This is a genomic window from Tatumella sp. UBA2305, from assembly GCF_002345795.1.
Classification (GTDB): Bacteria; Pseudomonadota; Gammaproteobacteria; order Enterobacterales; family Enterobacteriaceae; genus Tatumella; species Tatumella morbirosei.
The window spans coordinates 1-57,671 of the sequence record NZ_DDVT01000026.1 but is presented as its reverse complement, the minus strand read 5'-3'; the positions used below and the strand labels follow the sequence as shown (position 1 = coordinate 57,671).

Genomic DNA, 57,671 nt, shown 5'->3' with positions numbered 1-57,671 from the left:
CATGAACCACAACGGCGCAGACAGATATGACATCACCCCGGTCAGGAAGACGGCACGATGAACCGGATGCATCCCCTTAACCAAAAACAACCGGAAATTCATCAGGTTACCGTGACACCAGCGGCGGTCACGTTTCAGTTCATCCAGCAGATTGGGCGGCAGTTCCTCATAGGAACCCGGCAGATCATACGCGATCCACACCCCCCAACCGGCACGACGCATCAGTGCTGCTTCTACAAAGTCGTGTGACAGAATAGAGCCGGCAAATGAACCTTCTCCGGGTAAAGGAGCCAGCGCACAGTGCTCGATAAAGGGCTTCACACGAATAATGGCGTTGTGGCCCCAGTAGTGTGACTCTCCCAGTTGCCAGAAATGCAGGCCTGCGGTAAATAACGGACCATACACACGGGTGGCAAATTGCTGACAGCGTGCATACAGAGTATCCATACCTGACGCTTTAGGTGCCGACTGGATGATACCGGCATTAGGATTCGCTTCCATCATACGAACCAGGCCTGTCAGACATTCTCCACTCATCACACTATCGGCATCCAGTACCACCATATAGCTGTACGCGCTGCCCCAGCGACGGCAAAAGTCGTCAATGTTGCCGCTTTTACGTTTTACGCGGCGACGGCGGCGGCGGTAAAAGATCTTACCTGCCCCGCCGACATCGCGGACCAGTTCCATCCAGGCTTTCTGTTCTGCGATCGCAATATCCGCATCATAACTGTCACTCAGAATGTAGACGTCGAAATGTTCACTATTACCGGTACGGACCACTGATTCCCAGGTCGCACGCAACCCGGCAAATACTCGTTCGACGTCTTCATTGCAGATAGGCATGATCAGCGCCGTGCGATGTTCCGGATTGAGTGGCTCATCGCCGGTGGTGGAATAAGAAATACTGTACTTATCCCGGCCAATCATCAGCTGTAAAAAGCCCATCAGCGCGGTCCAGAAACCAGCCGAAACCCAGCAGAACAGGATAGCAAACAGAATCAGTATCCCGGTTTGCAGTACATAGGGCAGTAACTGCAGCACCGTCTGTTCCCAACTCTGGCTCAGCAGATCAGAGGAATCAATCATCCCCCATCCCTGGTAAGGCAGAATGGTCTTCATGTACCAGGTCGCAACCACCGTCTGAATCATGGTCAGAAGCAGCAGAATGTAGCGACGGACCGTCCCGACATTACGCCATTTCTCTTCAGCAATCCGCTCATCAATGCTAGCCTGATCATGATGGACATGCTTTTTCGCCCGTCCACGCATCGCTCCCCACATCCGGGTAATCGGGTTGGTTTCCCAGGGATCAGGATACATCCCGGCCCGCTTCACCGGAGGCGTCGCTTTCAGGGTCGTCCGGTCCAGATCATCTTTACCGAACTGATGACCCTCATCGACAGAGTCCGGCCAGGCCATCTGAACCCTGGCGGAAACCGACTTCAGCGGCGCATCATCTTCGCGCTCACTGGCGGCGTTGTCATGACCAAGTTGCTGCTGAAAATCCGCGAAACTGCCCTGGGCGGATGATCGCAGGTGTGCCTGCTCCGTCGCTGACAGCGGCAGAGCCTCGGCATATTTTTCGGGAGTAAAAGTTGATTTATTCATTGGCTGGTAACTGATAGCTCCAGGTTTCCGTCAACGTTTTATCGCCACTCACTAACGCAGCGCGCATTTCGGTAGTCTTTTTCGGGTCTTTCACTTTAACCCGCAAGACCAGACGCCAGCCTTTAGTGACCGGGTTATAACGGACATTTTGTTCAACCACATCGCCGTTATCTCCGATACTCACCTGAGGTGACACCTGAGTATCCTCAGGAAGTTTGCTCATCGCAGTGCCTTTAAAATCAATCACAAATGCGATAGAACCATCCGGCTGGCGAACCAGATTCGATTGCTTAACATCCCCTGCTGAACGCAACGTATCCTGGACCCAGGCGACATCCGGTGAATGAAGCTCAGATTCGTTGCGGGTAAAGTGCAAACGGTAGTTAAAATCAGTCTCTTTACCAGGTTGTGGCATTTTCTCCGGCGACCAGAAAGCCACGATATTATCGTTGGTTTCATCGTTCGTCGGAATCTCAACCAGCTCTACGTGGCCTTTCCCCCAGTCACCCTGAGGTTCAACCCAGCCACTTGGGCGCAAATCATAACGATCATCCAGATCCTGATAATGACTAAAGTCACGGTTTCTCTGCAACAGACCAAAACCTTTCGGATTTTCCAGCGTATAAATGCTGACGGCCAGACGTTTCGGATTATTCAGAGGACGCCAGATCCACTCGCCGTTACCGTTATGGATGGATAAACCATCGGAATCATGCAGTTCGTTACGGTAATTTATGTTCGGAGAAGGCTGATTCGCCCCAAACAGGAACATACTGGTCAGCGGAGCAATACCCAGTTTGCCTACATTATCCCGCAGGAAGATTTTAGACTGAACATCCACAGTAGTCTCTTTGCCCGGATGCAACACAAACCGGTATGCCCCGGTTGCCCGTGGGGAGTCCAGCAATGCATAGATAACCAACTGCTTGTCCTGAGGTTTTGGACGTTCAATCCAGAACTCTTTAAATCTCGGGAACTCTTCACCCGAAGGCAAGGCGGTATCTATGGCCAGGCCACGCGCCGACAGACCATAAACCTGGCCGGCCCCGATGACACGGAAATAACTGGCCCCCAGGAAACTGGTGATTTCATCCAGTTTATTTTTGTTGTTCAACGGGTAAAGCACTTTAAATCCGGCAAAACCCAGATTTTTAACCGCATCGGCATCATGCGGAATGTTAGCAAAATCAAAATAATCCGGGCTGTATTTGATTTCCCGCACCGAAGAAGCGGTCACTTCATTCAGTTTCACCGGCAGGTCAAAGTACATCCCCTGATGATAGAATTCGAGTTTGAAAGGCGTGCGCAATTTTCCCCAGTACGCTTTGTCACGGCGGAACTGAATCTTCTGATAATCAGCAAATTTCATATCGCGGAACTGGGAAGGCAGATTACTTTTAGGTGCGTCGTAGCTTTTATCCGCCAGAGATTTCGCTTGTTTAGCAACGTCATTGAGATCAAATGCCCAACTGCTATTGGCATACATGGCAAACAGGACTGCAGCACCAACCCAGTGCATTTTCATCAACCCTGATTTTTTATGTTCTTTAGTAAGCACATCTCCCCCTTGCGTGCGTGTGCCTGAATCAATCGCGCTCATAGTAATGGATTATTTGAGATTCTGACAGCGGTGGCGACAGATTGTCCTCAATGATCTTCATGAACGCTTTTTTTTAAGAATATTGAACGAAACCCGGCCCCCCGGACACTTGTCTGATACAATTATAGTATGATTTTTCCGGTGCTTACTGCCGGAAAGTTCTAATTTATCTGACGAGTGAGTTTTATGGTTAATGCGAAACCCCCGCGGGAGTATTTTCTGGATTCTATCAGGGCCGCGCTGATGTTACTTGGTGTCCCTTTTCATGTGTCGCTGATCTACTCAAGCCAGAAATGGACCGTCAATAGCCCGGTGGATTCACTGTGGCTGACCTTGTTTAACGAATTTATTCACTCTTTCCGGATGCAGGTATTTTTTGTGATTTCCGGTTATTTTTCCTACATGCTGTATTTACGCTATCAGCCGTTACGCTGGCTGAAAGTCAGGATGGAGCGCGTCGGCATCCCATTCCTGGCCGCCATACCGCTTATCACTCTTCCGCAATTCTTTATGCTAAAGCATCTGTCCGACAAATTTACTGACTGGCCACAACTCACTACCTACCAACATTATAATACGTTGGTGTGGGAGCTGATTTCGCATCTGTGGTTTTTACTGGTCCTGTTGTTGCTGACAGCCTCAGGGTTACTGCTGTTCTCGGTCGTCAAAAAATACCAGCAACGTCTGAGCACACTGACCATGACCTGGCCGCGGATTTTTCTGGCGTTAGCGGTCTGTATGTGTGGCTGGGCAGTCTTACGTCGGCTGTTGCTGTGGCAACTCCCAGGTCTGTTGGGCGATGGCTTGTTTAATATTGCGGTGATGCAGTCACTGTTCTATCTGCCATTCTTTTTGCTCGGTGCCATTGCCTGGACTAACCCGGAGGCCAAGGCACTGTTTGTTCGGCCACACCCTCCCATCTGGTTCGCCGCGGTACTGGTATTTATCGCCTATCACCTGAATCAGCAATACAGTTCCGGTGATGGCTGGCTCTATGAACTGGATGCGCTGATTTCTATGGCCATGGGTCTGTGCATGCTGAATATATGTTTCAGCCTCGGTCACCGTTTTCTCAACAGTTCCTCTGCCACCGTGATGTATCTGGTCAATGCTTCCCTGTTTATTTATCTGGTGCACCATCCGTTGACACTGATGTTTGGTTTGTTTTTAATGCCTTACATCCATAATGATACTCTGGGATTTTTTGTCGGTTTATTCTGCGTATTTGGGGTCTCATTCCTGCTGTATGAAATTCATTTACTTATTCCGTTATTGCGTTTCCTGTTTTCAGGCAAGCCCACAAAACCCTAATCTCCCGGCCTCCCGACAAGGGAGGCCAGCCACAGCCCTGTTTCAACTGGCTGAAAACAGGGTTGATCATATATAATCCCATGATTACCCCTTCAGGTAGTACTCACCCCTTTACCCGTGACCGATAATGAGTTTCCAATCCTATGAATCAGGAAAATAGCCCGGCATCTGCCACTGTAACACCCCACCATTCACCCGGAGTCACCTCAGTATTGCGATCTCCGGCATTAATGACCCGCGAATGTCTTGCCGGGGTAATCACTGCCCTGGCACTCATTCCTGAAGTGATTTCATTTTCGGTGGTTTCCGGCGTTGCGCCACAGGTTAGCCTGATAGCTTCGGTAGTGATTTGTCTGACCCTCAGTATTTTGGGGGGGCGTCCTGCGATGGTCAGTGCTGCCGCAGGTTCGGTTGCGTTAGTCATAGGCCCGATGGTTCATCAACACGGAATTCACTATATCCTGCCAACCGTGGTGTTGGCGGGAATTCTGCAGATTATATTTGGCCTCTCAGGGATGACCCGCATGATGCGTTATATCCCACGCTCGGTGATGACCGGTTTTGTGAATGCTTTGGGAATACTGATTTTTTTCGCCCAGGTCCCCCATGTCTGGGGCCAATCCCCTGTTGTCTGGGTGTTTTTTGCCATCACCCTGGCGGTGGTTTTGCTGTTACCCCGGGTATTCACTGCTGTCCCTGCCCCACTGATAGCCATTGTTTTGGTCACCGCCATCACCTGGGGAACGGGTTACTCCGTACCTAACGTCGGGGATGAAGGCTCCATGAGTGGCGGCTTGCCTGGCCTGACCCAGCTGTTGGTTCCCCTGAATATCACCACTCTACAGATTATCTGGCCAACCGCCGTGAGTGTGGCACTGGTCGGGATGATAGAAACCTTGCTTACGGCAAAGGTGGTGGATGATCTGACCGATACGCCCTCTTCAAAACTGCGCGAAGCGACCGGACTGGGTATTGCTAACATCTTTGCCGGATTTTACGGTGGAATCGCCGGATGCGCTATGATTGGTCAGACCATCGTCAACGTCGGTCTTGGTAAAGCAAGAAGTCGTATTTCGACCCTGGTCGCGGGTTTAGTCCTGTTGTTACTGGTGAGTGTGTTGAGCCGGGTACTGGCCCATATCCCGATGGTGGTACTGGCCGCGATTATGATGGTCGTGGCAGTGAAGACACTGAACTGGCACAGCATCAGCCCGCAAACACTGAAACGGTTTCCGGTATCTGAAACATTCATCATGCTGGCTACTGTCGGTATCACTGTGGCGACCGGCAATCTGGCGTTAGGCGTCGTCAGCGGAGTCCTGCTGGCTATACTGTGGTTTGCCCGTCGACTCAGCCATGTCATTTATGCTGAGCGGCAACTGTCTGAAGATGGCCGTTCGGTCTGTTATCGGGTACACGGGCCGCTGTTTTTTGCCAGCAGTAATGATCTGTATGAACATTTCAGTTATGCCGATGATCCTTCCGACGTCACTATCGATCTTTCTTCTGCTGTTATCTGGGATGCTTCCACCGTAGCGGCTCTGGATGCCATTGAACAACGCTATCAGCGTTATCATGCCAGGGTCACGATTATCGGTCTGAACGGGCGCAGTAAAGAGCTCCACCAGCGCCTGAGCGGTAATCTTGGCTGAATGATCACTGCACAACCGGTGGTAATCAGTGCACCTGAATGATGCACTGATTACCGCTTTCCCTGTGGCCTGAGATGCTCCAACGGTAGTTATTCCTTCTCTCTGAAGATTGGCACGCTTTCTGCTTAGTGGTTGGTATACAAGTTTGAATACCACTTTCGCTATCAGGAGATGCCCATGACCCGGGATAAAAACAACAACCATTCTGCACAACGCCGTCGCTTCCTTCAGCTGTCAGGTCTGGCTCTGGGTGGGCTGGCACTGAATCCGCTGGCCGGAATCAGCCAGGCCTTTGCCGCGGATGACGAAATACTGATCGGCTACTGGCCGATTGTCGGCGGACTGCCGCTGTATGCAGGGATAGAAAAAGGTATTTTCAAACAGGCCGGGCTGAATGTCAGGGCCGTCAAATTTGCCAGCCCCCAGCAGGTGGTGGAATCCATGCTGACCGGCCGAATTCATGGTTGTGCCAACGGAACCGCGACAGGCGCGCTGGGACTGGGTGAAATCTCCAGTCCGGGACTGTTCAAAATCATCTGCGCGAATCCGTCAAATAAGAATATGGTGCTGGATGAGTTCCTGATTCCGGCCAACAGCACCGCCAAAAGCATCGCTGATCTTAAAGGCAAGAAAATAGCCAGTGGCCCGGGCATTCAGAATGTCACTATGGCGAAAATCATTCTTGAGAAAAATGGTTTTGAAAATCCACAGATTATCGAGTTACCGGTTGGACAACATGCCCCGTCACTGGCCGCAGGCCAGATTGACGGGGTCTATACCCTGGAGCCCACCGGGACGGTGGCTCGGGTCAACCATATGGGGAAAGTCCTGGAAACCGGCGTCATCTCCCGCTATGTCCTGGGAGATGAAAACGCGCCCTGGTTCGGTGGTGCTGCCGCACTCACCAGCCAGTTTATTAGTTCACAGTCTGCTAAAGCACAAGCGTTTATCAAAGCCTACGGAGATGCCGCTGATTTTGTCACTAAAAACCCGGACCAGGCACGTAAATATATCGCCGGTTATACCAGTATCACTCCGGCACTGGTCAGCGAAGTCCCCTTACCCGGCTTTGTGATGTACCCGCAACTAACCGGCGATAATTTGCAATGGTTCCAGAAATTCTATGATGTCTTTACGGAACGTAAGATTTTTCGCCAGAAAGTGGACGTTAGCAGCCTGATCTATCGCGCATAAGGAGTAGCCATGACCCGTTTTCGTGCCGAAACCTTTTTACCGCTGATAGGCCCGGTGGTGTTGTTGCTGCTGTGGCAGACCGCAGTCAGTGCCCGATGGTTAAACCCTGTATTACTGCCAGCGCCACTGGAGACGCTTTCATACCTTTACCATGCGTTAATCAGTGGCAGCATGAATACCGATATTGCGGCCACACTATACCGGACCCTGATGGCGTTCGTGATTGCAGCAGCCATCGGTGTGCCTCTCGGGGTGATGCTCGGTAGCAGCGAGAAAGTGTATCGCAGTGTTGAATTCCTGGTGGATTTCTTCCGCTCCACCCCCTCTTCAGCACTCATCCCCTTGTTTATGCTGATTTTCGGGATCACAGATGCCAACAAAATCGCGATTGCTGCGTTTGCTGCCGTACTGGTGATTTTATTTAACAGTGCCTATGGGGTGATGAATGCCCGTAAAACCCGCATTATGGCAGCCCGGGTGATGGGGGTTTCCTCATGGCATGTATTCAAGGATGTGATGCTGATTGAAAGTCTGCCCCAAACTTTTGTCGGTCTGCGTACCGGCGTCTCGATGGCACTGGTGATTGTGATTGTGGCCGAAATGTTTATCGGTTCAGAGACCGGGCTGGGTCACCGGATCATCGATGCTCAACAGTTATTTAATATCAATGATATGTATGCCTCTATCCTGTTTACCGGGGCTTTTGGCTATCTGTTGAACCTCGCATTCTTACTTATCGAGAAACGCTTTATCCACTGGAGTGGGAAATCATGAGTCTGCCTGATTATGCAAAACCGGATTCGCAGGTCTCGGTACGGGGGCTGTGTAAAAGCTTTGCCGGACAACCTCTGTATCAGAACTTTAATCTGGACCTGCCGCGTGGAAAAATCATTTCGGTGTTCGGTCCAAATGGTTGCGGTAAATCCACCCTGATGAATATGATTGCCGGCCTGATGCCGATGGATAGTGGTCAGGTCCTGTTTGATGGTAAAACACTGACAGAAACCCGTATCGGTTACGTATTCCAGAATTACCGCGATGCGTTGTTTCCATGGATGACCAGTTGGAAAAACATCGCTTATCCGTTAATCCGCCATGGTTACAGTAAAGCTCAGGTCAAAGCCCGTGTTGATGAACTGGCAGCGCTGTTTGATATTCGCTTCGATTTACAGCGCTATCCGTATGAGCTTTCCGGCGGACAGCAGCAGACGGTGTGTATCATGCGCGCGCTGGCTATTTCTCCGGAAGTGCTGTTCCTGGATGAACCCTTTTCTGCGCTGGATTTCGAAATGACGCTGTTCATCAGAGATAAGCTACAACAGGTGCAGATGGCTACCGGCATCACCATGTTTATTGTTTCTCATGATCTGGAAGATGCTGTTTTTCTCGCCGATGAGATTTTGTTGCTGACACGGCGTCCGACCCGGATTGCGGAAATTGTACCTTTCGGCTTATCACGACCACGCACTGCAGAAGCCATGAGCGACCCGGAGTTTATCCGCGTAAAAGCCCATACTTTGCAGGTATTTAAACGGGAAATGGCCGCAATATAGGCCGTTTCAGGAGTGACCCTGTTTGCTGCAATCCCGGACAAGCAGGGTTAATGTTGTAACACTCCGGAGCAGGTTAAGAACAAAAAGTGCTTTTTTCCTTCCTTAACATCAATTCTTTTTAACAAACTCTTTTCTTTTGATTATAGAATGTGACTTCCATCACAAGTAGAATGACAGATGTGGATTTCCAATGAAGCAAATATTTGAGCAAAGTCAAACCGATCTACCGGAAAATGGAACCGGTTCCAGTCGCAGGGGATTTATTAAATCCGCCCTGGTGTTAACTGCCAGTGGTCTGGTGGCTTCTCTGCCATTACGAAGTTTTGCCAGCAGTGTGGTTCATGGTGGCGATACAACTCAGGACTTTATCAGTGTTTCGCAGGCAATCACCGAACACAAACATATCAACCCTCAGTTGGCCGCTCACTTCCTGAGCGCGTTTATCAAACGGGACAATCAGTTCAGCAGCAAAATTACCCGGCTTGCGCAGTTGTATCAGACGGGCGATACCGCCATTGCTTTTAAAGACAAAGCAGTGGCCGCCGGCCTGGGTGATTTTCTGCAGCAAATCGTAACCTCCTGGTATACCGGTACGATTGGTGACGACTACAAAGGTACCCTCGTTGCGTATAAAGAAGCATTAATGTACGACACCGTCAGCGATGGATTAGTGGTCCCCACCTACTGCGGCAATGGTCCGCTTTGGTGGACAGTGCCCGTACCCGACCCTCTCGATCCTGAACTGATCGACAACCTGTAAATAAAACTTAAAAACAGAACGATGATGATGAAAAAACCTGAATTTACTGCGGGCGGCGATGCCTCCGCGGATATTGTTATTGTGGGCTCCGGTATTGTTGGCGGACTGATTGCAGACAGGCTGGTCAGTCAGGGATATTCAGTACTGATACTCGAAGCCGGGTTACGAATCAGCCGTGCTCAGGCCGTAGAAAACTGGCGTAATATGCCGTTTGCTAACCGCGCCGGTTCAGATTTCCAGGGCTTATATCCGCAGTCGCCACTGGCACCTGCCCCGCTCTACTTTCCACCGAATAACTATGTCAATGTCACCGGTCCAAGTGCCGGTAGCTTCCAGCAAGGCTACCTGCGTACTGTCGGAGGCACCACCTGGCACTGGGCTGCCTCCTGCTGGCGTCACCACCCAAGTGACTTTGTGATGAAAAGTAAATACGGCGTGGGCCGTGACTGGCCAATCTCTTATGACGAGATGGAACCCTGGTACTGCGAAGCGGAATATGAAATTGGTGTCGCGGGCCCGAGCGATCCCTCTATGCAGTCACCCAGTGAACGTAGCCGGCCTTATCCGATGGATATGGTACCCTTTGCCCACGGCGATACTTATTTTGCCAGCGTGGTTAACCCGCATGGCTATAATCTTGTTCCAATCCCACAAGGCCGGAGTACCCGTCCGTGGGAAGGTCGCCCGGTATGCTGTGGTAACAATAACTGCCAGCCTATCTGTCCGATTGGTGCAATGTATAACGGTATCCACCATGTTGAGCGTGCTGAGAGCAAAGGTGCGGTAGTTCTGGCGGAATCGGTGGTTTACAAAATCGATACTGATGACAATAACCGGGTCACTGCGGTGCACTGGCTGGACAATCAAGGCGCATCACACAAAGCGACCGGTAAAGCTTTCGCGTTGGCGTGTAACGGGATTGAGACGCCGCGTCTGTTGTTACAGGCAGCGAACAAAGCAAACCCGACAGGGATTGCCAACAGCTCAGATATGGTCGGTCGTAACATGATGGACCACTCCGGTTTCCACTGTAGCTTCCTGACCGAAGAACCTGTCTGGCTGGGTCGCGGCCCTGCGCAGAGTAGCTGTATGGTCGGTCCTCGTGACGGTGCATTCCGTAGCGAATATTCTGCTAACAAAATGATCCTGAATAATATTTCGAGGGTTGTTCCTGCCACCAAACAGGCTCTGGCTAAAGGTCTGGTCGGGAAAGCACTGGATGAAGAGATCCGTTACCGTTCGATTCACGGGGTCGATCTCTCCATCAGTCTGGAACCATTACCCAATCCGGAAAACCGCCTGACACTCAGCAAAACCCGGAAAGACCCTCATGGCCTGGCATGCCCTGACATTCATTACGATGTGGGTGATTATGTGCGCAAAGGCGCGACCGCGGCCCATGAGCAACTGCAACACATTGGTTCTCTGTTCAATGGCAAAGAGTTCAATATCACCACTGCGCTGAACGCGAATAACCATATTATGGGCGGAACCATCATGGGTAAAAGCGTTAAAGATGCCGTGGTCGATGGTAACTGCCGGACCTTTGACCATGAAAATTTATGGTTACCGGGTGGTGGCGCAATTCCTTCTGCCAGCGTGGTAAACAGTACTCTGAGTATGGCTGCTCTCGGTCTGAAAGCTGCACACGATATTTCCTTGCGTATGAAGGAGTTCGCATGAAACGATTCTCGCGGATAAAACTCACCTTACTGGGGCTGCTGTGCGGCGGTATGAGTTCGCTGGCGGCAAATGCGGCGGATATCGATCAGACATTACTGCAAAAAGGTGAACAGGTAGCGACAGCCTCTGACTGTCAGGCATGTCACACCGCGCCCGGCAGTAAGACAGCGTTCAGTGGCGGTTATGCGATTGCTTCGCCGATGGGGGCGATTTATTCCACCAACATTACCCCGGATCCGGCAACAGGGATCGGTAAATACACTGAACAGCAGTTTATTGAGGCGGTTCGACATGGGGTCCGGGCAGATGGTGCTCAGTTGTATCCTGCCATGCCCTATACCTCTTACCGGATGATGACAGACAGCGATGCCCATGCACTTTATTACTACTTTATGCATGGCGTGAAACCGGTTGTTCAGCAAAATACAGAAACCCGGCTCTCATTCCCGTTTAATATGCGTTTTAGCATGAAGTTCTGGAATTTGTTGTACGCGGACAACAAGACATTCCAGCCAGATGCGCAGAAAAGTGCCGAATGGAATCGCGGTAATTATCTGGTCAACGGTCTGGCGCACTGTGACACCTGCCATACGCCACGTGGCTTTATGATGAATGAGCAGACGGATCAGCCCCTGGCGGGTGCTCATCTGGGTAGCTGGTATGCGCCTAACATCACTTCAGATAAAGTCAGTGGTATTGGGGGCTGGAGTAACGATGAGATTGTGGAGTACCTGAAAACCGGTCGTGCGGCAGGTAAAAATCAGGCAGCTGGCGGGATGGCTGAAGCCGTTGAACACAGCCTGCAGTACCTGCCAGACAGTGATTTGCAGGCAATTGCCACTTATCTGAAACAAACCACACCTATTCGTACTCCTGGTGAGACTCAGGCGGCTTATAGCTATGGTTCATCTTCCACCAATGTTGATGATCAGGTGCGCGGTATGGCGCCTAATAATGCCCGTGACTCTTTAACCAGCGGTGCTGCCTTATTCAGCGGAAACTGTGCCAGCTGCCACCAGCCAGATGGTGCAGGGAGTAAGAATCAGGCCTATCCTTCGCTGTTCCATAATACTGCGACCGGGATGATTCACCCACAGAACCTGATTGCGACTATTCTGTTTGGGGTTCAACGCAACACTAAAGATCATCAGGTGCTGATGCCAGGTTTCAGTTCGCCTACCTATGTGGATAACCTGACCGATCAACAGATTGCGGATATCAGTAATTATGTCCTGCATAACTACGGTAATCCTGCGGTGACGGTGAAGGCAGGTGATGTTGCCTGGGTTCGTAAAGGTGGGCACCCTCCGGCACTCGTTGCACTGCAGCCCTATATGATTCCGGCGATGGTGGTTGGGGTAATTATTATCATCCTGTTATTGGTGGCATTCCGGTTACGTCGTAGCCGTCGCAAAGCTTAATCATCATTGAACGCTGAATTAACACCGAAATACGGGGGGCCAGTCGGCCCCCCATTTTTATGACTATTTTAACTGTTGTTGTAACTGCTGACGGGTCAGACTACTCAGGAACAGCGAGCTGCCCGGCTGAAACAGCCGCGCTTTGTCCAGACCACCGACTACCACCGGATCAAATCCGGCAGCAGTGACCAGCGATGATATCTCTTTCAAAGCTTGTTGATCATCGCCTGCCAGCGGAACCGCAAGTTTTTCTCCTGAACGGTGAGCTTCTGAACTGAGCGTCGCGGCAGCAATTGAATTAAAGCCCCGTACCAGTTTTGCGCCGGGGAATAACCCACCACTGTAAAGCCCTACCCCTTTACTGAGGGCCTGTTCGGCAACATTACCATCTCTTCCAGGATAGGGATTACTCACATCGAGTACCACTTTTCCTTTAAGTTCACTCCCGACTGATTTAGCCAGTGACGGCAGTGCTCCGTAGGGAACAGCCAGCACCACAATGTTGGCTTTTTCTGCTGCCTGTTGCACACTGGCCGCACTGGCCTGCCGGCCAAGTTCTGTTACCTGAGCCTTTAGCTGGTCCGGATGCCTTGACGATAAGATAACCGGATACCCGGCTTTACTCCACAGCGTTGCCAGCGTACCGCCCATCTGACCGGCACCGATAATACCAATCGTAGGTAATGTTTCTGCATGAGCGGCCACGACTCCGGCCAGCATCAGGCCCCCCATTAACCAACGTTTGAATCCAGTCACAAAGACCTCCTCTTTTGACGAAAAATTAATTTATGTCCTGTCCCATAACGTCATTAATGGCTGTGGCTGGCCACTGACGGGGTCCTGGTGCGGATAAGCCAGGGTATCGATACTTTTCTGCATCGCGGCCGTGGGCGCAGAACGACAAATGTCCCAGTGCTGATCCGGCGGATAGGCGCCGATAACCAGAAAGTCATCGCTGCTGCCAAGATTACAGTGACCCGTTCCGGCCGGCAGGAGTGCCACATCTCCCGCATGTACAGTCACGGTTTTCCCTCCGGGACCACCGAGCATCAATTTTGCTTCACCACCAACAAACCCCAGCACTTCATGTGCTGTGCTGTGGTAATGGTGAAAATCGAACACCCCGGCCACCCACTGGGGTGGCCAGCCATGTTGCTGAAATGCGCTTTCTGAATTTTGGGTTATATTGCCGGATAATGGCAAAACCTGGCGGTAAAGCAGTACCGGCAGATTCGGGTTATTAGGCACCCAGCCATTTGTGGATAATCTGAAATGTTCCGGAGTGATGCGGGACACTGTTTCACCACGGGCAGCCGCAGATAACAGTAATGGTGTGGTCAGAGCAATGCCGCTCATCACACGTAAAAAATCCCGGCGGGAATCGACAGACATTTTTCCCCCTTGCATTAGTTAACAGTGCCAGAGTATCCGGCACTGAGAATGACATGCGACAGACCGGTAGTGTCTGACACGAGCTGAAACGATCCTGCTCTTTCAGGTATAAAACCCGCCCGGCTATTTGTAAAGCCCGGACGGTCTGTGTTTTCCGGAAAATTGTCTCAGAAGATGTCTGAAACTGAAGAAACACAGGAGGATTGTTACGCTTTTTTGCGCCTCAACGAACTGAGATATGCCAGCAGTCCGATGATACCTAATGCTGCACCGACGCCGGCTGTAGAGGTCCACCCGTATCCGGCATCGATCACCACCCCCCCTAAAAATGCTCCTAATGCATTAGCAATATTTAATGCTGAATGATTCATTGCTGCCGCCAGAGTCTGGGCTTTACCCGCGACATCCATCAAACGAATCTGCAGGCATGGAATGAGCATCGAAGTGGTGCCAATCAGGAAAGTGGCAATCACTCCGCTCAGGGCGTGAGTTGCCATCAGCGGGAAAAGCATCATCACCACCAGATTCCACACCAGAGCCACAGTGATCCCTTTTCTGACACTCCAGTCAGAGAGCTTACCGCCGGTAGACATACCCACAATCATCCCCAGCCCGAATGCAGCCATGACCCATGGAATAGCCCAGCCAGGCATTCCTGCGACATGAACCAGCGTCGGAGTGATATAGCTGAACACCGCAAACATTCCGCCAAATCCTGCAGCTCCGGTCAGAAGCACCAGTAACACCTGAGGTGTTTTCAGGGCGGTCAGTTCATGTAACGGATGCGCGGTTTTGTCACCGGGCAAATGGGGAACATAACGGATCACCATCAGCAGTGAGATCAGCGCACAAATACCCACAAACAGGAAAGCATAATGCCAGTTAAGATGGTGGCCCATCCAGGCCGCCAGCGGTACGCCAAGTAACGTCGCGACCGTCAGACCGGTCATCATCCGCCCGATAGCTTTACCACGTTGCTCTGCCGGTACCATCGAGGCGGCCACCAGTGAAGCAATACCAAAATATGCGCCATGCGGTAATCCACTGATAAACCTTGCCAGCACAAAACTGAAATATCCCGGAACCAGGGCGCTGGCAATATTGCCTGCAGCAAATAATCCCATGAGGAAAATCAGTAAACGCTGACGTGAAGCCTGAGCACCTAATACCGCAATCAACGGTGCCCCAAAAACCACCCCCAACGCATAACTGGTAATTGCATTACCGGTACTGGTCACTGAATGTCCCAGGCCATGAGCGACATCAGGCAGCAGCCCCATAATGACAAACTCACCTGTCCCTATGGCGAATCCTCCGATAGCCATCGCCAGCAACGCCATACCGATACCCGTGTCTTTTTTTTGCACACAAACTCCAATACATTTAATTAATATTCAGTAAACAAAATTACATACATTCATGAGGTGCATCGATTTCACTGATTCGTTATTATTCCCTCACCTGTATAGTCTCATCTCTGATAAGCAAGAGTCATGTCTGGATTGATAAATAATTCGAATAAGTCCGTCTCCGCTGTCGCATTGCTGGTCGCTGGTGCTTTTTTCATGGAGTTCCTCGACGGTACCGTTATCGCTACTGCGTTACCTTATATGGCAAAAACCTTTTCCACCGAGGTCACACGACTTAATCTGGGGATCAGTGCTTATCTGCTGACCCTGGCGGTACTCATTCCGGTCAGTGGCTGGATTGCCGATCGTTATGGTGCTAAAAACGTTTTTTCTCTGGCACTGGCGATCTTCACCCTCTCTTCAGTATTGTGTGGACTGTCAGATAATCTGCCAATGTTTGTGGCGATGCGCATTCTGCAGGGTGCCGGTGGCGCACTGATGGTTCCCGTCGGACGACTGGCAGTGTTAAAGAATACGCCAAAAGATCAGTTGATCACCGCCATTGCTACCCTGACCTGGCCGGCACTGGTCGCCCCGGTTATCGGCCCCCCTCTGGGTGGCTTTATCACCGACTATTTCAACTGGCGTTGGATATTTTTCCTGAATCTGCCTCTGGGAATTGCTGGTTTCATACTGGCCCGTCGGCTCATGAAAAATAACAGCGACACGGAGAAGCGTCCGTTCGATGTGACCGGTTTTATCCTGTCAACACTGTCGATGATTGGGTTCGTCTGTAGTATGGAGATGGTCTCTTCATCGGTTCCGATGGTTCTGACCCTTGGGTTACTGATCATCAGCCTGGCCGGATTCTGGCTGAGTTACCGACATATGATCCGGGTTCCGGAACCAATGATCCGTATGGACGCCCTGGCCATTCCGACATTCAGGGCAACGCTGGTCGGAGGCTTCCTGTTCAGGGCCGCCATTTCCGCGGTACCCTTTCTGTTACCGCTGATGTTTCAGGTGGGTTTTCATATGGATGCTTTTCATTCTGGCTTACTGGTGCTGGCAGTATTTGCCGGAAACCTTGCCATTAAGCCTGCCACCACCTCAATACTCAGAGCATTTGGCTTTAAAACCGTTCTGACCATTAATGGCTTACTGAATGTTTTAGGTATGGTTATCTGTGCCTTTTTCACCGCCCAGACCCCTCATGCACTGATAATGCTGGTGTTGTTCCTTGGCGGAGTGGTCCGTTCTCTGCAATTTACCGCCATTAACACCCTGGTGTTCTGTGACGTACCTAAAGCTCAGATGAGCCATGCAAACTCCCTGTTCAGCGCCTCATCACAGTTATCGATGGGAGTAGGTATCACTTTCTGTGCACTGAGTCTGTTTCTTACACAAAAACTGAGTCACAGCGTCGAATGGTTGTCACAGCTTCCGGCGGTCAGCTTCCGCCTGTCGTTTATTGCTTTAGGGATATTATGTCTGATAGCGATGATGGACATTCTGTTACTGGAGAAGAATGCAGGGAGCCAGGTCGCGGCAGGACGTAAGTAACCTACCCGTATTGCTTGCCGGGTGCTCAGGTTCCCGGCAGCTCATTCAACTGTAGTAGTAATCCTGCCCGTTATTACGAATATACCAGCCGGTCAGCGCCATTCTTTCTTTATGTGCGGGTTTAACTTCGTGCAGAATTTGTTCCGACAGGAAACAAATAACACTGCCAGCCACCGGCTCTATCAATCTTTCCCCTTCCGGCAGATGCAGGCACAGTTGTCCCCCGTCCTGTGGATGCCAGTTCTGGTTGATATACATAATCAGCGTCACGGCCCTGCGTTTATCATTGGCAAAGCAATCATAATGCGGTTTGTAATAGGCTCCGCTGGGATAGCGGGAAAAATGCCCTTCAAAATCGTTGAGCCCCAGATAGAACTCACGATTAAGTAGCTGACGAATAGTTTCTACCAATCCCAGATAATCACGGATAGCCGGCAGCTGTTCATCCTTGTCTATCCAGCTGATGCTGTCTGAACGGATCGACTCATTAATTATGTTTTTTACCCCCTGACCGATCCCTGCTTGCAGGAAGGTACGGTTATGGCATATTTCGGCTAACTGTGACACCAGAGCGGAATCCAGTACGTTTTGCTGATAAAACCACCCCTGTTCACACAGGTGTTGAACTAACACGTCAGAATCAAGCATAGCGCCTCTGCGACGGGTAACATGGAAAGTGTCGTGATTATAGCCGGATGGCTGGGTAGCAACCATCGGATTCATTGTGACCAGGGAAGGATTTTAGAGGAAAAGTGTCAGCCTGACAGACTGGTCAGGCTGACTGTCCCCTCAGGCTCAGATATCTTTCGTTGCGCGGGCTGTCAGAGCGGCATCGGTCCGTGCCCCCTGTTTGACCAGAGCAACACGGTAATAGATACCCGCGGCCAGTGCGACGCCAATAAACCAGCTAAAATTGGCAATTTCATGCAATGCAGGAATAAAACTTATGACCAGACACAAAGCGACTGACGGGATCAGTGCCAAAATCGCTTTCGGATTAAAACCGCTCCGGTACCAATAAGCCCCTGACGGAGTAGCGTTAAACAAATCGTCGGTTTTAATCTGGCTGCGATTAATCAGATAGAAGTCACACAACAGAATGCCAAACAGTGGCCCAATGAACGAACCCAATACATCCAGCGTGTAGTGGATGAGTTCCGGAGACTGGAACAGGTTCCATGGCGTCAGAATGACAGACCCGACGGCTGCAATCATCCCGCCCATACGGAAGCTGATTTTTTGCGGTGCGCAGTTAGAAAAATCGAACGCCGGCGAGACAAAGTTTGCCACAATATTGATTCCGATAGTCGCGGTGATCATCGTGAGCAATGCGACCGCCATCGCTACCCCACTCCCCACCTGAGATACCGTTTCAATAGGGTCGGTAATCATTCTCCCAAATAATGAGTGAGTCCCGGAGACAATGACCACGGTAATGATGGAAAACAGTAAAAAGTTAAACGGCAATCCCCAGCGGTTACCACGACGGATATCCTGCATACTGCCGGCATAACGTGAGAAATCGCCAAAGTTCAGTAACGGCCCGGAGAAGTAAGAAACCACCAGAGCCACCGCAGTAATCATCTGCCAGCCCTGAGCTGCAGGAGAAAGAGATTTTTCGGAAAGCGTCAGAGAAATCCCGGAGAAACCGGTCTGTGAGATAATCCACACAGCCAGTGACAGCATAACGATATATACTGCGGGCCCCGCGATATCGATAAAACGCTTAATGGCACTCATGCCGTGCCAGAAGACCAGTGCCTGTAATACCCACATCACGGCGAAACATATCCAGCCGAGAGCTGATAAACCGAGGAAGTGGGGGGCTGTCATGGGCACCAGCGATGGCCAGAATTTCAACAGAACCAGCATCAGCGCGTTAGATGCCAGCCAGGTCTGAATACCGTACCAGGCAAACGCGATTAAGCCACGAATGATTGCCGGAATATTTGCCCCAAATACCCCAAAAGCCTGACGGCACACTACCGCATAAGGGACTCCGCTCTGCTGACTCGGCTTCGCGACCAGATTGGCAAAAACCTGCACAATGCAGATCCCTGCTAACAGGCATAACAGGACCTGCCAGCCCGCCAGGCCCAGCGCGAAGAAACTGGCGGCGACCACATACCCCCCCATACTGTGTACATCTGACATCCAGAAGGAAAAAATATTATACCAGTTCCAGTGTTGTTCCCGGACCGGCGCTAAATCATCATTAGTTAAGCGCGGACTGTAACCTGGTTTGATGAGCCCGGAATTCTGTGATTCATTTTTTGGCATAGTTGCAGCCCCTGTAGATTGCTGAATAGTATTAGACTCATAACACCCTGCAGGATCCGGACCAGTTTTCATTTTTTTGTATACAAAATTTAAAAAATGAGTATACCTAATACAGACAGTGATTCAGGAGAACACCATGTTTAGCGCCAGCCCCTATCGCGAAAACGCCGAAGTACATGAAAAAGAGCACAAAATTCGTGAAGCGTTAATGAAAGCAATCGTTGAGCATCAGTTACCGCCAGGCAGCAAACTGCCGGAGGAAGCTTTGGCTGAGGCCTTTGGTATTAGCCGCACAGGAATCAGAAAAGTACTGACATGCCTTGCTACAGTGCAAATGGTCAATATGACGCCCAAGCGTGGTGCATTCGTGGCCAACCCCGATGAGCGAGAATCACGGCATATTTTCCGTACCCGTTCACTGGTAGAACTGGCCAATTTACCGGATGTGACAACCCGGGTACGCCCTGCCGATGTGCAGGAATTGACTGAGATTATGATGCAGGAGCATCAGGCACATCATCAACGGGATGCTGCAGCGGCCATTCGCTACTCAGCGATGTTTCACATCCGGCTGCATGCCGTGGCCGACAATCCGGTGGTCAGTGACATTATCACCAACCTGACCCTGCGTTCGTCGCTGGTGATTGCCGCCTGGGGGAGCCAGTGGCAACAAGGGTGTCGTGAGTCAGAGCACCATCAATTACTGGAAGCTCTGCAGGAAAAGGATGTGCCATTGCTGGGTTCTTTATTACAGCAGCACTTTGAGAATATTGTTGGCAGCCTGAATTTCAACAATAACAAAACCCCGCCTCCGGATTTCCGGAAACTGTTTTCAGCCTAAATGCATCGGAGTAAAAATGAGTCAGCATTGTATACAATTAATCAATCCTAACACCAGCCAGTCCATGACCGAAAATATGGCCACGGCTGCCAGATCAGTGGCTTCTGCGGGTACGCGGATTCTGGCAGTGAATCCGCAGTCTGGTGTGGGTTCTATTGAAGGTCATTTTGACGAAGCCATTGCAACGGTGGGGGTGTTACAGCAGATTCATCAGGGACGTCAGCAAGGCGCTAATGGGCATATAATCGCCTGCTTCGGTGACCCGGGACTGTTAGCCGCCAGAGAACTGGCTAGTGGCCCTGTACTGGGTATTGCCGAAGCGGCGATGCATGTGGCCACCATGGTCTCTACCCGGTTTAGCATTGTGACGACTCTGCCCAGGACAGTGATCATCGCCAGACACCTGTTAAAGCAATACGGTTTTACAGAACACTGTGCCGCGATCCGGACCATCGATTTACCCGTATTATCTCTGGAAGAGAGCAGTACACTGGCGAGAGATCGGATACGCGAGCAGTGCCGTCTTGTCATGCAACAGGATAACAGTGGTGCTGTGGTTCTGGGATGTGGAGGGATGGCCGGACTGGCGGAACAACTGACCTCAGAACTGGGTATCCCGGTCATTGACGGAGTTACCGCTGCCGTGAAACTGATGGAATCACTACTTAGTCTAAGGTTAACCACCAGCAAGATTGGTGATCTGGCTTATCCGGTCGCTAAACCACTGAGTGGCATCTTCTCTGACCTTAGTCCTGTCTGAGCATCAAGTCTTACAGGTCGCGGCATGCACGGGGCAGCACTGACCGCCGTTGCATCATTGAGTTATGCCCCTTATCCTGAAAAGACTTTTGGAATCATAAAAACAACGGCTATACCGCTGTTGTTTTCCATCGCACCAGACCGGCATTACTGGTCTGCAATGAATCATGAGGATAATTATGGCTGCAACACCGGTTTCCGCCAAAGCTCTGACACTGGGCCATGGACCAGCGTTACTCGAAGTTTTCCTTGAACCGACCTGCCCTTTCTCGGTACGTGCTTTTAACAAGCTGGATGGTCTGATAAGCCTGATGGGTGAAGACCAGTTAACCGTGAAAATTTATCTGCAGTCACAACCCTGGCATATGTTTTCCGGAGTTATCACCCGTGCCATTCTGGCAGCGTTAACTCTGCCGGAGGGTAATGCTGCAGCGCTGAAAATTCTTAAAGCGGTGGGGGATCACCGCGAAGAGTTCGAGTTTACCGATCACTGCCGTGGCCCGAATATGGATGCCACGCCACAGCAGATCCTTGAACGACTGGAAAAATACAGCGGTATCAGTGTCGGTGAGCCGTTTGACAAGCCAGAACTACAACAACTGATAAAATGGCACTGTAAATATTCCCGGCAGAACGGGATTCATGTATCGCCGACCTTCATGATTAATGGACTGATTCAGGCCGATATGGGCAGTGGCGAAGAGATTAGCCAGTGGGCTGAACGTATCCGCAAAGACTAAACAGAATGCGGTAAACAGCCGGTCTGTTTACCGTAATTTTCCCCCTCCCGCCATAATGACTCCTGAAATATTTTTTATTACTTTGATGTAAATCACACTTTTGTGTTTCTTCACAAAGGCGTAAGATGAGTTTTATCACCTTATTCCTGTGTGGACATTCCCCAGATGCATCGTTAATTTAACCCATTGTTTTGTAACCCTTATAAGGGTTGCTCGCGTCATGGTGTGGCTTTTTTTGGGCTGCCTGCAACTATTTAAATAATGATTCAATAAAAAATGCATAATTCATTACTTTTTCGGCTGCGTTTTGCCTGCAAAACGACTTTTGCCCTGGTGATGGCGTTAGTTTTGAGCTTTGTTCTGCAACTGGATACCCCCAAATGGTCAATGATGACGGTGGCTATCATTGCAGCTTCTCCGGCCTTCGCCTCAGGCGGCGAGCCGATGACTGGCGTTTTAAGATTCAGGGGTTTTTTGCGACTGATAGGAACAGCGGTCGGTTCACTGGGGGCCGTAATTATTATCTGCGGATTAGCCCGCGCCCCGGTACTGATGTTGTTTGCTTGCTGTCTGTGGGCCGGATTTTTTTCCTGGCTGTTCACCGTAGTTAAACAGGAAATCTCTTACGCGTTTGGTCTGGCTGGCTATTCGGTGTTTATCATCCTTGTTACCGCCTGGCAGACCCCGCAGGCGGCACCGCAGATTGCCATCTACCGATCTCTGGAAATATCGCTTGGATTATTGTGTATTATTTTCTCAGATTTAATCTTTCTGCCACGTAGTATTAAACCGCAAATCAGACGCTTTATTGATGAAAGCCCGATGGCTTTATTTGGGCTGATGTCCTGCTGTTTTACCGCAACAACCGAGCAGGAATTCGAAGATCGTTTTAAACATATGCTGGCGGAATGCAAGAAATTTAATGCAATGCGCCAGGTCTTAAAAATGGAGTCAACACACAATAACCCGGCACTACATCAGCGTCTGAAAGGAATCAACGGACTGATGTTCCATTTATGTACCCTGACGTACGAAACCTGGCAGTATTTCCACCTGCGGCCTGAAAAACGTAGCACCAGCTGGTATATGTTATTCAGTCAGATTCCCGATACTCAGGTTACGCTGTCCCAGAAAATTCATCAGCTTACCCTGCTGATTCCTCAACTTTCCCCCGTGCAGACCCCACATGCACTCTCATCATGGATTAAGGGGCTAAAGGAGTTACGCATTCTATGTACCGGCGTCCACTCCAAAATGCCATTACATGATGTCGAAAAAGAGATCATTGGCCGTTACGAGATCAATGCCGCAGCCTCAGTACAAAAAGCTCATGCCCTGGTCAATGGATTCCGTACCTTTCTGACCGGTGCCGTAGGCTGTTGTCTGTGGTTTACCACCACCTCCAGTGCTGTCACCGGATTTCTGATTATTTCGAGTATTGTTTCTACTCTGGCAATGCGGGCCGAAAACCCACGTACAGTGGCGGTCGATTTTATCTACGGAATGATCTACATCCTTCCGATCAGTATCTTCTATTATCTGATTGTTTTGCCCGGAACTCAGCAGAGCTTCACATTGTTGATCATCTCCGTCGGTCTGCTGGTGTTTTTCTTTTCGCTTTGCGTACAGTGGAAAATGCCAGGCAGTGGTGCATCACTGATGTTTATTTTCAACTTAATTCCAATTACCAATCCGGAAACCTTTAGTTTTAATCACTACCTGGACAGTGCGTTGGGACAGATTATTGGTGCTATCGTGACTCTACTGATTATCTGGTTAATTCCTGACCTTAGTCGCAGTTCGATGTCGAATTCCCTGCTACGTAATATCCTCACCACGTCACTGCAGACTCTGACAACCAATCCCAAACGCCGTAAAGTCAGCCGCCTTAGTGCGTTGTATGATGACCTGCTACTGCTCATTACCCTCGACAGTCGCAAATTAATGCGTTACCGGCTGGCGATTAATCTGATTATTATTTACCGACGGATCACTGCATTAAACATCCCATATTTGCAAACACTGTCAGAGTTTCACCAGCAAATTCGTGAAACTGCCGAGGATTTATCCAGGCAAAAAATGGCTATTCAGCGGGAGCGTGCTTATATCAGGCTTCAGCAGTTGCTGCACGAATATCTGGGGGTGATAAATATCCTGCCAGATAATGAAAAAATAACCATGGTAGTCAATGATTTACAGAATTTACTCAGTACCTACCGTGGTGAATTAATCAGTCGCTAATCTCTTTCTGTGCTTCTGCCTGTCAGTGGTCACCGGTTTTCCACTGACACCGGCAGATACCACTCCCTACCCTTTTGTTACAGCTATCCCGCAATTAATTGTGAAATACATCACAACATTAGCTATCGGCTTTATGTAATGTGAGACACTGATTTAAAAGGCTTTTTAAATCCCTGCGGTTTTCATTATGAAAAGGGTATGCAATGTTAGTTGATTATCTGAATGACCAAAATATCCATATTTGTGACTCTGTTGCCGACTGGCAGCAAGCCATTACATTGTCGGGAGACCCTTTGTTAAAACAAGGGATCATCACCCAGCGCTATATTGATGAAATTATTGCCGAACACGGGCGCACCGGTCCCTACTATGTGCTGGCACCGGGCGTCGCCATGCCCCATAGCCGTCCTGAAAATGGCTCAGTCGGCGTAGGCCTTTCACTACTGGTGATTAAACAGGGTGTGGACTTCGGCAGCACGGACAACGACCCGGTCAAAGTCATTTTTTTCCTTGCAGCCAAAGATGCTGACAGCCATATATCACTGATCTCCTCACTGGCTGAGTTACTGGATGAAGAGGAAAATATTGATCTTCTCGCTACAGGTAACCGCGAGACTATTCTCGAAGTGATTAACCGTTATTAAACAACACAGTGACGTTATTTAAACTCCGGCCCGGCAACTTATTCCGGGCCACTTTACTTCTCAGGGGATTTGCTATGAAAATTTATGCGGTGTGTGGTCACGGTCTGGGCAGTAGTTTTATGCTGGAAAAAAATATTAAAACAGTGATGACCAAAATTGGACAGGAAGCCGAGGTCAGCCATATTGACCTCGCCTCGGTCACTAATAATTTAGCGGATATCTTTGTCGTGGGCCAGGACCTTGCTCCGGGGATTACCGGCAAAGTCGACGCGCATAAGGTTGTTGTACTGAAAAGTATTATCGCTAAAACAGAACTGGAAGAGAAACTGACTCAATGGCTGGCGGATAACGCCTGATTGCGGTTAACCATCTGAATTGTATGCCTTCGGGAGCGTAACTATGGGTTCAGTTCTCTCATTCTTTCTTGATATCCTGAAAGTACCGTCCATTCTGGTCGGTCTTATTGCACTGATTGGTTTGTGTGCACAGAAAAAAAGTATCGATTTAATTATCCAGGGCACCATTAAGACTATCCTGGGTTTTCTGGTTCTGAGCGGTGGTGCTTCCGTTCTGGTGACCACTCTTGGACCCCTGGGCGGCATGTTTGAGCATGCATTTAATGTGCAGGGGGTTATTCCGAATAATGAAGCCATAGTTTCATTGTCAATGAGTAAATACGGCGAAAGTACCGCCTATATTATGGCGTTCGGCATGGTCGCCAATATATTTCTGGCAAGATTCAGCCGGTTTAAATATATCTACCTGTCTGGCCACGTCTCCTTTTATATGGCCTGTATGCTGGCGGTTATTTTAAGCATTGCCGGTTTCAGTGGTATCTCACTGGTGATTTGTGGTTCTCTGATAATGGGCATTTTCATGGTTGCGCTACCGGCGTTGGCACAGCCATTTATGCGCAAAATCACCGGTGAAGATGATGTCGCACTGGCGCATACCGGTACTATTGGTTATGTGCTTTCAGGGGTTATCGGTAAGCTGGTCGGTAAAAATTCAGCATCCACTGAGGAAATGAATTTACCCAAAAATCTTGGTTTTCTGCGCGACAGTACCATTTCGATTTCTCTGACCATGATGGTGGTATACATCATTCTCTGCCTGTGTTCAGGCAGCAGCTACGTTGAACAGAATTTCAGTCAGGGACAGAACTTCGTTATCTTCTCGGTCATCATGGGAATTACCTTCGCGGCCGGAGTGTATATCATTCTTGCCGGGGTACGTCTGATACTGTCGGAGATTATTCCTGCATTCCAGGGTTTTTCTGAGCGACTGGTTCCTGATGCAAAACCTGCGCTGGACTGTCCGATTGTCTACCCTTACGCACCTAATGCGGTACTGATCGGTTTTGTTTCCAGTTTTGTCGGTGGTCTGGTTGGGCTGCTTATTCTGGGCAAACTGGACTGGGTATTGATTCTGCCCGGGGTCGTACCGCACTTCTTCACCGGAGCGACTGCCGGAGTATTCGGTAATGCTACCGGTGGACGGCGAGGAGCAGTAATTGGTGCGTTTGCTAACGGGCTTCTCATCACCTTTCTGCCGGCAATATTACTGCCGTTACTGGGTCAGGTCGGTCTGCAAAATACCACCTTCTCGGATTCTGACTTCGGTGTGGTAGGAATTTTGCTGGGCAACGCGATAAAATACCTGACACCCAGTGTGATTATTTCACTGCTGGCAGTTATCTACATCCTGATGATCGGCTACAACATGATTGCCAGGAAAAAAGCCTGATAAGCGCCCGGACGGGAGGCATATCCCGTCCGTTTCACCGCCGATCAAGCGGTTGTTTGCTGGTCGGAGGTGGAAAAACGCCGTTAATGGCCGCAATATCAGCCGGGGAAAGCATTATTCCACTGGCCAGAGCATTCCGCTGCGCATGTTCAGGATTACCGGTTTCCGCAATCGCCGTCATGTTTTTCTGCAACAATATCCATGCCAGAGCAATCACAGAAGCCTCTGTGCCATGTTCCATAGCAATCCGTTCCAGTACCGGTGCTCTTAGCAAGGGAGCTCCGGCCCCGCCCAGTGGAGAATAGGCCATCAGGCTGACACCCGCCTGCTGACACAACGAAATCAGCCGGTACTCAATGCCTCTGCTCTGACAATTGTAAAGCACCTGATTAATCTGGCAGTTTTCACCTCCCGGAATACTCAGTAAACACGACATATCCTGAATATCAAAATTTGAAACGCCCCACCCCCCAATCAGTCCCTCTTTTCGCAAGGCTTCCAGACTTCTCACCGCCCAGGGCAAATAGCCAGGGTACCGCCAGTGCAGCAGGTAAAAATCCAGATAGTCTGTCCTGAGCCGTTTGAGCGAGGCAAGGCACTGTCGCCTGGCAAGTAACGGGTTGGCATTCCATGGGAAAATTTTCGATATCAGACATACTTCCTCACGCCGGGTTGCCATCACTTTGCCAACCAGCCGTTCTGAGCGACCCAGCCCATACATTTCTGCGGTATCAATGGTAGTAATTCCTGAATCGATAGCCTGATGTAACGCACTTATCTCCGTTTTTTCCGGATAACGACCGCTACCCAGATGCCAGGTCCCGGCAGCCAGTGGCGAAAGATATTGCTGTTTTTTCATACTACTCCTGCGAGTAAAATCAGAATGCGCTGGGATCAGTATGTGATCAGGATCGCCTTAACTGCAAATGCCGCCACTATATATGTCAGAGAGCTCACGGGAACTGGAATTATCAGACACTCTGCACGACACTAATAATTTACCTCAGGAGTCAGACGGTGACACAACAGACCAGCCTCTTTTGTAATCAACAGACCATTTCCGGTCCGGGAAGTATCCGCCAACTCAGCCAGCTCATTGCACAACCCGCGTTGCCTACCCTGCTCTTCAGTTGCCGTTCTTTTCTGGAAAGTGAGGTCTGGCAGCAGTTACAGGAAACCCTTTCTCCCTGGATTATCGGGATAATCACGGTCAGCCATGAAGCCTCACCGCAACAACTGGATGAATGGGTGACTGACTGGCGTGGCAGAGCGGAAAGAGTGGTGGCTATTGGCGGAGGGAGTGTGCTGGATGCCGGTAAAGCCTTCAGTACACTCTGCCTGCAACCCCTTTCGACCGTCCATTACCTGGAAAAAATTGGCGATACCCCCCTGGATGGAAAACGGCTGCCGCTTATCGCCGTCCCCACCACCGCCGGTACAGGCAGTGAAGCCACCCAAAACTCGGTAGTAACAGATCAACAGCACTATCAGGTGAAGGCATCTTTGCGTCATCCCCGTCTGGTTCCGGATATTGCCATACTTGACCCGTTATTGCTCCGCCACGCGCCGGCTGCCGTGTTGACCCGCTGCGGTATCGATGCTTTTACGCATCTTTTTGAAGCCTGGCTCTCTGCAAAAAGCAGCTTTTTCAGTCGCCAGTTTTCCCTGCAGGGTATGCAGTTATTTATCGCCGCATGGCCAGATCTCGACCGTCAGGATCAGCGCGGAGATAAGGCCAGAGAGAAGATAATGATGGCCTCGTGGCTGGGCGGGCTGAGCTTATCAATGGCAGGACTCGGCGTGATTCACGGAATTGCCGGGGAAGCTGGCGCTATTATGCCGTGGCATCACGGCGAAGTGTGTGGTCGGTTACTGTTGCCGTTCCTCGCCTTATGTGCCGAAGAGCCGCATCCTGAACTGCAGGCCAGACTGACTGAACTGCATCATCACCTGTTTCCGTCACACAAAGAGGCCAGCCCGGCCAGGTTTCTGGCGGGGTGGCTGACACAAAATTCAGTTTGTGATTTCTGGCAGTCTCCTCCCTCTCTGAATCATTCACAACTGGAAAAAATACTCAGTACCTCAAACAGTAAAAACTCTTTGATCAGCTATAACCGTGAGCAAATGCTGTTTATGATTCGCGAAAGCTGGCCGGTTATCGATGAATAACCGGTTTATCAGCGCCGGAAAAATCGCAGAAAGGCGTTTCTGTGCTGTCGGTCCCGAAAAGTACTGATCAGAAACTCCAGAAGGTTAAATAATAAACAGAGCAATAATAACACCATCACATACGGCAATGCGTTTTGCCAGGGTAATCCCATCTGATTAACTCCGGCAATCGCTTTAACAGCCCATGTGGAAGGCAGTAAATCAGATAACAGACGAACACCCCATGGCATTGCCTGCACCGGCCAGATAGTCCCGGAAATATAGAATACCGGCATGGTAATAAATGACAGTGTCAGATAAACAATCTCAACCCGCCGGATACATTCGGTAAGCAGATTGCCAAGACTTATCACCGCCAGCAAAAACGGGAATGTCAGTAACAAAAGTTCAATGATAGTCGCTGTTTGCCGGTAACCGAGAACCCAGGGCCAGAGTCCGAACAGTACAACCGACAAAAATAACCAGATGGGCACCAGAGCTGAATAGGCCCCGAGTATCACCGCCAGTGACGGTTTGCCACGCGCACTGATGGTCAGATTCACACGGACACTGGCAATCAACAGGGAGTGCTGCAACAACATCACCAACAATCCGGGAAAGATGATGGCCGCAAAACTGATTCCCGGGTTAAACAGCGGTTGAGTGATCGCTCGTATCGGAGTCAATAGTACGTTGGCTTCCGGCAGGGTAAAACCGTTATTCAGCAGAATGGTACTGTTATACTCAGTCAGCATTTGCTGATAGGCGGCGATCACATCCTGTTCTATCTGCCCGTTAGCCAGTCGGTTCGTCGCATCACCAAACACAGGTATAGCCACACTGTTTCCTGCCAGCATTTTCTTCTCTAAATCAACCGGCATCACAATCACTGCAAAAAGCTTGCGCCATCCCAGATCACGCCGGGCGTGTTCGAGACTGGAATAATTAATCATGTCGATTTTTGAAGTCGCGTCCAGAGACCGGATAAGTAACCGGCTGGCAGGACTGTGGTCCATATCCACCACCGCCACCGGTAAATCCCAGACGGTTCGGTTCGCGTAAACCATACTCATAATACATAAAGATATCAGAAGGATGGCCCACATTGGCCGGGCCAGCATTCCCGAAAGTACAGTGAGAAAGGTCTGACGAAATTCATTCATACCATCGCCTCCTGCTCTCGTAACCTTGCCGGAAGCCGTTTACGGACCAGCAGGCTGACCACCACCGGATAGATCAGTAATAAAGCACAGACTTCTGCCACAGGCATAGCAGGCACCTGGCGCAAAAACAGATCAAACATGGCATACAGCGCATGAGTAAGAGGTTCAAGGTTAGAAATTAGCTGAGCCGGCCAGGGCATTGAAAGTTCCGGCACGGCCATCCCGGAGAAGGTCATGGCGATACTGACCATCAATGCCATCAGGGTATAGGCAGTGATGGCGGTACGGGTAAAAGTAAACAGGAACACTGCCAGACTTTGGGCGGCAATAATGTAAAAGAACGCCACAAAGAACATATATACCGGATTCCCAACCACCCGGGCATCAGAACTCCATACCAGCAAGGCAATCTGAGCCATCAACACCGTGGTGTACATTAGTGTGTATGGGGCCAGTTTACCCAGCAAAGATAATATAAACGAGCTCGAATAAACCAGGGGTTTACTGCGGGAAAGAACATAAATCATGCAGGTCACGACAAACAACTGCATCAGATGAATGGTGGCAGCAAACTGCTGGTAGTAAATATAACTGCCACTGGCATTAAACAGACTTTGATAGGTCAGTGAAACCTGAGGCAGTGTTGGCACGCTTTTACCGATTTTTCCGGCAATAATAGTCCGGTAGCGTGTGTTTATATCCGTCATCAGCCCCGAAAAATCCTGGGTAGAATAGAGTCCGGCGGCATAGAAAAGCGCATTGTAGTAAAACACCACCTGTGGCTGACGCCCAGCCAGTGCATCCGATTCAAAATTCGCAGGAATATACAGAATACCGTAGTCATCGGCGGTTCGTAACTTCTCCACGGCTTCAGGCAGTCCGCCTGGCCATTCCGTCAGTCTCGCATGAGGGCCGGCATCCAGTTTACGAATCAATTCACGGGATAACTCGCTGTGATCATTATCAACCACCGCAACAGGCAGATGAAGCAGAGTTCCGGCCGAGAAGTTGCTGCTCAGCAGCCAGAACAATAACAGCGGGAAACACCATGTCAGCCAGTGAATGACCGGCTTACGAAAATCGACCCGAATTTCCTTGCTGAATGCACGGCTGAAACAGCGCCAGCTGCGTTTTAGTGTTGCCACTGCCATAATGCACTCATTCCCTGTCGTAATCCTTCTACCGGTTGAACCGGCCACAAACGAACCTCAAAGGTTTTCAGGTCAAAATCCCCGGTGGCTCTGGTCGCACTTTTGGTTGAAAAATCGCCCAACGGCGCAATATAGTGCACTTTCGCTTCGATCATTTTGTTGTTTAATGCCGGCACTCTTAACCTGACGGTATCTCCCTTACGCACATCGGCAAGAATATCTTCACGCAAATTAAATACAAAGTATGCCTGCGGCAACCTGACCAGCGTCAACAATGGGCTGGAAGCTGAGAGTAACTCCCCTACCTCCGCCGGGATAGGGCCAACCTCTCCGGCCACCGGAGCTCTGACCAGCAGGTCATCGGTCTGGGCTTTCACTTCCAGCAGTTGCTGTTCAGCTTCATCCAACTGTGCTGCATAGATATCACGCTGCTCCAGCCGGTCACCGTTCAGCCCTGCATCGAGGTTTGCCCGGGCACTTTGCATAGCATGCAGCGCGGTATTGCGGCTGGTTCGTGCAGTTTCCAGATCCTGTGCCGAGATATAGCCCTTGGCGGCAATTTTCTGCTGGCGCTCATATTCATCACGGGCATTCTGATAATCAGCCGTTGCTGAAGCCAGCTCAGCCCGCAGATTACGAAGACTCTCTTCACGGGTACCATTGAGCGATAAATCAAGCTGTGCTTTCGCCTGATCGCGTGCCGCTTCAGCCGCACGAAGCTGAGCAATCAGTTCCGGGGCATCGAGTTTCATTAGCACCTGCCCTGCTTTTACATCATCCCCCCGCTCAACAAGTCGTTCGACTACGCGGCCTTTTGCTTTAGACGCGACTATTACCTCAGGAGCATCAACTTCTCCCTGTAATAACAACCCCTGATTTTGTGCTCTGAAAAAAACCGCCAGGGAAATCACCGCAATCATTAATAACACGGTGAGTATTATTTTCTTATTCATACTAACTGCTCCGGCTTACAATCTGTCTGCTCCATGACCCTTCGTGACCAGTCTGACACAAATTCAGCATAGAGCATTGATATAGATTATGCATGTGTAGTTTAGGCAAATTATTACAAACCGTTCGCTAAAACTGCTTATTTTTCAGTGCGAACACACAGACACCCCCAGCTCACTAAATAATAATTCACTTTCGCGGAGTCCGTAGTATTTTCTGAATACCAGAATAAAAATAGTGCCTTCAAATAATTTTGATTTTGACTGTCAGCAGAATATAACCCTACCGGTATTTTGGAAAATCGTAGCAATGCAAATGATTGCTTGTTGTTGGCAGACACCAGTGTGCAGGCAGCAACAGGCTTTTCGTCGGGAAAAGACATCAATAAGTCGCGACTGATCCCAGTAAAGAGCCCTAAAGTGTGATAAAGATCACACACAGTAGTCACTGCCTATCACATTGATAAGCAGTACCAGATTTAACCTTACCCCGTAGGAGGTTATCATTTGACCAGTTTAAAATACATTTATTAACTGAGGTGAGTATGTTTTCATTAAACCGTTTTAACAGTAAAGAACTGGCGCTGGCTTATGTTTCCGCACAGAAAGAACGTCTCACTCCGGCAGAATTCCTGAGTGCTGTGACGGCAGCCGAACTGTCATTTAACCGGTTACTTAATTCATCACAGTTACCAGAAAAACAACCTCAGCCCGCTTTCTCTTTTGAAAGCTAAGCTTTAATGACAGCGGCGTATTTGCTTAACTCCGCCGGAAAATAAGTGAGTTACAGTCTCAGCAGACACGGAAGTGAATGGTGTACAGTTGTTCAACGCCCGGATAAATTCGTCCAATCACCTGGCGAAGTTGCTGTTCTGTCATATTTTCCTGGCGGGCATGTTCGGTGGCCAACTCCGACTGGCGGACCGGAGTCACACTCACCACTTCCAGCGTAGCGAAATATTCTCCGTCATCTTCGTAGCCGGCTCTGAGACGTTGCCCCGGCCTGAAACCGGATTCTTTCTCATCCCGCAGAGTAATCGTTTTTTTACCTGCTAAAATATCCGGCGCAAAATGCCGGTAAAATGTAATATCGACGCTCATTTTTTACCTTTTGTACTCTGTCTGAAAGCGGTGGGTACCCAACGGCACCCAACACCATCCTGTTTGAGGGAGATTACCACCCCTTAACCGCCCCGCCATTAAAGATAGTCTCTGCCGCGGCGGCTACTTCCGGCGACTGGTACGCCTTGATAAATGTCTTCACATTTTCTGCATCTTTGTTATCTTCGCGGGTGGCGATAATATTTACATAAGGTGAATTTTTATCTTCAATAAAGATCCCATCACGGGTTGGAGATAGTCCGGTTTGCTGAATGTAAGTCGTACTAATAATGGCTACCGTGACTTTTGGATCATCCAGTACCCTGGGTAACTGTGCCCCTTCCATCTCTATAATGTTCAGATTCAGCGGATTATTGATAATATCGGGTAATGTGGGTAACAGTCCGGTACCTTCCCGCAAGGTAATCAGCTTTTCTTTTTGCAGCAATAACAGCGCTCTGCCAAGATTGGTTGGATCATTAGGTATCGCAATAGTGTCACCACTTTTTAACTCTGTAACATGATGAATTTTTCGTGAATAACCAGCCATCGGAAATACAAAGGTATTCGCCACAGCCACCAGGTGGTAACCGCGGGCCTTATTATCCTGCTCCAGGAAAGGCCGATGCTGGAACACATTGGCATCCAGCTCTTTATGAGCGGTGGGGTCATTAGGGAGTAACGAACCACTAAAACCTACCAGCTCGACGTGCAAACCATATTTTTTCAGCGCAACCTGTTTAGCTACTTCAGCCACATCCTGTTCCGCACCGTTGATAACACCCACTTTAATATGGTGACTGTCTTCAGACGATTTATCACATCCGGAAAGCAGACAACTACTAAGGATGAGTAATGCCGGAAACAACAACTTTATAAATTTCTTCACCTGAACTCCCCGGGTCATTTCATAATGTAAGTTTTTCTTATGATGACATAACCCACAGACAGGAAGAAGCTGTTAATCCGCTAATTTTCAATAATAAAACCTGATATTCTCCCGCTGAAACAACTAAAAATCTCAGCCTGACTGAGCAGCTCAGGGGGTCTCCTCATGGAATAACCACTGTCTGAAATCTCTGATTTCATCCAGGCTGATGGTATGTCCCATGCCAGGATAGGTTTTAAACGTCACAGAAGGAGTCAATGAGGTTAACCTTTTGACCGCCTGCTGAGCACTTTTCAGCGGAATCCTTTGATCGGCTTCCCCATGACCCACAAATACCTGTAACTGTTTAGCTGCTGCCAGGGGAACTGACGACGGATCAAAACCGGCCGGTAATCGCCCGCTGAAAACTGCCGCACCATGAAATAATTGCGGATGAGTCAGAGCCACCGCATAAGTCATCACAGCTCCCTGGCTGAAGCCCCCCAGATAGGTGTGGCTGGGCGGAATATGATACTGATGTTGGAGAGTAGTGACTGTTTTAACGACCGCTTCATCACTTTGTGCCACATCATTCACTTGCTGCTGTTCACTCCCGTTACTCCGATACCACTGATAACTGTCACCGGCGACCGGCAATGGTGCACGTAATGACACCACCAGCATGTTACCAGGGACAATGACCGGAAAATCATTGAAATCCTGCTCATTGGCCCCATAGCCATGCATCATGACCAACATGGAGGGATGTTGGTCGGGTACTGCGGCGGGCATAAACAAATAACTGAGCTCAGCAGCCCCTGCAAAAGGCGCCGTCAGCAAGGCGCTACAAATACTCAACGCTGCCAGTGATTTTTTCACCAGATTACCTCACTACTTATCATCATTAATGACCCTATTCAACGTCACCGGATAACTGCCACTGGCCCTGAGAACTGCTCCAGCGGACAGCCGGGAACAAAGCTAACCGGATATTGAAAACAAAATAAAAAGGCATATAAAGACTGATATTATTTTTCGCCAGTGGCTCCATCTCCACTAACACTCTTTCCAGTTCACGTAACACATCTCCACCGGGTAGCTCGTGAATATTTTTTAACCGCCGCTTCAGATACAGGCTGATTTCATGAAACAATGGATCGGTCTTTACTCCCGCCTGCTGCAATATCTGGTAATAACGCCCGTAAAAATCGAATAAATTAGCCCCCAGCCATAGTTCAGTGATCAGATTATTTTCCATGGTCATACTAATCACGGGATCGACAACATTACGGGGCAGAATAATATTAATCCGATCCAGCATCCGTTGAATAAATTGTTGACGTTGCAACAATGTAGATTTCTGCAGACGGATATCCCCCAGTAACTGAAGCAACTCACGCAACCCTGCCCTCAGAGCCCTTCTCGCAATCCATGAAGGTCGTTTGTTACGAATTAACAGCGTTATCACCAGAGAAAGGACAATTCCGACGGTGGTGGAAATTGCAGCATTAACCGTGGCATAAGTATCCGGTGCGTAGTCGTGGCTGAAACCGATATATCCTGGTAACTGGGTAGCAATAATCAGACCAATAAAATTAGTTGTCGGGTTAGCGATAATTAGCCCCATAAAAATCAGAGCCGGTGACAGACAAATGATTAACGCTTCAAAAGTTATCGCCCGCGGAATAATGACCATTGAATAAAAAATACTGATCGCTATAGCAATGATCACACCTTTCATAAAAATGCGCATTCCGCCGATGGGACTATCGTGGGTCGCAAAAAATGAGCAGGTTACCGCTGCGAACATCGCCGCGTTAGAACCACTGCTCCAGCCAGTACCTATCCACAGCAGGCAACAGACAAAGGTGGCAACAAAAACAGTAAACGAGGACAATGCGGCCATGCCTTCATCGACATATTTTTTCCGGTGCATCACTTCAGGTTTACCACGACGCCGTTTCAACTGAGACAGTCTGACTTCCACACCATGATACGCGGTCAGAATACGGACAAAGTTTTGCAGTCGTTCAATCAGTCCGGTAAATAACAAACTTTGCTCTGTGCCCAGTTCATTATTCAAAAATCGCTGCTGAATAATTTCCTGTGTCTCTTCAAGATGGCGGGTGACGGACTCGCTACTCTCGTCGGCTGAATCATTCAGCCATGCCAGGAAGCGTGTAACACTTTGATGTACCACGTCAGGTAACTGAATATTTTCCGCTGCCAGTAATTTCAGGCGCTTTTCGATAGCGGTCAGCGTGGGTACCAGATAAGAGAGGTGCTGATACTGGGCCGACACCAGACGAACCAGACGCTGGACCTGATTAGCTTCATAGGCACAGTGGGTCATCAGAACTTCAACATTCAGCGGGTAATTCGCCATCTGTACCAGGATCTGATCCCTTTCCGGAGTATCTGCTGACTGCTGCTGAGTCAGCAAGGAACCACACACTTTTTTAGCCTGCAGATACCAGTTATTGACGCTGTTTTCCAGCAACGAACGCATACTGACCGGAAAAATCAATACATGGACCAGGCTACTGATAATGATACCTACAGCGACCTCTTCTATTCTTGAAATCACGGTATAGCTAATATCGGAAGGTGTAGTCACATCAGGAAAGCCCATGATCGCTGCGCTGTAACCTGCCAGCATAAAAATATAACTCTTCGGAGTCCGGTCATGTAAGGATAAATAGAGGCACAGGGCTACCCAGCCTGACACCGCCAGACTAAACATCATGGGATACATCACGGTGGAAGGATAAATCAGGAAAATAAACATTCCACCGAGTACCGTTCCCGCCAGCCTGAAAAGAGATTTGGACACCGTAGAGGCTGTATAAATTTGTGAAACTACGTACACCGTCGTCAGAGACCAGGTCGGTTTTTCCAGATTAAGCTTCATTGCCAGGTAAAAGGCGAGAAAAGCAGCAAGTGTCGTTTTTAACGAAAAAATAAACGCACTTTTTGTTAAAAAATTCATAGGACTCAGTAGATTGAGAATTAATTTCTGATCTGAGGCTTGAGTATAATACACCGCCAGATTCGGGCACGATAAAAATTGTAACAACCCTAATGTGATTTGACTGTAACCACTCACGGTGTAAATGATTCACATACGATGTCCTGTCACCCCGGCTCATTCAGACATAATTTCACAGTTTTACCCGCACTTCAGCACTGATAAAAATCAGATCACCTACGGTGAGTTTTAAGGCAATATATTTCTCATCACAATTCGGATTGTTTAATTATTTATGGAAATAAAACTGAATTAATTTTCCGCAAACGTGGTTTAATTAATTTTATTTTTATAAAGATATAATCAATGATTTTATTGACTGGTATTACCCATTAATTATGTCCACTTCTTTTTTATGACACATTTTAGTACAGATAATATTTTCATCCGCAACAGTGGTACTGCCACACCTCCCATCACAGAACAACAACCACCACAATTATAAAATATATTTATCAGTTGGTTACATTAAATCCTTGTCAGGATTAATCCTGCTAACTCATCTTTTTCTCACAATTCCAGCGTTTTATCCTGTCTTACCGCTGCTCAATCATAGAATCACAATGACATGTTAATAGTGTTATTTTTACATTGTGAAATCTCCGGAAATTATTTCAGCCCTTACTAACTGATAGGATGTTATGGAAAGGTAAAATAATTTTAAAAACTATTCGAGTAATGTCCGGAGTCATCCATGAAATGCGCTTATTTATCTTTAGTGATAAGTACGCTGTTGTGTGGCGTTTTTTCGCCTGCCTCTCAGGCTGAAACACCCGCGTCAGCAGCGACTCTGCTTGCACAAGGAAAGTATTTATCTGTGGCTGCAGACTGTAGTGCCTGCCATGACAGTCCCGATCATCATGTCATGGCTGGCGGAAACAGTATTAACTCGCCATTGGGGAAAATTGTTGCCAGTAATATTACCCCGTCAAAGCACTATGGGATTGGCAACTACACCGAACAGCAATTTTCTGATGCTGTGCGCAAAGGAATAAATGCTCAGGGGCAAAACCTTTACCCTGCCATGCCTTATACTTCCTATAGCCTGCTGACTGACAGCGATATCCACGCGTTGTATTACTATTTTATGCACGGAGTGACTGCGGTCGATCGCGCCGCCGGAACGACAGAGTTGCCCTTTCCTTTCAACCTCCGCTTCAGCATGAAACTCTGGAATGCCCTGTATGCGGACAACCAGCCGTTTCATCCGTCATCCTCGCAAACTGATCAGATTAACAGGGGAAATTATCTGATTTATGGATTAGCGCATTGTGATACCTGTCATACGCCACGTAATGCCCTGATGGCGGAAAAATCAGATCAGCCACTGGCAGGGGGATCGCTCGGCCAGTGGTATGCCCCTGATATTACGTCAGATAAACTGTCAGGAATCGGAAACTGGAGCGATCAGCAACTTTACCAGTATCTGAAGACCGGTCATGTTGCCGGCAAAGCCCAGGCCGCCGGGCCAATGGCAGAAGCTATTGAACACAGTCTGCAGTACTTGTCTGACGATGACCTGCATGCGATTGTTGCCAGCCTCAGACAAACCAGACCGGGTCATACCGCCTCTGCCGATCGGGCTGACCAGGGCAGAATAATCTCCAACGAAAACAGTATCCGTGGCAGCAAGGTTGCCAGCGGAGAGCCTGTTTCCGGCCCGCTGGCGGGTGCAATTCTCTACTCAGGTAACTGCGCCGCCTGTCACACACCTTCCGGAGCCGGTTCCTACAGCCAGTATTATCCGTCACTGGTACACAACACCACCACCGGCAGTGCTGACCCAACTAACCTGATTGCCACTCTGTTGTTTGGCGTCCATCGTACCGTTGGCCAACAAACAGTCACTATGCCAGCCTTTGGGCCACAAGGTTACCCTGATCAGCTCAGCTTTAAGGAGATTGCCACGCTGGCCAGCTATGTTCGGCAGAATTACGGAGCCGGTGGTCAACCTGTTACCGAACAGCAGGTAGAACAGGTGTATCAGGGTGGGCCAAAACCACTCATCGGCTGGCTGGCCGACGCAAGAATACAGGCAGCGGTCGTCGTAATTCTGCTGTTATTAGCCGTTCTGATTTTCACTGTATGGCGCAGAGGGAGGAAAGTATGAAACCCATGGATAATTTTTCGGCAGATCGCCGTAAGCTGATTAAATCATTATCGCTACTGACCGTGTTTTCAGTCAGTGGCCTGCGTCTGGTAGCCTGCCCTGCATTTGCCGGGGGATTACCTGCCAGCGCAGATTTTCATGAGTTTTCAGCCTTTGTCATCGGCCGTCCGGTGGATCCGGTTTTGTCAGGCCGTTACTTTGCAGCATTACAGGCGGCCGATGGACATTTTATCGGACAACTTAATCAGGCAATGGCTGCCAGTGCACCGTTCCGTAGCCACGGCATCGATGCGATGCTGGCATCGCTTTCGCACGACAGTGAAATCTTTAACACCCTCAAAAAAATCACCTCTGCCTGGTACCTGGGAATCGTCGGTGAAGGTGCCTCAGCGACCCTGATCGCCTTTCATGATGCTTTGATGTTTCAGCCAACCCGCGAATACGTATTTGTGCCGGGCTATGGCGGCGGCCCCGACAGTTGGGTCACGCGAAAACATCCCGATGTCCTCAGTGAAGAAACCTCTCAGGAACAGCAAAATGGCTAATACAACTTTAGATTTCGACTACGTTATCGTTGGCTCCGGCGTTACCGGAGCGCTGATTGCCTGGCAACTTTCCCGTCACGGCAAGCGGGTCTGTATGATTGAGGCGGGCGACTATGTTTCACGCTGGAAGGCAATAGAACATTACCGCAGTTTACCGGATAAAAGCATCGCCAATAATTCACCTTACCCGAATCTGGAGTGGGCACCGAATCCAATTGGCGGACATTATCTTGAACAAAAAGGACCGGTGAAGTACGCCACAACCTATATTCGCATGGTCGGAGGGACCACCTGGCACTGGGATTCTGCCACCTGGCGCTTGTTACCCTCAGACTTTGAACTTAAAACCCGCTACGGCGTAGGTCGTGACTGGCCGATTGGCTACGAGGATCTGGAACCCTGGTATCAGAAAGCCGAAGAAGAACTTGGGGTTAATGGCTGGGATACTGAAGACCAGAGTGGCCGGGGCAAAGATCATTATCCGCCCCGCTCTCAGCCTTATCCTACTCCCGGTCATCCGTTCAGTTGGGGCCAGCAGATGGTTGCCGGTAAACTCGAAGCTGCGGGTTACTCCGCCATTCATGAACCCAATGCCAGACTTTCAGTCGCAACGGCTGAACGTCCGGCCTGTGCCGGAAATAATACCTGCGACCCGATTTGTCCAATCGGCGCCAAGTACACCGCGGATTTCCATGTACGGAAAGCCCTCGATCATGGCTGTACATTGTTGTCTAATTCGGTGGTTTATCGTGTCGAAGCTGCGGACGATGGAAAAATTACTGCCGTCCATTTCCGCCGGCCGGATAAATCGACGGGAACAGTCAATGGCAAGATGTTTGTGATTGCGGCTAACGCGATAGAGACGCCTAAATTACTGCTGATGTCAGTTTCGGAGCGCTATCCTCAGGGTATTGCTAATACCTCGGGCCAGGTTGGACGAAATCTGATGGACCACACAGGGTTGGGCTTTAATCTGGTGACCGAAGATGAAGTCTGGCCAGGGACCGGACCGAATGCTCTGCTGGTGATGCTTAATGCCCGTGAAGGCCAGTTCAGAAGCGAAAGAGCGTCTTATAAAACTAAATTTCGTAATACCGCGGTAAATTTTGCTGTCACCCAGTCCCTGATTAATCAGGGAATTATGGGCAATGAACTCTACAGGCAAATTAAATATCAGTCAGCCCGCCAGTTATCTGTTGCCGTTGATCTGGAAACATTACCTAACCCTCAGAACCGCATTATCCCAAGTCAGGACCGGACAGACAGCCTGGGTATCCCTGTCCCGGAAATCCACTACGATGTGGACGATTACTGGAACAAGGGGCGAGATGCAGCCATCGCCGATGTGCAAAATATCGCAAAAATTCTGAATGCAAAGATTGTGGCAACCGATACCAATAAACAAAACCGCGAGCATATCCTGGGAACCATGATTATGGGCAACTCACCCGCCGATTCAGTGGTGGACCAAAATTGCCGGACTCATGATCACCCCAATTTGTATATTGCCGGGACCAGTGTATTCCCTGCTGTCGGCTGTGTTAATCCTACCCTGACAGGCGCCGCTCTGGCGTTACGTATTGCCGACACTTTATTAAAAGACCCTGTAAGTTAACTTCCGTCATCCTGGCTCAGTAACCTCAGTACCCTGCTCTGTTTGGCCGGTAAACCGTTATTCTCAATGGTTTATCGGCCATATATGGTCTGTAAGTGACCCAACGGGCGAATACTGGCTGATCACTGTAAGTAAAAATAGACCGTCAGTACCTCTGGCTGACAAATTGTGTGTGATTTACTTACATCAGTACGTCATTAATACAGCCATCATCAACACTCAGGAAGTCGGTTCATACTCAATCTTTGGCCTGACCGCTAACTATCAGATCACCAAAGATCTGCGGGTAAATACCGGGATCAGTAACCTGCTGAATAAGAAAATCTATCGTTCGAATGAAGGTGCCTCTACCTATAACGAGCCAGGGCGTGCTTATTCAATGGGGATGACGGCATCATTCTGATGTCAGAAATCACTCAACCCGCTCTCCTGCGAGCTGAGTGATTATCTACGCCAGGCTAACTTCCGGAGTTAAAGCCGTCCGCGCATATCGTTTAGCCCGCCACTCCGGCATACTGCAACATCACCTGCAACAGCACATTAGCCCCCGCGGTCACATGTTCCGGAGAAGCATACTCCGCCTCGTTGTGGCTGATACCGTCTTTACAGGGAATAAAAATCATCCCTGCGGGCACCAGATAACTCATATACACTGCATCGTGCCCTGCACCGGAGACAATCTCCCGCGACGGATAGCCGAGTTTTTCTGCCGCTCCGGCAATGGCTGCCTGGCAGCCTTTATCAAAGGGGGCAGCCGGATAGTGGCTCACTTCTGTCAGTTCTATTTCCATGCCACTCTTCAGGCTAAGATCTGCAATAAAGGTTTTCAGTTCAGTATCCATTTCCGTCACCAGTTCATCACTGATATTGCGTAAATCGACAGAGAACTTCACTTCTCCAGGCACCACATTGCGGCTGTTCGGATAGACCTGAACACTGCCGACAGTACCCCGACCTTCCGGGGTTCTCCCGGCAATACTAATTACCTGCTGCATAATAAGGGTAGCAGTTTGCAGGGCATCTTTACGCAGGGACATTGGGGTCGGGCCTGCATGAGACTCCTGACCGGTGACTTTACAGTCATACCAGCGAATCCCCAGTACTCCCTGCACCACACCAATCACCTTATCTTCATCCTCCAGGATTGGCCCCTGCTCGATATGGGCTTCAAAATAGGCGCCGACCGGGTGGTCGCCGGGCATCTGTTCACCGATATAACCAATATTTTCCAGCTCACTGCCAACGGTTTTACCTTCACTGTCCTTAACGGCATAAATCTGTTCCAGTGGAAAAACCCCGGCAAATACCCCGGACCCCATCATCACCGGAACAAAGCGCGATCCCTCTTCATTGGTCCAGAAAACAACCTCCAGCGGGGCTTCGGTAACAATATCCCGGTCATTCAGGGTGCGGATAACTTCCAGTGCCGCCAGCACTCCATAATTTCCGTCGAATTTTCCACCTGTCGGCTGTGTATCAATATGGCTACCCGCCATTACCGGCAACAGTTTAGGATTTCGTCCTTCTCTGCGCATAAAAACATTGCCGATCTTATCGATGGTCACAGACAACCCTTCGGCTTTAGCCCAGCGAATGACCAAATCACGGCCCTGACGATCAAGGTCAGTCAACGCCAGACGGCGACAGCCGCCTTTAGCCGTCGCGCCAATTTCGGCCAGTTCCATTAAAGAACCCCATAACCTTTCGCCGTTAATCCGCAGGTCTGACATCGCAGAAACTGAATTTACCAGCACATCGTTAGTCATTATTTTTCTCCGGAAGAAAGTATTTTGGCCATCCCGACCAACCGCTGGTCACTACCACGCGGGCCAAGTAAAGAAATTCCCAGGGGTGCTCCGTCCACTTCAGCCATCGGCACGGTGACCTGTGGAGCTGCTGTCATGACAGCAATGATCAGTAAATCCTGAGAAAGACGACGGGTTACTTCTATCTGTTCTTCACTGGCTGTCAGTAACGGAGCTATCTCAGGGACTGTCGGTAACACCAGTATTCGTCCGGCCAGTTGCTGGTCCCACCATTCGGTAAACTGTTGCCGGGCACAGCAGGCGCTTTGGTATTGATCAGAGGTGATACCACGCCCAAAAGCAAAACGTGCCTCGATGTCCGGGCCGAGGCTCAGACTGTAACGTTCAATAACGTCCCCCTGTGCCTGCCATGCCTCATAACCCTGAATCACTCTGAAAGCATTAAACAGAGTTTCACGCTGTTCAGCCCAGTTCGGCACAGGCAGAAACTCCCCCCATAACCGACTGATTCTTTGTAAAACAGGGGTCAGTGCCTGCTGGCTTTTTTCCGGCAATCTTTCGAACAGATCACTGTTGCAGGCCAGCCGGATTTCAGCAGGCTGTGGGGCATCTTCACCGAGCAGACATTTTGCGACCAGTGAAAAATGTTGGGCATCAGAGGAAAAAAAGCCACAAGTATCCATGGAAGGAGCCAGTGCCTGACAGCCCTGCAACGAAATCCTCCCATGGGTCGGACGGATACCGAAAAGACCACAATAACTGGCCGGAGTACGTACCGAACCTCCGGTATCGGTTCCGAGGGCAATATCGCATAACCCGTTGGAAACCGCAGCGGCGGAACCCGAAGAAGATCCTCCGGGAATACGGTCCGGAGCCGCGCCATTTCGCGGAGTTCCATAGTGAATATTGTGACCACTCATGGAAAATGCCATTTCATTGGTATGCGTTTTTCCGACAAATCTCGCTCCGGCATCCAGTAGTTGCTGAACTGCCGGGGCTGTATGATTTTTGATGCCTGACAGTGCCAGAATATGCGGATTGCCCCCACCGGTGGGATACCCTGCCACATCAAATAAATCTTTTACTGCAAAAGTTAAACCACTTAACGGTCCCTGCTCTGCATGCTTCAGTTCAGTAAACGGATACGGCATAAATGACCGTGACGGGTCCCACATTGTTCCCTCCGGGAAAAGATTCCTGATGGCCATGTCCACGGCTACCGACAGGTAACTACAACGTAACCATCTGAATTAAAAAGATATGAGATATAAGCAAATGCCATACCAGCCGGACATGAAAGGCGAGTGATACCTGGAATTAAAAATAACCCATTGATTAAAAATGATAATTTTAAAGCGTCTGGCCTTTCTCGCATTATGCGATACACTTAAATGGCTGCACTAAATTGGGGAAATGCATTCACTTAGAGGACTACTCAGCGCAGAAAGCCTCCCTTCAATATCAGCGCATCCCAGTGTCAAAGCATCGGCTCCTGTTACTGCCGAATTGCCATACACCACCAGAAAACGCTAAAATTAGTTTTTATATCCGATGTTTCAGCTTAACAGCACGGATTAATCAGCATAATGGCATGATTAAACAGCCTGACAGGCCGATATCTGCCCTCTGACGCTAACAGGATGCCGCAATGTTAAAAGTCTGGATTATTCTTTTTATTTCTATCATCTCAGAAACCTTCGCAACCTCTATGATTAAATCTTCAGAAGGTTTTACGCGGTTACTTCCCTCTCTGGCGGTTATTTTTGGCTATACCATATCGTTTATCGGCTTATCACAGGTGGTCAAAGTCATGAACGTCGGAGTGGCTTATGCTATCTGGGCCGGGGTGGGTATCTGTCTGGTATCACTGATTTCCTGGCTGTTCTTTCATCAGAAACTGGATCTGCCGGCCGTCCTTGGTATTGCCCTGATTATCAGCGGTGTTATCGTCATTCAGCTATTCTCTAAATCAGTCTCACACTAAATATCACCCGTGTTGAGTCAGCGAACTCTCTGAATGACTTTACCCGCCTCTCAAAGTGACTCATATTGTGTCAGTCGTTCAGGTATTAATCGTATTCTTTAAGAAGTTATTCAGGTAACGAGAATTGCAATGGATATTCAGGCGAATTAAAACCCCGCATAGCGGGGTTCAGAATATCCATTATTAATGTGGCATTTCGGCATCCAGCCTGTCGGAAATGTTTTTCTTGATTGCCAGACAGACCTGATGATAACTGTACGCAGAATTGTCGGCAGGAATAATGAAAGCCCCCCCAACAGAATTTCCCACTGATACGAGAATTTTTCCTTCGTTCATGGATAACGTCAGTTCAACATGGGCAAAGCGATTTTTCAGGTCATTAACGGAAAGGTCGGTCATAATACCGAACTTCAGACGCTGCTCCGCATCCAGTTGTGCTTCACTCAGCCTGACAAACTCTGCCTTACCATTTACGGGTTCCCCGATGAAGGCAATTTTTGCTCTGTTATCCCCATGATACACCAGCGACTCCCGATACTCTTCGAGAATTTTTTCTGCACCCTCAATCAGATCTGCCAGCCTTTCCGTATATTTACGATCTAAAATTCTTTGTTTTTCCACCAAATCATCGTAGGTAATATTCATGGTTTTCTCCTTAACCGACCTTTCACTGATAATCATAGTAACTGCAGAAAATATTTCCTGTGCACTAAAGCCTGGTGGCCCTGCCAGAGCAGAGCCACCAGGCTATTTGTAATAATGCAGCCATTATTAACCTTATTTTTTGTCTTGTTTCTACATCTATTAATTCGCTTGATAAATGGAGATATTCCTGTCGTCCTTCCGGATGTACTCTTATATCAGGTTAAGACTAAAGACCGAAAAAAACATTTGGAAACCTGATTGTAACTTTGAGTAAAATATAGTTTATTTAGAATATTATTTCTAATAAGTAATCCAGGAACCTGTATCAATGTCCTGGATTATGCAGATTCGTTTTCACTAAAACAAAATGAAAACCGCAGGCTGACTTACGAAGCCGTAAAGAGAAAGATAAGTAATTGCAGGAACAGATAAATCCCGCCTACAGCGACTAATAAACCTGCCATCAGGGCAAACGGATTCGACGACTCATTAGTCCGGAATATGCAAAACCTGCAGGGTCATATTCATCGCCGTATCGAATGGTGTGACTGTTCTGACTATTTTCACCATGACACTGGCACCAACCCACAATTGATACAAACTTTCTGCAACTTTTTCTGGTTCGTCGTCGAGCGTCAATGACCCTTCCGTAGCACCGGCTTCCAATGCTTCTGCCAGGCGGGAAATAATACCAGCCGTTCCGTACATCAATGCCATACGCATTTTATCTGATAAGTCTGCCACTTCTGCCCCAAGTTTGACCGCCAGACATTTCCCCCGGCAATCATGGAATGACTGAGTAGCTCGCCATTGTTGCCAGTATTTTATCAGTCTCTGAGCGTTGTTAATCCCTGGCTCAGCCAGTGTCTGGTTGAGTTCGTCCAGATAGCCCTCAAAATAGTGCTCAAGCATGGCTACGCCAAACTCTTCTTTCGAGGAAAAATAATAATAAAAAGATCCCTTTGGAATATCTGATTCCTCAAGGATCTCTTTCAGCCCCACCGCCGAGAACCCTTTTCCTGCCATAATACGCTGGCCGGTGACAAGAATATGTTCACGGACATGATGATTTTGTTGTTTGGTTGCAGATTTCATGTCGTTAATTTATCAAAGGCCAGACCGGTCGTCTATGAAACAGACCAGCGTTACCCAAGGTTCAGGGTTAAAATTTTTATCCCTGAACAGGGGAGCTTTATTTCGCCAGTTGGTCCAGTAGCTGAACTGCCGCAGCTGCTGAAGACCCCGGGTTTTGACCGGTTATCAACAAACCATCGGTGACCACATAGGAACTCCAGTCTGCACCTTTGGAATAGATACCACCTTTTGCTATCAGCTCATCTTCTACCAGGAATGGCACCACCCGGGTCAGACCAACGGCTTCTTCTTCGGTATTGGTAAAACCGGTAACCTGACGGCCTGCAACCAACGGACTGCCATCCGGGGTTTTCACATGACGCAGCACACCTGGTGCATGACAAACAAAAGCAATATTTTTACCCGCAGAGAAAAATGACTCTATCAGCGCAATGGAATGCTTATCTTCTGCCAGATCCCATAGCGGACCGTGCCCCCCCGGATAAAATACTGCGTCAAATTCTGCCTGCGAAACGCTGTCCAGACGGACGGTGTTAGCCAGCTGTGCCACAGCATCAGCATCAGCTTCAAAACGATGGGTAAACTCAGTCTGGAAATCTGGTTCGTTACTTTTCGGGTCCAGCGGTGGATTTCCACCCAGCGGAGATGCCAGCACAATTTCAGCACCTGCATCTTTGAAGGCGTAGTAAGGCGCAGCCAGCTCTTCAAGCCAGAAACCCGTTTTACGGCCAGTGTCACCCAGTTTGTCGTGTGAGGTCAGTACCATCAGAATTTTCATTATCGATCTCCAAAATATAGATTCAGGATTAAGCAAACAGGTAATCAGTACGAACCATTAATAGACCGGTCGACTATTAATATGTGTCACCCGTAGCCATAAAACAGGGAACAATCCGAAGCTGGATTGAAGCATCGTAGCACCAGAGTGTGTCGATGTTTCAAAGCCACACCACCTTGTTCCGTATCTCTAAGCTAACAACTAATAGACCGGTCGTCTAGTTATTTTATCCGGACAGGTTAAATATTTTCCGGATTAAAATGTCAGGCAAGTAACGGTGTTACCACCTGAATTAACTATTTATCATCTTATTCATAAAGTTAATTATGATATCTTTTGTCCTGTGCGAACATATGACAAGCCGGTAATATTCGGGCTAAGTTCATTTAGTCTGAGGCAACTTTATCTCCTGATAAAAGAGAGTGCATTCCCCCACAGCCACTCGGAGTGCGGTAGACTATCTTGTTCTGCTTCAAAAGCTTTGGTCGGCGTTCATCCGCTGAACAAATTGTTTGTCTTTAATCGCGAAGTTCCTGAAAAAAATTCCCTTAATTATCAAACTCCCAACTCTCTGACCTGACAGGGCTGTCACGGGAATATGCAATTCATTGCATATTCCCGGGCCCGCATGAAGCGTGAATAGTCGCGATGGCTTTTATCTACGCCGGTGGGACGCTAAACAGAAGTTCAGACCAGATTACCCAAAACTTAAAATTGGTTACACGTTTTAAGTTTTAAGTTTTAAGTTTTAAGTTTTAAGTTTTAAGTTTTAAGTTTTAAGTTTTAAGTTTTAATATTAAACATATTTATGTTTCGGATTAAAGCCCGGGAGAGTGGCGAGTAAGTTCAGTCAATAACACGGGTCAGGCAGCAGTTTATGACAGAAAAACAAAATTGTACCGGTTATTGGTGATCTGAAAAATGGATGATTAAGCAAATGCAAAAATTCATCTTAGGGCGCATCTTCAGAAAGGGTTTTAGAAAACAAAAAACCGCCTGACGGCGGTTAAACGACATTGCACATATGTGCTTATTTTTGTTCATTTTAATCGGTGGTGCCCAGGGCGGGACTTGAACCCGCACAGCCATACAGCCGAGGGATTTTAAATTCTACGCAGTTTCTATGCACTACATAGCAGTACATTGCGAAACCTTGCTGTAAATGTGTCCCCTAATTAGCAAGTATGAGCAGAAGATGAATAGATATTGCTATCCTCGCGCATAAAACCCGCACAGATAAGTCTACATCTGCTTGTAGAATCAGCACCATCTCTTAAAAAAATCTCAGGTGACTGGCTTGGTAAATAAACCGTATTATCCCTAATCAGCAATGGATAGTATTACCCTATTGGTGTATAACTTTCGTAGGGGAAGATGAATCGCAACGGATAATCTAGACACTCCTGAGCTGTTGGTAATATTGGTTTTCATATTCAGTTGATGATAGCTGAACGCTTGAACCAAGCCAACGTTTGTTGTTAAAAACTCCGATGTAATCAAAAATATCGCTTCAGGATTCTTCTATTATTCCGAAGTATTTTTCCCTTATTCTTACACGCTCTAGTAACTGGAAAAAGCTTTCTGCTACAGTATTATCATGATAGACCCGGAGACGATGTAGAACCAGCTCGCGTCGGTGTGATTTTTAAAATGATTGCCATTCATTTCCCTTCATTATGAATAACTAGACTCATTGCAGCCGGAAGCACCGTAAGTATGACCACCGTGGCGACTAATAACCCGCCGATAATAGCATATGCCATCGGTCCCCAGAACACCTGTTCTGAAATCGGAATCATCCCAAGTATTGCCGCACAGGCGGTAAGCAGGATTGGTCGGGCACGGTGTTCGGCTGCTGTAATGATCGCATCGTCATATGCCATCCCTTTTTGTACATTACTATCCGCCTCACTGATAAAAATCACCGCGTTGCGTATTATCATACCCGACAGAGCAATAATTCCCAGCAGCGCGACGAATCCTATCGGAGTACCTGTCGGTAACATCGCCAAGACAATACCTATGAGCCCAAAAGGAGCCATTAGTAGCGCCAGCAGCATACGGGAAAATCGCCGAAGTTGTACCATCAACAGTGTCAGCATAACTGTCAGCGTCACGGGGAGCATGGCATAAATGGAATCATTGCCTTTCGCAGACTCAGCCACCGTCCCCCCTTCTTCTATCTGATAACCAGGCGGTAGTGAGGAACGTAATCGGTTAACCGACGGCAATAGTTGTTGTGATACTGACTCAGCCCCCATCCCAGGGGCTATATCAGACTGCACGGTAATATAAGGCAGCCGCTGACGCCGCCAGATAACCGGGTCCTCCATACTCCATTGCGTTGTGGCAACCTGACTGAGTGGTATTTTTTCTCCTTGGTTATTGGTGAGTATCATCTCGGAGAGTGTTGCCAAATCCTGACGTTCTGCATCATTTGCACGCAGTACCACATCAATTAGATGATGGCCGTCACGCATCGTGGTAACTCTCGTCCCAGACCAAACAGTATTCAGCATCTGAGCGATACTCTGTGAAGATACACCTGCGGCCCTGGCTGCTGTCTGATTCACATTAAGGGTGATCACTCGTTCTGGCTCTCCCGCAGTAAGGTTAACATTACGGGTACAGGAGGATTGACCGATCACCGAGGCTACTTCATGTGCTATCACTTTTACATGCTCATAGTCAGGCCCAGTAACACGGTATTTTACCGGCCAGCCCACCGGAGGACCGAGTTCTAATGGAGAAACACGGCTGGTGATGTCTCTGAACTGATGGGCCAGTAAATTATCCAACGTGCTTTCCAGTCGGTCACGTGCCCGCAAGTTTTTCGCTACGACAACCAACTGAGCGGTATTTTCATTATCCAGCAGGACATCCATCGGTAGGTAAAAACGGATTGCCCCGGAACCGACATAACTGGAAAAATGATCAACATCGGGATTACGGATTAGGGCTTTCTCCAGTCTGGCAACCTGAAGTCCCGTTTCGTGCTGAGAGGCGTCAGCCGCCAAAGTCAGACTGACCAATAATTCGGGACGGTCAGAAGAGGGGAAGAACTCACCCTGCATGAAAGTGGTGCCATACGCGGCCAGTCCCAGCAGCGCCAGTGCGATCCCAATAGTTTTTGCACGGTGTCGAAGGATCATGGCCAACAGACGATGATATCCGCGCCGGAGCTTTCCCGTAGCCGCGATGTCTAGATGTGTTTTCATTTTCACGGGTAAAATCTGTACACCGATAAGTGGCGAAAACAGGATGGCCACCACCCACGAACAGGTCAAAGCGATGAGTATCACAGCAAATAAGCTGTAGCAGTATTCTCCTGCGCTGGATGCAGCAAATCCCACCGGAATAAACCCAGCAATCATCACCAGCGTACCGGTCAGCATTGGAAATGCCGTTGTCTTGAAGGCATACGTCGCCGCCGCACGGCGTTCATCCCCCGCTTCAAGGCGCGCGACCATGGTTTCCACGGTGATCATCGCATCGTCAACGAGCAGACCGAGCGCGATGATCAGTGCGCCGAGCGAAATACGTTGCAGACCGATACCGGCAAGTAACATCCCGGTAAATGTCAGGGCCAGTACCAGCGGTATCGCGGCCGCTACGACCAGGCCAGCGCGCAGGCCCAATGACACAAACGACACGGCAAGCACGATGGCAATCGCTTCCGCTAACACATGAATAAATCCGCTGATGGCTTTTGCCACCACAACAGACTGATCGGCGACTTTCACCATCTCGATACCGTGCGGCAGCTGCTGACTGAGGCGCTTCATACGGGTATTCAGGGCTTGCCCAAAGTCGGTCATGTTCCCAGTCGCGGCCATAGAAATCGCCAAGCCAATAGCCGGCTTTCCGTTCACTCGGAACAACGGGGATGGGGGTTCTGCCGCTTCGCGCCGCACAGTCGCGATAGCCGTAAGGGGGATATAGCGATCATCAATATGCAGCGTGACCGCCTGTAGGCTCTTTTCCGACGTCAGCGCACCGCTGACACGAAGTGCGACCTTCTCACTGTCCGTGCGAAGTATGCCGGCGGGTTCAACCGCATTCTGCGCTTTTAGCGCGTCACTGACCTGTTGCAGGGTTATCCCCATCCCCGCCAGCTGGCGCGGGGAGAATGCGATGACGAGTTGTTCTTCCTGCACCCCAATCAGGCGTATTTTCCCTACGTCCGGCAGCGATATGAGGTCGCGGCGAATATCTTCGACTCGGTCACGCAATTCCTGCGGAGTAAATCCCTCGGCGGTAAACCCATAGATAGTGCCAAAAGTATCATCAAATTCGTCATCGACCTCTGGCCCCTGTACGCCGGATGGCAGTGAAGGCGTGATATCCTGCATCTTTTTGCGTACCTGATACCAAATGCCGGGTACTTGAGCCGGTGGGGTATCATCCCTTAGGTTGACAAAGATGACGGACTGGCCAGCATGAGTGTCACTTTCAACATAATCCAGATAGGGGATCTCTTGGAGTTTTTTCTCCAGGGTGTCTGTCACTAAGTTGACCGTATCCTGCACGGTGGCCCCTGGCCAAGAGGCCGATACTACCGCCGTCTTGATCGTAAAAGCAGGGTCTTCGTTACGCGGCAGTTTTTCATAGCTCAGAATACCGGCAGCCATGACCAGCAGCATAAAAAAAGTGACGAGTTGTTGATTATCAAGCGCCCAGGTCGAGAGGTTGAAAGATGAACGATTCATTCGGCAGCTTCTCCAAGGGTAACGGCTTCTCCCTGTCGCAGCTGGCTGACGCCTGCAATCACTACCGCCTCACCAGGCGATACCCCGGCAGATACAAGGATCGCGCTGGCAGTATATCCGCCCAAGGTAATGACTCTTAATTCCAGCTGGTGGGTGCGTTGATTGACCACGAACACCGCCGGTTTTCCTCCCGACCACGTGAGCGCAGACGCTGGCAGTGATATCAAATCCGGCCCCGATTTGACCTGCCTGACCTGCACATTGGCACCCAGCATCATCGCGGATGGCGGATGTGAGAGGCGAATACGCACGCGCCAAGTGCGGGTCTGAGGATCGGCCTGTGGGCTGATATCACGTAGCGTACCCGTACAGTTCACTGTCGGATCACTGACAAGTGAAATGATGAAGGTCCCTGTCGGGTGGGAAAACTGTTGTGGGTCTGCAACATCGATGACGGCATCCCGCCCGCCACGCACTGCCAGGGTGACTAAGGGCTGTCCAGCACTCAGTACCTGCCCCGGCTGGGCGCTGACCTTTGTTATCACACCGGCGGCGGGTGCGGTCAGATGCGTCCAGCTCAGATGATCCTGTGCAGTCTTCAGAGCGGCTTCAGTGCTCTGAAGACGGGAGGCTGCACTTTGCCAGTCTGAACGCGCGGTATCTACCTGTACGCGTGCAATGGCCCCGGATGGCATCAGTTGCGTCATGCGTTTTAGGTTCAGGGCCGCGAGGCGCTCAGCAGACAGAGCACTGGCAACGTCGGCACGTGCGCTACTGAGCTCATTCTGTGGCGTATCGCTCTCCAGCGTGCCAAGCGGTTGACCATATTCGACACTGTCCCCGACATCAACGGTACGTGTCAGTACGCGGCCATCGAGTCGAAATCCCAAGTCCACTTCATCATGGGCGCGGATCTCTCCGGTCTGGACAAGCTGATCCGTTGCGGCCGGTGCGGGTGCCGTGATGGTACGCACCGGCCTGGGCGGTGCTGCCTGTTGCTCCGGCTTTCCGCCGCAGGCAGTGAGAACCAGTACCACCGGTAGCACCAGTAGACAGTAGCCCGGTAGAGCCAGTCGGTGGAGGATGCAAAAGTGGCGCAATACCTGCCGCATACAATCGGACAGGTGAGAAAAGTTTTCCGTCATGACAGTGTTCCTGAGCAAGATTCCGGTCATTCAACCGCAGCAATGTCAGGATTTACACCTGCTTTCTGTCAGGAAGCTGTCAAGACCTAAGATTTATCCGTGAATATTTCCGGTAGGCAACGTGATGGTTATCACAAGTCCTCGCGGATGTCCTTGAGTCGCGTCAATGCTGCCACCGTGAGCTTCGCAGATGCCGCGTGCGATGGAAAGACCCAATCCACTGCCACCGGAATGTCGAGCACGTGACGAGTCTCCTCGGGTAAAGCGCTCAAACATAACTGGAAGAAAATCGACTGGCGCCCCCGGACCACGGTCGCAGAAAACCATTTCACATCCCATCGGCACTTTTCGGGCCACGGCGGTTAGCACTCCTCCCTCTGCCGCATAACGCAGGGCATTCTCCATCACAATAGTCATCACCTGCCCCAAACGGATCGGGTCAGCTTCACAGAGGCAGGGGATATCAGAGGTAACGCTGATACGTATCCCCGCCTCTCGCGCCTGGGGTGCAAGCCATGCCGCGCGTTCGTTCAGTAGCCCCGTCAGATCCGTGACCGATTTATTCAGGCTAAGCTGACCGGCATCCGCTAAAGACAGTAAATGCAGCTCATCGGTCAGGCGGCTGAGAAATTGCAGTTGCTTCATCACCATTGCCAATTGCTGAGGGTCTGGGCTAAACACACCGTCTATCATCCCCTGTAAACGACCAATTGCCGCCGTCAGTGGCGAACGTAACTCATGCGCCATCGCCACATGGGATGCCCGCAGTTCGCGATCATAGCGCGCCAGTTGCTGCATCATCGTATTAAAGTCACGTGTAAAGCGTCCCATCTCCAGAGGGGCATCGTCCACCTGCGCTGCCTGAGCACTGAAGTCACCTGAGGAGACTGCGCTTGCCGCCGTCGTCAGGTGCCCGAACTGCGCCGCTAAAGGCCGTGCTGAACGTAATCCCAGCACCACAATAAAAGGAATGATGACCACGACGAGAATACCGACCGTCAGCCAATCCGCCGAAGCGATGGAAGGATCTGAGTAGCTGATCCCCCACCATGCATCGACAATCTGATGAAAACGGATCGGATCCGATGCTGGATGTGCACGAAGCAGGGTAAACTCCTCACGCAGGGCCGGTGGCATTCGGTGCTGTATCCACAGACTCTCAATGGCGAAACGCAGCCACATGCACAGTGCAATCACCACTACGGAACCCACTGCTAGCGCCAGAATCCGCACACAAATCCAGCGCCACAGGGTCTGCTGCTGTAATGTCTTCATGGCTGACGAAACCGGTAACCGACACCACGCACATTCACCAGCACGCCTGAAATACCGGCTGCCTCTAGCTTTTTACGCAGATTATAGACGTGAGTATCAACCGCCCTCTCCAACGCATCACTCTCCGGTAGACAGCGCTCCAGAAGCATCTGACGTGAAAAAGGCCGAACTGGCGCCTCCATAAGTGTAGTCAGTAGACTGAATTCCGTGGGCGTCAGTTCGAGGATCGTGCGCTGGCCATCATCATGATTGACCCTGGCAGTCATCATCGTGGTATCAACCTCCAGTCCCTGCCAACGTAATAACGCCACTTCCGGCCCTTGTGAGATCCGCCGAAGCACCGCCTGAACACGGGCAACGACCTCACCAGGGTTATAGGGTTTCACAACATAGTCATCAGCACCGTAGCGCAGGGCTCCAATTTTATCCGGCATATCCCCCATGGCAGTCACCATGATAACCGGTGTACTGCCTTGACGTCGGACGGCGGTAAGGATTTCAGTGCCATTCATACCCGGCAACATCACATCAAGTAGGATCAGGTCAGGTCGCAGACGCTGGATCAGCTCTAAACCCAAACGGCCATCATGCACCATAGACACTTCATAGTTTTCTCGGCGTAAATACGCTCCCAGCACATCTGCCGCATCCGTATCGTCTTCAATAATTAATATTCGTTTTCCGGACATTCTGCCCACCTTGACTGTTTCTTTATAAACCCCTGACAGTTTACTGACACTGTCCCCGTATATTCACTTTGCATACGCGACCCACGACAACTATCTGCTGACAATTCAGATACGGAGGATGACAATGATAACCAGAAAATTCACGTTGTATATGGCCTGCTTAATACTGACAGGTACTGCAAGTGTTGTACGGGCAGATGATACTGCCTCACCACAGAAAAATTTTTCCATCGGAATGGCTGGTCAGAGTTTACCCCGCTACAACGGAGCAGATAAGCGCCGCTGGCAGATCGTTCCGTTGCTTCAGGCTCGGGATGACGCATTTTTTGTTGATTCTCAAAAAGGGCTCGGCTATGACCTGCAGACCAACAATGGATTTTACCTAGAACATACGCTTGGCTATGGCTTGGGACGCTCAGAACAGAATTCGAACTGGCGTGATAGTAGCGACAATCTGAAAGGTATGGGTAATATTAAAGCGTCGGTCAACACCGCTATCGCGATAGGCTGGTCAGTCAATCCCTTTCTAACATTTGAAGGTAAAGCAACCCTACCACTGAGCGATAGCCAGGGCGTTAATTACCAAACGTCTGTCACTTTACTACCTATACAAAACAGTACGGACACAGTGGCGTTAAGCACTGCAGCATTATTCGGCGACAGTCGGTATATGAATACTTTTTATGGTGTCAGCAATGAACAAAGCCGCCGAAGTGGCTACATGGAATATCAAGCTCCCAGTGGCTTTTATGGCACGGATACCAACCTGACTTGGAGTCATCAATTCACCCCGCACTGGGGAGGACTCGTTAGTGCCGACTACGACTGGCTGGATAAACATGCTGATAAGAGTCCAATCGTCGTCCAGCATAATGAGGCTACATTCACCCTCGGCGTACTTTATACATTTTGAGCATAACTGATATATATATATGGCAATTGTAAGCATACCCGTTTTAGTTCCCGCCACTTTTTGAGGTTTCGGTTTATTCAACAAAGCCGGGCTGTGTCTTCAGTTACCACACAGGAGGTACAGGGTACGCGAATGGAAGTCATAAAAGCACGTCAAAAACACCAATACACACTAAATTAATAAGTTGGTAGCACTACCCAGAAATATAATTGGATAGTACTATTAGAATTACACTCTCTGCTCTTAGTAGCATACAAATAACAAATAACAAATAACAAATAACAAATAAAGGAACCATGATTTTATGGAACTCTCAATATTTGAAAAATCGACACATATCAAAACAATAAAACTATTGACTGATAAGTTATCAGGCATTGTATTAACCAGTAGAGGCATCATTGACTATGCTTCACCAATACCTGTTTTTGGACGCATTTCTCTTTCAAAAATAGCCACTTTAGGACTAAACCCTAGTGATAAAGAGTTCAATGACAGAAACCATAATGAAATATTAGGGCATAAACGACGATTTAATACCCTGAATTCGTTAAACATAAGCAACTGGCAAAATTTAGATGAGAAATCAATTCATATGATTGCTGAATCATGCGAAGAGTATTTTGAAAGAAATCCTTATAACTCATGGTTTAAACCACTTGACAACTTAATCTCTGATTCTGGGTTTAGTTATTATGGCAAATATTCAAATGCATGCCACCTGGATCTAATACCATTTGCAACGTATAAAAAGTGGTCATCACTGGAGAAAGCGAGTAAAGATTTTTTACTGCGGGATCTTTCCCCGCACTTAGGGGAAATCATTAAAAACTCAAACATTCAAATATTAATTCTAAATGGAAAGTCAGTAATTGATAACTTTCAAAAAACATCTGACGTATCACTATCAGAACATCAAGAACCATCGTTTGACTTGCATAGAAATGGATGCAATAACGTTTTAGGATACGAATACACTGGTTTTTTTAGGACTATATCTGGAGTTGATATTGGCAGGAAAATATATGTTTATGGATTCAATCATAACTTGCAAAGCAGTTTTGGTGTATCTAAGGCTGTTATAAACAATATGAAAAAGAGATTGAAAGCATATTGTGAATCTCTTCGGTAATACTATTGACCTGATCATTGCCAACTGGATGAAGCTAATTTTTACTCAGTTTGCACCAAATGATCTTAAATGTGGTGCTTAAAGAGACACCAACTGATTGGTAGCATTGATCCAGTGGTGTAAAACCCCCGTAGGGGAAAGGCACATACTACTTACCCTATGCATATACTCATAGAACAAAGGCTAACTTATGTTTGAGAAATACTTAGAGATACCTAACGATGGTCGCGATAAAAAGAACAGAGAGCTATTAGACAGTTATCAAGCAGACATTAATGAATTATCTAATATTTTCACTGAAGCTCAATTATTCACACTTTTCACTGAGCAAGATGATTCAGGTAGAATTAAAATGAAAGTGATTCCTAATATTGTAGAAATACTGGGTTCATCGCTGAAAACATCTAAACAGATAAATTTTTTTCAACATGTTTCTCTCCTTAAGAGATGGATATGCTTACAATCTAAGGAATATTCTCTACTAAGCATTAAAATTTACGGGTAATCCCCCCTAAAAACCG

49 protein-coding genes and 2 pseudogenes (1 of these 51 running past the window's edge) are annotated in these 57,671 nt (G+C 49.1%); 26 read left to right on the top strand and 25 right to left on the bottom strand.

The features are described 5' to 3' along the window. Window positions 1–1,611, bottom strand: the 5' portion of a protein-coding gene (gene mdoH / locus B3Z23_RS18065; protein WP_294912685.1) for a glucans biosynthesis glucosyltransferase MdoH. The gene continues 942 nt to the left of window position 1, outside the view; 1,611 of the gene's 2,553 nt are visible here — the first part of the coding sequence; the start codon lies at window positions 1,609–1,611; its stop codon lies off the left edge, out of view. Continuing rightward, on the bottom strand, window positions 1,604–3,139 hold the full coding sequence (locus tag B3Z23_RS18060; RefSeq protein WP_294912816.1) for a glucan biosynthesis protein G: 1,536 nt from the start codon (window positions 3,137–3,139) through the stop codon (window positions 1,604–1,606). Before B3Z23_RS18060 ends, mdoH begins: the two co-directional genes overlap by 8 nt. 258 nt (window positions 3,140–3,397) lie before the next feature. On the opposite strand from B3Z23_RS18060, the gene mdoC reads away from it, so the two are divergent. The 8 genes from mdoC (at window position 3,398) to B3Z23_RS18020 (ending at window position 12,785) form a co-directional block, all read left to right on the top strand. Next, window positions 3,398–4,522 carry a glucans biosynthesis protein MdoC gene (gene mdoC / locus B3Z23_RS18055; RefSeq protein WP_294912682.1) on the top strand — a complete coding sequence of 375 codons (1,125 nt, stop codon included), beginning with the start codon at window positions 3,398–3,400 and terminating at the stop codon, window positions 4,520–4,522. Between the two features lie 143 nt (window positions 4,523–4,665). Further along, complete coding sequence (locus B3Z23_RS18050) at window positions 4,666–6,174, top strand: SulP family inorganic anion transporter (RefSeq protein WP_414716514.1); 1,509 nt, start codon at window positions 4,666–4,668, stop codon at window positions 6,172–6,174. 177 nt (window positions 6,175–6,351) lie between these two features. Continuing rightward, window positions 6,352–7,368 (top strand): ABC transporter substrate-binding protein, encoded by a 1,017-nt coding sequence (locus B3Z23_RS18045; protein WP_294912680.1) that lies wholly within the window; start codon window positions 6,352–6,354, stop codon window positions 7,366–7,368. Window positions 7,369–7,377: 9 nt separating this feature from the next. Further along, window positions 7,378–8,142: an ABC transporter permease gene (locus B3Z23_RS18040; protein WP_294912678.1), complete on the top strand. Its 765-nt coding sequence runs from the start codon at window positions 7,378–7,380 to the stop codon at window positions 8,140–8,142. Next, a complete protein-coding gene (locus B3Z23_RS18035; protein ID WP_294912675.1) occupies window positions 8,139–8,921 on the top strand; it encodes an ABC transporter ATP-binding protein in 783 nt (260 codons plus the stop codon). Before B3Z23_RS18040 ends, B3Z23_RS18035 begins: the two co-directional genes overlap by 4 nt. Before the next feature lie 190 nt (window positions 8,922–9,111). Beyond that, window positions 9,112–9,681 carry a sugar dehydrogenase complex small subunit gene (locus tag B3Z23_RS18030; RefSeq protein WP_294912673.1) on the top strand — a complete coding sequence of 190 codons (570 nt, stop codon included), beginning with the start codon at window positions 9,112–9,114 and terminating at the stop codon, window positions 9,679–9,681. 27 nt (window positions 9,682–9,708) lie between these two features. Next, window positions 9,709–11,364 (top strand): GMC family oxidoreductase, encoded by a 1,656-nt coding sequence (locus tag B3Z23_RS18025; RefSeq protein ID WP_294912671.1) that lies wholly within the window; start codon window positions 9,709–9,711, stop codon window positions 11,362–11,364. Further along, window positions 11,361–12,785 carry a c-type cytochrome gene (locus B3Z23_RS18020; RefSeq protein WP_414716513.1) on the top strand — a complete coding sequence of 475 codons (1,425 nt, stop codon included), beginning with the start codon at window positions 11,361–11,363 and terminating at the stop codon, window positions 12,783–12,785. The genes B3Z23_RS18025 and B3Z23_RS18020 overlap by 4 nt, the downstream gene beginning before the upstream one ends. 63 nt (window positions 12,786–12,848) lie before the next feature. On the opposite strand, the gene B3Z23_RS18015 is transcribed toward B3Z23_RS18020, so the two are convergent. The 3 genes from B3Z23_RS18015 to B3Z23_RS18005 form a co-directional block, all read right to left on the bottom strand. Then, window positions 12,849–13,541: an NADPH-dependent F420 reductase gene (locus B3Z23_RS18015; protein ID WP_294912669.1), complete on the bottom strand. Its 693-nt coding sequence runs from the start codon at window positions 13,539–13,541 to the stop codon at window positions 12,849–12,851. A gap of 30 nt (window positions 13,542–13,571) precedes the next feature. Beyond that, complete coding sequence (locus tag B3Z23_RS18010; protein ID WP_294912667.1) at window positions 13,572–14,177, bottom strand: cupin; 606 nt, start codon at window positions 14,175–14,177, stop codon at window positions 13,572–13,574. 206 nt (window positions 14,178–14,383) lie between these two features. Further along, window positions 14,384–15,544: an MFS transporter gene (locus tag B3Z23_RS18005; protein ID WP_294912665.1), complete on the bottom strand. Its 1,161-nt coding sequence runs from the start codon at window positions 15,542–15,544 to the stop codon at window positions 14,384–14,386. A gap of 126 nt (window positions 15,545–15,670) precedes the next feature. On the opposite strand from B3Z23_RS18005, the gene B3Z23_RS18000 reads away from it, so the two are divergent. Further along, a complete protein-coding gene (locus B3Z23_RS18000) occupies window positions 15,671–17,089 on the top strand; it encodes an MFS transporter (RefSeq protein WP_294912663.1) in 1,419 nt (472 codons plus the stop codon). A gap of 45 nt (window positions 17,090–17,134) precedes the next feature. On the opposite strand, the gene B3Z23_RS17995 is transcribed toward B3Z23_RS18000, so the two are convergent. Then, a complete protein-coding gene (locus B3Z23_RS17995) occupies window positions 17,135–17,737 on the bottom strand; it encodes a 2OG-Fe(II) oxygenase (RefSeq protein ID WP_294912662.1) in 603 nt (200 codons plus the stop codon). A gap of 147 nt (window positions 17,738–17,884) precedes the next feature. Beyond that, the gene (locus B3Z23_RS17990; protein WP_294912661.1) at window positions 17,885–19,369 is read right to left on the bottom strand and encodes an NCS1 family nucleobase:cation symporter-1; all 1,485 of its coding nucleotides are present in this window, start codon (window positions 19,367–19,369) and stop codon (window positions 17,885–17,887) included. Between the two features lie 136 nt (window positions 19,370–19,505). Between B3Z23_RS17990 and B3Z23_RS17985 the strand changes: the two genes are divergently transcribed. The 7 genes from B3Z23_RS17985 to B3Z23_RS17955 all read left to right on the top strand — a co-directional run bounded on the left by B3Z23_RS17985 (window position 19,506) and on the right by B3Z23_RS17955 (window position 26,340). Then, window positions 19,506–20,210, top strand: a complete 705-nt coding sequence (locus tag B3Z23_RS17985; RefSeq protein WP_294912659.1) for a GntR family transcriptional regulator — start codon at window positions 19,506–19,508, stop codon at window positions 20,208–20,210. A gap of 16 nt (window positions 20,211–20,226) precedes the next feature. Next, complete coding sequence (locus B3Z23_RS17980) at window positions 20,227–20,970, top strand: aspartate/glutamate racemase family protein (protein ID WP_294912658.1); 744 nt, start codon at window positions 20,227–20,229, stop codon at window positions 20,968–20,970. 178 nt (window positions 20,971–21,148) lie between these two features. Continuing rightward, a complete protein-coding gene (locus B3Z23_RS17975) occupies window positions 21,149–21,709 on the top strand; it encodes a DsbA family protein (protein WP_294912657.1) in 561 nt (186 codons plus the stop codon). A 276-nt stretch (window positions 21,710–21,985) separates the two neighbouring features. Next, window positions 21,986–23,950, top strand: a complete 1,965-nt coding sequence (locus B3Z23_RS17970; protein ID WP_294912656.1) for an FUSC family protein — start codon at window positions 21,986–21,988, stop codon at window positions 23,948–23,950. A gap of 203 nt (window positions 23,951–24,153) precedes the next feature. Continuing rightward, window positions 24,154–24,594, top strand: coding sequence for a PTS sugar transporter subunit IIA (locus tag B3Z23_RS17965; protein WP_038019967.1), 441 nt, complete (start codon window positions 24,154–24,156; stop codon window positions 24,592–24,594). Between the two features lie 74 nt (window positions 24,595–24,668). Next, window positions 24,669–24,950, top strand: coding sequence for a PTS sugar transporter subunit IIB (locus B3Z23_RS17960; RefSeq protein WP_294912655.1), 282 nt, complete (start codon window positions 24,669–24,671; stop codon window positions 24,948–24,950). A 43-nt stretch (window positions 24,951–24,993) separates the two neighbouring features. Then, window positions 24,994–26,340, top strand: a complete 1,347-nt coding sequence (locus B3Z23_RS17955) for a PTS ascorbate transporter subunit IIC (protein ID WP_294912654.1) — start codon at window positions 24,994–24,996, stop codon at window positions 26,338–26,340. A 34-nt stretch (window positions 26,341–26,374) separates the two neighbouring features. Here B3Z23_RS17955 and B3Z23_RS17950 read toward each other — a convergent pair whose 3' ends face one another. Then, the gene (locus B3Z23_RS17950; protein ID WP_294912653.1) at window positions 26,375–27,199 is read right to left on the bottom strand and encodes an aldo/keto reductase; all 825 of its coding nucleotides are present in this window, start codon (window positions 27,197–27,199) and stop codon (window positions 26,375–26,377) included. A gap of 158 nt (window positions 27,200–27,357) precedes the next feature. Here B3Z23_RS17950 and B3Z23_RS17945 point away from each other — a divergent pair, with 158 nt between their 5' ends. After that, on the top strand, window positions 27,358–28,509 hold the full coding sequence (locus B3Z23_RS17945) for an iron-containing alcohol dehydrogenase (protein ID WP_294912650.1): 1,152 nt from the start codon (window positions 27,358–27,360) through the stop codon (window positions 28,507–28,509). 8 nt (window positions 28,510–28,517) lie between these two features. Here B3Z23_RS17945 and B3Z23_RS17940 read toward each other — a convergent pair whose 3' ends face one another. The 3 genes from B3Z23_RS17940 to B3Z23_RS17930 are packed head-to-tail and all read right to left on the bottom strand — an operon-like array spanning window position 28,518 to window position 31,755. After that, window positions 28,518–29,651 (bottom strand): ABC transporter permease, encoded by a 1,134-nt coding sequence (locus B3Z23_RS17940; RefSeq protein WP_294912647.1) that lies wholly within the window; start codon window positions 29,649–29,651, stop codon window positions 28,518–28,520. Beyond that, window positions 29,648–30,802, bottom strand: coding sequence for an ABC transporter permease (locus B3Z23_RS17935; RefSeq protein ID WP_294912645.1), 1,155 nt, complete (start codon window positions 30,800–30,802; stop codon window positions 29,648–29,650). Before B3Z23_RS17935 ends, B3Z23_RS17940 begins: the two co-directional genes overlap by 4 nt. Beyond that, window positions 30,784–31,755 carry an HlyD family secretion protein gene (locus B3Z23_RS17930; protein ID WP_038019959.1) on the bottom strand — a complete coding sequence of 324 codons (972 nt, stop codon included), beginning with the start codon at window positions 31,753–31,755 and terminating at the stop codon, window positions 30,784–30,786. Before B3Z23_RS17930 ends, B3Z23_RS17935 begins: the two co-directional genes overlap by 19 nt. A gap of 542 nt (window positions 31,756–32,297) precedes the next feature. On the opposite strand from B3Z23_RS17930, the gene B3Z23_RS17925 reads away from it, so the two are divergent. After that, a complete protein-coding gene (locus B3Z23_RS17925; protein WP_294912641.1) occupies window positions 32,298–32,486 on the top strand; it encodes a hypothetical protein in 189 nt (62 codons plus the stop codon). 58 nt (window positions 32,487–32,544) lie between these two features. Here B3Z23_RS17925 and yqfB read toward each other — a convergent pair whose 3' ends face one another. The 4 genes from yqfB to B3Z23_RS17905 form a co-directional block, all read right to left on the bottom strand. Next, a complete protein-coding gene (gene yqfB, locus B3Z23_RS17920; RefSeq protein ID WP_294912639.1) occupies window positions 32,545–32,853 on the bottom strand; it encodes a N(4)-acetylcytidine aminohydrolase in 309 nt (102 codons plus the stop codon). A gap of 73 nt (window positions 32,854–32,926) precedes the next feature. Next, window positions 32,927–33,742, bottom strand: coding sequence for a lipoprotein NlpA (gene nlpA / locus B3Z23_RS17915; RefSeq protein ID WP_414716512.1), 816 nt, complete (start codon window positions 33,740–33,742; stop codon window positions 32,927–32,929). 150 nt (window positions 33,743–33,892) lie between these two features. Beyond that, the gene (locus B3Z23_RS17910) at window positions 33,893–34,600 is read right to left on the bottom strand and encodes an alpha/beta hydrolase (RefSeq protein ID WP_294912636.1); all 708 of its coding nucleotides are present in this window, start codon (window positions 34,598–34,600) and stop codon (window positions 33,893–33,895) included. 34 nt (window positions 34,601–34,634) lie between these two features. Then, entirely contained in the window at window positions 34,635–36,710 is a 2,076-nt protein-coding gene (locus B3Z23_RS17905; RefSeq protein ID WP_294912635.1) for an FUSC family protein, read from the bottom strand. A gap of 733 nt (window positions 36,711–37,443) precedes the next feature. Between B3Z23_RS17905 and B3Z23_RS17900 the strand changes: the two genes are divergently transcribed. The 4 genes and pseudogenes from B3Z23_RS17900 to B3Z23_RS17885 form a co-directional block, all read left to right on the top strand. Beyond that, window positions 37,444–38,859: a c-type cytochrome gene (locus tag B3Z23_RS17900; RefSeq protein ID WP_294912633.1), complete on the top strand. Its 1,416-nt coding sequence runs from the start codon at window positions 37,444–37,446 to the stop codon at window positions 38,857–38,859. Then, window positions 38,856–39,404 carry a sugar dehydrogenase complex small subunit gene (locus tag B3Z23_RS17895; RefSeq protein ID WP_294912631.1) on the top strand — a complete coding sequence of 183 codons (549 nt, stop codon included), beginning with the start codon at window positions 38,856–38,858 and terminating at the stop codon, window positions 39,402–39,404. Before B3Z23_RS17900 ends, B3Z23_RS17895 begins: the two co-directional genes overlap by 4 nt. Beyond that, window positions 39,397–41,019, top strand: a complete 1,623-nt coding sequence (locus tag B3Z23_RS17890) for a GMC family oxidoreductase (protein ID WP_294912629.1) — start codon at window positions 39,397–39,399, stop codon at window positions 41,017–41,019. Before B3Z23_RS17895 ends, B3Z23_RS17890 begins: the two co-directional genes overlap by 8 nt. A gap of 211 nt (window positions 41,020–41,230) precedes the next feature. Further along, window positions 41,231–41,422, top strand: a pseudogene (locus tag B3Z23_RS17885) (hypothetical protein); the annotation flags it as partial. Window positions 41,423–41,513: 91 nt separating this feature from the next. On the opposite strand, the gene B3Z23_RS17880 reads toward B3Z23_RS17885, so the two are convergent. Together B3Z23_RS17880 and B3Z23_RS17875 are read right to left on the bottom strand one after the other, a co-directional pair. Next, complete coding sequence (locus B3Z23_RS17880) at window positions 41,514–42,785, bottom strand: Zn-dependent hydrolase (protein WP_294912628.1); 1,272 nt, start codon at window positions 42,783–42,785, stop codon at window positions 41,514–41,516. Continuing rightward, the gene (locus B3Z23_RS17875) at window positions 42,785–43,960 is read right to left on the bottom strand and encodes an amidase (protein WP_294912626.1); all 1,176 of its coding nucleotides are present in this window, start codon (window positions 43,958–43,960) and stop codon (window positions 42,785–42,787) included. The genes B3Z23_RS17880 and B3Z23_RS17875 overlap by 1 nt, the downstream gene beginning before the upstream one ends. 473 nt (window positions 43,961–44,433) lie before the next feature. Between B3Z23_RS17875 and B3Z23_RS17870 the strand changes: the two genes are divergently transcribed. Beyond that, window positions 44,434–44,769 carry a DMT family transporter gene (locus B3Z23_RS17870; protein WP_294912625.1) on the top strand — a complete coding sequence of 112 codons (336 nt, stop codon included), beginning with the start codon at window positions 44,434–44,436 and terminating at the stop codon, window positions 44,767–44,769. A 183-nt stretch (window positions 44,770–44,952) separates the two neighbouring features. On the opposite strand, the gene B3Z23_RS17865 is transcribed toward B3Z23_RS17870, so the two are convergent. From B3Z23_RS17865 to B3Z23_RS17830, 8 genes and pseudogenes are all read right to left on the bottom strand, one after another. Beyond that, on the bottom strand, window positions 44,953–45,414 hold the full coding sequence (locus B3Z23_RS17865; protein ID WP_294912623.1) for a hypothetical protein: 462 nt from the start codon (window positions 45,412–45,414) through the stop codon (window positions 44,953–44,955). Window positions 45,415–45,903: 489 nt separating this feature from the next. Then, the gene (locus B3Z23_RS17860) at window positions 45,904–46,509 is read right to left on the bottom strand and encodes a TetR/AcrR family transcriptional regulator (protein WP_294912621.1); all 606 of its coding nucleotides are present in this window, start codon (window positions 46,507–46,509) and stop codon (window positions 45,904–45,906) included. A 97-nt stretch (window positions 46,510–46,606) separates the two neighbouring features. After that, window positions 46,607–47,287 carry a type 1 glutamine amidotransferase domain-containing protein gene (locus B3Z23_RS17855; RefSeq protein WP_294912619.1) on the bottom strand — a complete coding sequence of 227 codons (681 nt, stop codon included), beginning with the start codon at window positions 47,285–47,287 and terminating at the stop codon, window positions 46,607–46,609. A 1,393-nt stretch (window positions 47,288–48,680) separates the two neighbouring features. After that, a pseudogene (locus tag B3Z23_RS17850) lies at window positions 48,681–48,953 on the bottom strand (IS3 family transposase); the annotation flags it as partial. Further along, entirely contained in the window at window positions 48,949–51,996 is a 3,048-nt protein-coding gene (locus tag B3Z23_RS17845; protein WP_294912618.1) for an efflux RND transporter permease subunit, read from the bottom strand. The pseudogene B3Z23_RS17850 and the gene B3Z23_RS17845, both read right to left, overlap by 5 nt. After that, window positions 51,993–53,141, bottom strand: coding sequence for an efflux RND transporter periplasmic adaptor subunit (locus B3Z23_RS17840; protein WP_294912616.1), 1,149 nt, complete (start codon window positions 53,139–53,141; stop codon window positions 51,993–51,995). Before B3Z23_RS17840 ends, B3Z23_RS17845 begins: the two co-directional genes overlap by 4 nt. A gap of 93 nt (window positions 53,142–53,234) precedes the next feature. Then, window positions 53,235–54,416: a sensor histidine kinase gene (locus tag B3Z23_RS17835; RefSeq protein ID WP_294912615.1), complete on the bottom strand. Its 1,182-nt coding sequence runs from the start codon at window positions 54,414–54,416 to the stop codon at window positions 53,235–53,237. Then, window positions 54,413–55,105, bottom strand: coding sequence for a response regulator (locus B3Z23_RS17830; protein ID WP_294912614.1), 693 nt, complete (start codon window positions 55,103–55,105; stop codon window positions 54,413–54,415). The genes B3Z23_RS17835 and B3Z23_RS17830 overlap by 4 nt, the downstream gene beginning before the upstream one ends. Window positions 55,106–55,229: 124 nt before the next feature. On the opposite strand from B3Z23_RS17830, the gene B3Z23_RS17825 reads away from it, so the two are divergent. The 3 genes from B3Z23_RS17825 (at window position 55,230) to B3Z23_RS17815 (ending at window position 57,655) form a co-directional block, all read left to right on the top strand. Continuing rightward, entirely contained in the window at window positions 55,230–56,018 is a 789-nt protein-coding gene (locus tag B3Z23_RS17825; protein WP_294912612.1) for a MipA/OmpV family protein, read from the top strand. Between the two features lie 304 nt (window positions 56,019–56,322). Further along, window positions 56,323–57,150 (top strand): hypothetical protein, encoded by an 828-nt coding sequence (locus B3Z23_RS17820; protein ID WP_294912611.1) that lies wholly within the window; start codon window positions 56,323–56,325, stop codon window positions 57,148–57,150. A gap of 190 nt (window positions 57,151–57,340) precedes the next feature. Further along, the gene (locus tag B3Z23_RS17815; protein WP_294912609.1) at window positions 57,341–57,655 is read left to right on the top strand and encodes a hypothetical protein; all 315 of its coding nucleotides are present in this window, start codon (window positions 57,341–57,343) and stop codon (window positions 57,653–57,655) included. Window positions 57,656–57,671: the final 16 nt, after the last annotated feature.

Coding starts and splice junctions, on each gene's coding strand:
- B3Z23_RS17965 (WP_038019967.1), top strand. CDS start 24,154: ATGTTAGTTGATTATCTGAATGACCAAAATATCCATATTTGTGACTCT.
- B3Z23_RS17845 (WP_294912618.1), bottom strand. CDS start 51,996: ATGAATCGTTCATCTTTCAACCTCTCGACCTGGGCGCTTGATAATCAA.
- B3Z23_RS17960 (WP_294912655.1), top strand. CDS start 24,669: ATGAAAATTTATGCGGTGTGTGGTCACGGTCTGGGCAGTAGTTTTATG.
- B3Z23_RS17970 (WP_294912656.1), top strand. CDS start 21,986: ATGCATAATTCATTACTTTTTCGGCTGCGTTTTGCCTGCAAAACGACT.
- B3Z23_RS17875 (WP_294912626.1), bottom strand. CDS start 43,960: ATGTGGGACCCGTCACGGTCATTTATGCCGTATCCGTTTACTGAACTG.
- B3Z23_RS18040 (WP_294912678.1), top strand. CDS start 7,378: ATGACCCGTTTTCGTGCCGAAACCTTTTTACCGCTGATAGGCCCGGTG.
- B3Z23_RS17870 (WP_294912625.1), top strand. CDS start 44,434: ATGTTAAAAGTCTGGATTATTCTTTTTATTTCTATCATCTCAGAAACC.
- B3Z23_RS18035 (WP_294912675.1), top strand. CDS start 8,139: ATGAGTCTGCCTGATTATGCAAAACCGGATTCGCAGGTCTCGGTACGG.
- B3Z23_RS17985 (WP_294912659.1), top strand. CDS start 19,506: ATGTTTAGCGCCAGCCCCTATCGCGAAAACGCCGAAGTACATGAAAAA.
- B3Z23_RS18025 (WP_294912671.1), top strand. CDS start 9,709: ATGAAAAAACCTGAATTTACTGCGGGCGGCGATGCCTCCGCGGATATT.
- B3Z23_RS18050 (WP_414716514.1), top strand. CDS start 4,666: ATGAATCAGGAAAATAGCCCGGCATCTGCCACTGTAACACCCCACCAT.
- B3Z23_RS17815 (WP_294912609.1), top strand. CDS start 57,341: ATGTTTGAGAAATACTTAGAGATACCTAACGATGGTCGCGATAAAAAG.
- B3Z23_RS17820 (WP_294912611.1), top strand. CDS start 56,323: ATGGAACTCTCAATATTTGAAAAATCGACACATATCAAAACAATAAAA.
- B3Z23_RS17900 (WP_294912633.1), top strand. CDS start 37,444: ATGAAATGCGCTTATTTATCTTTAGTGATAAGTACGCTGTTGTGTGGC.
- B3Z23_RS17975 (WP_294912657.1), top strand. CDS start 21,149: ATGGCTGCAACACCGGTTTCCGCCAAAGCTCTGACACTGGGCCATGGA.
- B3Z23_RS17930 (WP_038019959.1), bottom strand. CDS start 31,755: ATGAATAAGAAAATAATACTCACCGTGTTATTAATGATTGCGGTGATT.
- B3Z23_RS17860 (WP_294912621.1), bottom strand. CDS start 46,509: ATGAAATCTGCAACCAAACAACAAAATCATCATGTCCGTGAACATATT.
- B3Z23_RS17940 (WP_294912647.1), bottom strand. CDS start 29,651: ATGAATGAATTTCGTCAGACCTTTCTCACTGTACTTTCGGGAATGCTG.
- B3Z23_RS17825 (WP_294912612.1), top strand. CDS start 55,230: ATGATAACCAGAAAATTCACGTTGTATATGGCCTGCTTAATACTGACA.
- B3Z23_RS18000 (WP_294912663.1), top strand. CDS start 15,671: ATGTCTGGATTGATAAATAATTCGAATAAGTCCGTCTCCGCTGTCGCA.
- B3Z23_RS18030 (WP_294912673.1), top strand. CDS start 9,112: ATGAAGCAAATATTTGAGCAAAGTCAAACCGATCTACCGGAAAATGGA.
- B3Z23_RS18010 (WP_294912667.1), bottom strand. CDS start 14,177: ATGTCTGTCGATTCCCGCCGGGATTTTTTACGTGTGATGAGCGGCATT.
- B3Z23_RS17935 (WP_294912645.1), bottom strand. CDS start 30,802: ATGGCAGTGGCAACACTAAAACGCAGCTGGCGCTGTTTCAGCCGTGCA.
- B3Z23_RS17880 (WP_294912628.1), bottom strand. CDS start 42,785: ATGACTAACGATGTGCTGGTAAATTCAGTTTCTGCGATGTCAGACCTG.
- B3Z23_RS18020 (WP_414716513.1), top strand. CDS start 11,361: ATGAAACGATTCTCGCGGATAAAACTCACCTTACTGGGGCTGCTGTGC.
- B3Z23_RS17895 (WP_294912631.1), top strand. CDS start 38,856: ATGAAACCCATGGATAATTTTTCGGCAGATCGCCGTAAGCTGATTAAA.
- B3Z23_RS18045 (WP_294912680.1), top strand. CDS start 6,352: ATGACCCGGGATAAAAACAACAACCATTCTGCACAACGCCGTCGCTTC.
- B3Z23_RS17990 (WP_294912661.1), bottom strand. CDS start 19,369: ATGCCAAAAAATGAATCACAGAATTCCGGGCTCATCAAACCAGGTTAC.
- B3Z23_RS17980 (WP_294912658.1), top strand. CDS start 20,227: ATGAGTCAGCATTGTATACAATTAATCAATCCTAACACCAGCCAGTCC.
- B3Z23_RS17890 (WP_294912629.1), top strand. CDS start 39,397: ATGGCTAATACAACTTTAGATTTCGACTACGTTATCGTTGGCTCCGGC.
- mdoC (WP_294912682.1), top strand. CDS start 3,398: ATGGTTAATGCGAAACCCCCGCGGGAGTATTTTCTGGATTCTATCAGG.
- B3Z23_RS17855 (WP_294912619.1), bottom strand. CDS start 47,287: ATGAAAATTCTGATGGTACTGACCTCACACGACAAACTGGGTGACACT.
- B3Z23_RS17995 (WP_294912662.1), bottom strand. CDS start 17,737: ATGCTTGATTCTGACGTGTTAGTTCAACACCTGTGTGAACAGGGGTGG.
- B3Z23_RS17950 (WP_294912653.1), bottom strand. CDS start 27,199: ATGAAAAAACAGCAATATCTTTCGCCACTGGCTGCCGGGACCTGGCAT.
- B3Z23_RS17865 (WP_294912623.1), bottom strand. CDS start 45,414: ATGAATATTACCTACGATGATTTGGTGGAAAAACAAAGAATTTTAGAT.
- B3Z23_RS17830 (WP_294912614.1), bottom strand. CDS start 55,105: ATGTCCGGAAAACGAATATTAATTATTGAAGACGATACGGATGCGGCA.
- B3Z23_RS17925 (WP_294912641.1), top strand. CDS start 32,298: ATGTTTTCATTAAACCGTTTTAACAGTAAAGAACTGGCGCTGGCTTAT.
- B3Z23_RS17840 (WP_294912616.1), bottom strand. CDS start 53,141: ATGACGGAAAACTTTTCTCACCTGTCCGATTGTATGCGGCAGGTATTG.
- yqfB (WP_294912639.1), bottom strand. CDS start 32,853: ATGAGCGTCGATATTACATTTTACCGGCATTTTGCGCCGGATATTTTA.
- B3Z23_RS17905 (WP_294912635.1), bottom strand. CDS start 36,710: ATGAATTTTTTAACAAAAAGTGCGTTTATTTTTTCGTTAAAAACGACA.
- B3Z23_RS17955 (WP_294912654.1), top strand. CDS start 24,994: ATGGGTTCAGTTCTCTCATTCTTTCTTGATATCCTGAAAGTACCGTCC.
- B3Z23_RS17835 (WP_294912615.1), bottom strand. CDS start 54,416: ATGAAGACATTACAGCAGCAGACCCTGTGGCGCTGGATTTGTGTGCGG.